The 55,083-nt window shown below is 71.0% G+C and carries 57 protein-coding genes and 1 pseudogene (2 of these 58 only partly in view); 35 read left to right on the top strand and 23 right to left on the bottom strand.

Features of this window, described 5'->3' with window-relative positions:
* Positions 1-542: the 5' portion of an ABC transporter substrate-binding protein gene (locus AB0C26_RS00535; protein WP_360239221.1), read on the bottom strand. Its footprint begins 331 nt before the window's first position; the window shows 542 of its 873 coding nt (coding positions 1-542); it begins with the start codon at positions 540-542; the stop codon falls past the left edge of the window.
* A 68-nt stretch (positions 543-610) separates the two neighbouring features.
* On the opposite strand from AB0C26_RS00535, the gene AB0C26_RS00530 reads away from it, so the two are divergent.
* The 10 genes from AB0C26_RS00530 (at position 611) to pheT (ending at position 9,444) form a co-directional block, all read left to right on the top strand.
* Positions 611-883, top strand: a complete 273-nt coding sequence (locus AB0C26_RS00530) for a phosphoribosyl-ATP diphosphatase (RefSeq protein WP_360239218.1) — start codon at positions 611-613, stop codon at positions 881-883.
* Between the two features lie 48 nt (positions 884-931).
* Complete coding sequence (hisG, locus tag AB0C26_RS00525; RefSeq protein ID WP_360239215.1) at positions 932-1,774, top strand: ATP phosphoribosyltransferase; 843 nt, start codon at positions 932-934, stop codon at positions 1,772-1,774.
* A 7-nt stretch (positions 1,775-1,781) separates the two neighbouring features.
* Positions 1,782-2,234, top strand: a complete 453-nt coding sequence (locus AB0C26_RS00520) for a PH domain-containing protein (protein WP_360239212.1) — start codon at positions 1,782-1,784, stop codon at positions 2,232-2,234.
* A 324-nt stretch (positions 2,235-2,558) separates the two neighbouring features.
* The gene (gene infC, locus AB0C26_RS00515; protein WP_360243421.1) at positions 2,559-3,185 is read left to right on the top strand and encodes a translation initiation factor IF-3; all 627 of its coding nucleotides are present in this window, start codon (positions 2,559-2,561) and stop codon (positions 3,183-3,185) included.
* Positions 3,186-3,254: 69 nt separating this feature from the next.
* On the top strand, positions 3,255-3,449 hold the full coding sequence (gene rpmI / locus AB0C26_RS00510; RefSeq protein WP_360239209.1) for a 50S ribosomal protein L35: 195 nt from the start codon (positions 3,255-3,257) through the stop codon (positions 3,447-3,449).
* Positions 3,450-3,488: 39 nt separating this feature from the next.
* A complete protein-coding gene (gene rplT / locus AB0C26_RS00505) occupies positions 3,489-3,881 on the top strand; it encodes a 50S ribosomal protein L20 (RefSeq protein ID WP_360239206.1) in 393 nt (130 codons plus the stop codon).
* A 72-nt stretch (positions 3,882-3,953) separates the two neighbouring features.
* The gene (locus AB0C26_RS00500; protein ID WP_360239203.1) at positions 3,954-4,730 is read left to right on the top strand and encodes an RNA methyltransferase; all 777 of its coding nucleotides are present in this window, start codon (positions 3,954-3,956) and stop codon (positions 4,728-4,730) included.
* Positions 4,730-5,731 (top strand): alcohol dehydrogenase catalytic domain-containing protein, encoded by a 1,002-nt coding sequence (locus AB0C26_RS00495; protein ID WP_360239200.1) that lies wholly within the window; start codon positions 4,730-4,732, stop codon positions 5,729-5,731. Before AB0C26_RS00500 ends, AB0C26_RS00495 begins: the two co-directional genes overlap by 1 nt.
* A gap of 169 nt (positions 5,732-5,900) precedes the next feature.
* Positions 5,901-6,962: a phenylalanine--tRNA ligase subunit alpha gene (pheS, locus tag AB0C26_RS00490; protein ID WP_360239197.1), complete on the top strand. Its 1,062-nt coding sequence runs from the start codon at positions 5,901-5,903 to the stop codon at positions 6,960-6,962.
* Between the two features lie 4 nt (positions 6,963-6,966).
* Positions 6,967-9,444, top strand: coding sequence for a phenylalanine--tRNA ligase subunit beta (gene pheT / locus AB0C26_RS00485; RefSeq protein ID WP_360239194.1), 2,478 nt, complete (start codon positions 6,967-6,969; stop codon positions 9,442-9,444).
* Here pheT and AB0C26_RS00480 read toward each other — a convergent pair.
* On the bottom strand, positions 9,425-10,072 hold the full coding sequence (locus AB0C26_RS00480) for a TetR family transcriptional regulator C-terminal domain-containing protein (protein WP_360239191.1): 648 nt from the start codon (positions 10,070-10,072) through the stop codon (positions 9,425-9,427). The genes pheT and AB0C26_RS00480 overlap by 20 nt on opposite strands.
* A gap of 65 nt (positions 10,073-10,137) precedes the next feature.
* On the opposite strand from AB0C26_RS00480, the gene AB0C26_RS00475 reads away from it, so the two are divergent.
* The gene (locus AB0C26_RS00475; RefSeq protein ID WP_360239188.1) at positions 10,138-11,493 is read left to right on the top strand and encodes a serine hydrolase domain-containing protein; all 1,356 of its coding nucleotides are present in this window, start codon (positions 10,138-10,140) and stop codon (positions 11,491-11,493) included.
* 1,128 nt (positions 11,494-12,621) lie between these two features.
* Here AB0C26_RS00475 and AB0C26_RS00470 read toward each other — a convergent pair.
* Entirely contained in the window at positions 12,622-12,852 is a 231-nt protein-coding gene (locus AB0C26_RS00470; protein ID WP_360239185.1) for a hypothetical protein, read from the bottom strand.
* Between the two features lie 418 nt (positions 12,853-13,270).
* Here AB0C26_RS00470 and AB0C26_RS00465 point away from each other — a divergent pair, with 418 nt between their 5' ends.
* Positions 13,271-13,492, top strand: a complete 222-nt coding sequence (locus tag AB0C26_RS00465; protein WP_360239182.1) for a nuclear transport factor 2 family protein — start codon at positions 13,271-13,273, stop codon at positions 13,490-13,492.
* On the opposite strand, the gene AB0C26_RS00460 is transcribed toward AB0C26_RS00465, so the two are convergent.
* Positions 13,475-14,128, bottom strand: a complete 654-nt coding sequence (locus tag AB0C26_RS00460; protein WP_360239179.1) for a maleylpyruvate isomerase N-terminal domain-containing protein — start codon at positions 14,126-14,128, stop codon at positions 13,475-13,477. The two genes, AB0C26_RS00465 and AB0C26_RS00460, sit on opposite strands and share 18 nt — an antisense overlap.
* Before the next feature lie 63 nt (positions 14,129-14,191).
* Here AB0C26_RS00460 and AB0C26_RS00455 point away from each other — a divergent pair, with 63 nt between their 5' ends.
* Together AB0C26_RS00455 and AB0C26_RS00450 are read left to right on the top strand one after the other, a co-directional pair.
* A complete protein-coding gene (locus tag AB0C26_RS00455; RefSeq protein ID WP_360239176.1) occupies positions 14,192-15,535 on the top strand; it encodes a M20/M25/M40 family metallo-hydrolase in 1,344 nt (447 codons plus the stop codon).
* Positions 15,536-15,597: 62 nt separating this feature from the next.
* Positions 15,598-16,659 (top strand): DUF3616 domain-containing protein, encoded by a 1,062-nt coding sequence (locus AB0C26_RS00450; RefSeq protein ID WP_360239173.1) that lies wholly within the window; start codon positions 15,598-15,600, stop codon positions 16,657-16,659.
* On the opposite strand, the gene AB0C26_RS00445 is transcribed toward AB0C26_RS00450, so the two are convergent.
* The 3 genes from AB0C26_RS00445 to AB0C26_RS00435 form a co-directional block, all read right to left on the bottom strand.
* Entirely contained in the window at positions 16,646-18,541 is a 1,896-nt protein-coding gene (locus AB0C26_RS00445) for an FtsX-like permease family protein (RefSeq protein WP_360239170.1), read from the bottom strand. The two genes, AB0C26_RS00450 and AB0C26_RS00445, sit on opposite strands and share 14 nt — an antisense overlap.
* Before the next feature lies 1 nt (position 18,542).
* A complete protein-coding gene (locus AB0C26_RS00440) occupies positions 18,543-19,274 on the bottom strand; it encodes an ABC transporter ATP-binding protein (protein WP_360243418.1) in 732 nt (243 codons plus the stop codon).
* Positions 19,275-19,348: 74 nt separating this feature from the next.
* Positions 19,349-20,347 (bottom strand): LLM class flavin-dependent oxidoreductase, encoded by a 999-nt coding sequence (locus AB0C26_RS00435; RefSeq protein ID WP_360239167.1) that lies wholly within the window; start codon positions 20,345-20,347, stop codon positions 19,349-19,351.
* A gap of 18 nt (positions 20,348-20,365) precedes the next feature.
* On the opposite strand from AB0C26_RS00435, the gene AB0C26_RS00430 reads away from it, so the two are divergent.
* From AB0C26_RS00430 to AB0C26_RS00415, 4 genes are all read left to right on the top strand, one after another.
* Entirely contained in the window at positions 20,366-20,854 is a 489-nt protein-coding gene (locus tag AB0C26_RS00430) for a DUF664 domain-containing protein (RefSeq protein ID WP_360239164.1), read from the top strand.
* Positions 20,851-21,561 carry an SDR family oxidoreductase gene (locus AB0C26_RS00425; RefSeq protein WP_360239161.1) on the top strand — a complete coding sequence of 237 codons (711 nt, stop codon included), beginning with the start codon at positions 20,851-20,853 and terminating at the stop codon, positions 21,559-21,561. Before AB0C26_RS00430 ends, AB0C26_RS00425 begins: the two co-directional genes overlap by 4 nt.
* Before the next feature lie 18 nt (positions 21,562-21,579).
* Entirely contained in the window at positions 21,580-22,329 is a 750-nt protein-coding gene (locus AB0C26_RS00420) for a hypothetical protein (RefSeq protein ID WP_360239158.1), read from the top strand.
* 174 nt (positions 22,330-22,503) lie between these two features.
* Positions 22,504-23,025, top strand: a complete 522-nt coding sequence (locus AB0C26_RS00415; protein WP_360239155.1) for a DUF6082 family protein — start codon at positions 22,504-22,506, stop codon at positions 23,023-23,025.
* Here AB0C26_RS00415 and AB0C26_RS00410 read toward each other — a convergent pair.
* Both AB0C26_RS00410 and AB0C26_RS00405 read right to left on the bottom strand, forming a co-directional pair.
* On the bottom strand, positions 23,017-23,235 hold the full coding sequence (locus AB0C26_RS00410) for a DUF397 domain-containing protein (protein ID WP_360239152.1): 219 nt from the start codon (positions 23,233-23,235) through the stop codon (positions 23,017-23,019). The two genes, AB0C26_RS00415 and AB0C26_RS00410, sit on opposite strands and share 9 nt — an antisense overlap.
* A gap of 193 nt (positions 23,236-23,428) precedes the next feature.
* On the bottom strand, positions 23,429-24,106 hold the full coding sequence (locus tag AB0C26_RS00405) for an ElyC/SanA/YdcF family protein (protein WP_360239149.1): 678 nt from the start codon (positions 24,104-24,106) through the stop codon (positions 23,429-23,431).
* A 41-nt stretch (positions 24,107-24,147) separates the two neighbouring features.
* Between AB0C26_RS00405 and AB0C26_RS00400 the strand changes: the two genes are divergently transcribed.
* A complete protein-coding gene (locus AB0C26_RS00400) occupies positions 24,148-24,882 on the top strand; it encodes a GNAT family N-acetyltransferase (protein WP_360239146.1) in 735 nt (244 codons plus the stop codon).
* Here the strand turns inward: AB0C26_RS00400 and AB0C26_RS00395 are convergent.
* Both AB0C26_RS00395 and AB0C26_RS00390 read right to left on the bottom strand, forming a co-directional pair.
* On the bottom strand, positions 24,852-27,092 hold the full coding sequence (locus tag AB0C26_RS00395) for a glycoside hydrolase family 3 N-terminal domain-containing protein (protein WP_360239143.1): 2,241 nt from the start codon (positions 27,090-27,092) through the stop codon (positions 24,852-24,854). The genes AB0C26_RS00400 and AB0C26_RS00395 overlap by 31 nt on opposite strands.
* A gap of 124 nt (positions 27,093-27,216) precedes the next feature.
* Positions 27,217-27,450 carry a hypothetical protein gene (locus tag AB0C26_RS00390; protein ID WP_360239140.1) on the bottom strand — a complete coding sequence of 78 codons (234 nt, stop codon included), beginning with the start codon at positions 27,448-27,450 and terminating at the stop codon, positions 27,217-27,219.
* A 112-nt stretch (positions 27,451-27,562) separates the two neighbouring features.
* Here AB0C26_RS00390 and argC point away from each other — a divergent pair, with 112 nt between their 5' ends.
* The 10 genes and pseudogenes from argC to AB0C26_RS00340 all read left to right on the top strand — a co-directional run.
* Positions 27,563-28,564, top strand: coding sequence for an N-acetyl-gamma-glutamyl-phosphate reductase (gene argC, locus AB0C26_RS00385; RefSeq protein ID WP_360239137.1), 1,002 nt, complete (start codon positions 27,563-27,565; stop codon positions 28,562-28,564).
* 28 nt (positions 28,565-28,592) lie between these two features.
* Positions 28,593-29,765 carry a bifunctional glutamate N-acetyltransferase/amino-acid acetyltransferase ArgJ gene (argJ, locus tag AB0C26_RS00380; RefSeq protein WP_360239134.1) on the top strand — a complete coding sequence of 391 codons (1,173 nt, stop codon included), beginning with the start codon at positions 28,593-28,595 and terminating at the stop codon, positions 29,763-29,765.
* A complete protein-coding gene (gene argB, locus AB0C26_RS00375) occupies positions 29,762-30,673 on the top strand; it encodes an acetylglutamate kinase (RefSeq protein ID WP_360239131.1) in 912 nt (303 codons plus the stop codon). The genes argJ and argB overlap by 4 nt, the downstream gene beginning before the upstream one ends.
* Positions 30,670-31,818 carry an acetylornithine transaminase gene (locus tag AB0C26_RS00370; protein ID WP_360239128.1) on the top strand — a complete coding sequence of 383 codons (1,149 nt, stop codon included), beginning with the start codon at positions 30,670-30,672 and terminating at the stop codon, positions 31,816-31,818. Before argB ends, AB0C26_RS00370 begins: the two co-directional genes overlap by 4 nt.
* The gene (gene argF / locus AB0C26_RS00365) at positions 31,815-32,759 is read left to right on the top strand and encodes an ornithine carbamoyltransferase (RefSeq protein ID WP_360239126.1); all 945 of its coding nucleotides are present in this window, start codon (positions 31,815-31,817) and stop codon (positions 32,757-32,759) included. The genes AB0C26_RS00370 and argF overlap by 4 nt, the downstream gene beginning before the upstream one ends.
* The gene (locus AB0C26_RS00360) at positions 32,756-33,259 is read left to right on the top strand and encodes an arginine repressor (RefSeq protein WP_360239123.1); all 504 of its coding nucleotides are present in this window, start codon (positions 32,756-32,758) and stop codon (positions 33,257-33,259) included. Before argF ends, AB0C26_RS00360 begins: the two co-directional genes overlap by 4 nt.
* Entirely contained in the window at positions 33,256-34,458 is a 1,203-nt protein-coding gene (locus tag AB0C26_RS00355) for an argininosuccinate synthase (RefSeq protein WP_360239120.1), read from the top strand. Before AB0C26_RS00360 ends, AB0C26_RS00355 begins: the two co-directional genes overlap by 4 nt.
* 6 nt (positions 34,459-34,464) lie before the next feature.
* Positions 34,465-35,889: an argininosuccinate lyase gene (argH, locus tag AB0C26_RS00350; protein ID WP_360239118.1), complete on the top strand. Its 1,425-nt coding sequence runs from the start codon at positions 34,465-34,467 to the stop codon at positions 35,887-35,889.
* A 148-nt stretch (positions 35,890-36,037) separates the two neighbouring features.
* A complete protein-coding gene (locus AB0C26_RS00345) occupies positions 36,038-36,316 on the top strand; it encodes a cupin domain-containing protein (RefSeq protein ID WP_360239115.1) in 279 nt (92 codons plus the stop codon).
* Positions 36,317-36,408: 92 nt separating this feature from the next.
* Positions 36,409-36,792: pseudogene (locus tag AB0C26_RS00340) on the top strand (IS481 family transposase); the annotation flags it as partial.
* A gap of 62 nt (positions 36,793-36,854) precedes the next feature.
* Here AB0C26_RS00340 and AB0C26_RS00335 read toward each other — a convergent pair.
* The 4 genes from AB0C26_RS00335 to AB0C26_RS00320 form a co-directional block, all read right to left on the bottom strand.
* A complete protein-coding gene (locus AB0C26_RS00335; RefSeq protein WP_360239112.1) occupies positions 36,855-38,222 on the bottom strand; it encodes a hypothetical protein in 1,368 nt (455 codons plus the stop codon).
* Positions 38,219-38,722, bottom strand: a complete 504-nt coding sequence (locus AB0C26_RS00330; protein WP_360239109.1) for a SigE family RNA polymerase sigma factor — start codon at positions 38,720-38,722, stop codon at positions 38,219-38,221. The genes AB0C26_RS00335 and AB0C26_RS00330 overlap by 4 nt, the downstream gene beginning before the upstream one ends.
* 79 nt (positions 38,723-38,801) lie before the next feature.
* A complete protein-coding gene (locus AB0C26_RS00325) occupies positions 38,802-40,316 on the bottom strand; it encodes a glycosyltransferase family 2 protein (RefSeq protein WP_360239106.1) in 1,515 nt (504 codons plus the stop codon).
* On the bottom strand, positions 40,313-40,936 hold the full coding sequence (locus AB0C26_RS00320; RefSeq protein WP_360239103.1) for a hypothetical protein: 624 nt from the start codon (positions 40,934-40,936) through the stop codon (positions 40,313-40,315). Before AB0C26_RS00320 ends, AB0C26_RS00325 begins: the two co-directional genes overlap by 4 nt.
* A 261-nt stretch (positions 40,937-41,197) precedes the next feature.
* On the opposite strand from AB0C26_RS00320, the gene AB0C26_RS00315 reads away from it, so the two are divergent.
* Entirely contained in the window at positions 41,198-41,803 is a 606-nt protein-coding gene (locus AB0C26_RS00315) for a response regulator transcription factor (protein WP_360239100.1), read from the top strand.
* Between the two features lie 23 nt (positions 41,804-41,826).
* Entirely contained in the window at positions 41,827-42,375 is a 549-nt protein-coding gene (locus AB0C26_RS00310) for a VanZ family protein (protein ID WP_360239097.1), read from the top strand.
* Here AB0C26_RS00310 and AB0C26_RS00305 read toward each other — a convergent pair.
* Complete coding sequence (locus tag AB0C26_RS00305; RefSeq protein WP_360239095.1) at positions 42,351-43,433, bottom strand: glycosyltransferase; 1,083 nt, start codon at positions 43,431-43,433, stop codon at positions 42,351-42,353. The two genes, AB0C26_RS00310 and AB0C26_RS00305, sit on opposite strands and share 25 nt — an antisense overlap.
* Before the next feature lie 240 nt (positions 43,434-43,673).
* Between AB0C26_RS00305 and AB0C26_RS00300 the strand changes: the two genes are divergently transcribed.
* The 4 genes from AB0C26_RS00300 to AB0C26_RS00285 are packed head-to-tail and all read left to right on the top strand — an operon-like array spanning position 43,674 to position 48,409.
* Complete coding sequence (locus tag AB0C26_RS00300) at positions 43,674-45,515, top strand: nucleoside-diphosphate sugar epimerase/dehydratase (protein ID WP_360239092.1); 1,842 nt, start codon at positions 43,674-43,676, stop codon at positions 45,513-45,515.
* Positions 45,512-46,759, top strand: coding sequence for a nucleotide sugar dehydrogenase (locus tag AB0C26_RS00295; protein WP_360239090.1), 1,248 nt, complete (start codon positions 45,512-45,514; stop codon positions 46,757-46,759). Before AB0C26_RS00300 ends, AB0C26_RS00295 begins: the two co-directional genes overlap by 4 nt.
* A complete protein-coding gene (locus AB0C26_RS00290) occupies positions 46,759-47,367 on the top strand; it encodes a sugar transferase (protein ID WP_360243415.1) in 609 nt (202 codons plus the stop codon). Before AB0C26_RS00295 ends, AB0C26_RS00290 begins: the two co-directional genes overlap by 1 nt.
* A complete protein-coding gene (locus AB0C26_RS00285) occupies positions 47,357-48,409 on the top strand; it encodes a hypothetical protein (RefSeq protein ID WP_360239086.1) in 1,053 nt (350 codons plus the stop codon). Before AB0C26_RS00290 ends, AB0C26_RS00285 begins: the two co-directional genes overlap by 11 nt.
* A gap of 2 nt (positions 48,410-48,411) precedes the next feature.
* Here AB0C26_RS00285 and tsaA read toward each other — a convergent pair whose 3' ends face one another.
* The 7 genes from tsaA to AB0C26_RS00250 all read right to left on the bottom strand — a co-directional run.
* Positions 48,412-48,801 carry a tRNA (N6-threonylcarbamoyladenosine(37)-N6)-methyltransferase TrmO gene (tsaA, locus tag AB0C26_RS00280; protein ID WP_360239083.1) on the bottom strand — a complete coding sequence of 130 codons (390 nt, stop codon included), beginning with the start codon at positions 48,799-48,801 and terminating at the stop codon, positions 48,412-48,414.
* 93 nt (positions 48,802-48,894) lie between these two features.
* The gene (locus AB0C26_RS00275) at positions 48,895-49,296 is read right to left on the bottom strand and encodes a hypothetical protein (RefSeq protein WP_360239080.1); all 402 of its coding nucleotides are present in this window, start codon (positions 49,294-49,296) and stop codon (positions 48,895-48,897) included.
* The gene (locus tag AB0C26_RS00270) at positions 49,289-50,494 is read right to left on the bottom strand and encodes an FAD-dependent monooxygenase (RefSeq protein WP_360239077.1); all 1,206 of its coding nucleotides are present in this window, start codon (positions 50,492-50,494) and stop codon (positions 49,289-49,291) included. The genes AB0C26_RS00275 and AB0C26_RS00270 overlap by 8 nt, the downstream gene beginning before the upstream one ends.
* 9 nt (positions 50,495-50,503) lie before the next feature.
* Positions 50,504-51,538 carry a GNAT family N-acetyltransferase gene (locus AB0C26_RS00265; RefSeq protein ID WP_360239074.1) on the bottom strand — a complete coding sequence of 345 codons (1,035 nt, stop codon included), beginning with the start codon at positions 51,536-51,538 and terminating at the stop codon, positions 50,504-50,506.
* Complete coding sequence (locus AB0C26_RS00260) at positions 51,535-52,644, bottom strand: hypothetical protein (RefSeq protein WP_360239071.1); 1,110 nt, start codon at positions 52,642-52,644, stop codon at positions 51,535-51,537. The genes AB0C26_RS00265 and AB0C26_RS00260 overlap by 4 nt, the downstream gene beginning before the upstream one ends.
* Positions 52,641-53,849, bottom strand: coding sequence for an O-antigen ligase family protein (locus tag AB0C26_RS00255; protein ID WP_360239068.1), 1,209 nt, complete (start codon positions 53,847-53,849; stop codon positions 52,641-52,643). Before AB0C26_RS00255 ends, AB0C26_RS00260 begins: the two co-directional genes overlap by 4 nt.
* Positions 53,846-55,083 carry the 3' portion of an NAD(P)H-quinone oxidoreductase gene (locus tag AB0C26_RS00250; protein WP_360239065.1) on the bottom strand. 19 nt of this gene lie beyond the right edge of the window, so the window shows 1,238 of its 1,257 coding nt (coding positions 20-1,257); its start codon lies beyond the right edge, outside the window — the gene reads right to left on this strand; its stop codon occupies positions 53,846-53,848. The genes AB0C26_RS00255 and AB0C26_RS00250 overlap by 4 nt, the downstream gene beginning before the upstream one ends.

Here is a 55,083-nt window from a genome sequence, read left to right as displayed (position 1 = left end):
ATCGCCTGGTAGCTGGTCGTGCCGACCTGGGCGCCGAGCTTGGCGTTCTTGAGGTCGGCGATCGAGGCGGCCGACGCGATCTTCGAGCCCTTGGTGGTGATCACCGTCTGGCGAACGAGGTAGTACGGCGACGAGAAGTCGACCGCGTTACGGCGTTCGGGTGTGATCGAGAACTCGTTGATGTCGAAGTCGAAGGCCTTCGGACCCGGGGCGATGGCGTTGTTGAACGTCACAGAGGTCCAGATCACGTTGTCCTGCGCGTACCCGAGACGCTGGGCGACCTGGTAGGCGACGGCCGATTCGAAACCTTTGCCGTTCTTGGGATCGTTGTCGGAGAACCACGGCTCGTACGCGGGGTTGTCCGTACCGATCGTCAACTTGCCAGCCGTCTTGGTGTTCAGGGCGCCAGCAGGGCAGACATTCCCCGAGGACGAGGCGGACGCGGTCGGTGACGAGTTGTCGTCGGCGGGCGCGCAGGCCGCCAGGGCGGCCACCAGCAGCGCGGCGCCGCCGAGAGAGGTGAGGGTGTTTCGGCTGACCATGACCGGCAGCCTAGGCCACGTCTCACCTGCTGGGGCCGTTCGTCGCCATCCCGTGACGAGTTGGCAAAATGCTCGGCGTGAAGACGTTCGAAGAGCTGTTCGCCGAGCTTCAGGCGAAAGCGGTGGCCAGGCCCGAGGGTTCGTCCACCGTCGCCGCCCTGGAGCGCGGAGTCCACTTCATCGGGAAGAAGGTCGTCGAGGAGGCGGCCGAGTCCTGGATGGCCGCCGAGCACGAGGGCCCCGAGCGGGCCGCCGAGGAGATCTCCCAACTGCTCTACCAAGCCCAGGTCCTGATGATCGCGACCGGTCTCAAACTCGAGGACGTCTACCGACATCTCTGACGTGCCGCCCCGATCACCGACAGATCGATCACGAGGAGCACGTCCGTCATGCTGCGTATCGCCGTCCCCAACAAGGGGACCTTGTCCCAGCCCGCGTCGCAGATGCTGCGCGACGCCGGCTACCGCCAGCGCACCGACCCCAAGGACCTCGCCTGCCGCGACGAGGCCAACCACGTCGAGTTCTTCTACCTGCGGCCCCGCGACATCGCCACGTACGTCGGCTCGGGCGACCTGGACCTGGGCATCGCCGGCCGGGACCTGCTGGTCGACTCGGGTGTCCCGGCCAGCGAGGTGCTCGACCTGAACTTCGGCGGGGCCACGTTCCGCTGGGCCGCACCGGCCGACAGCCCGATCACGGCCGAGGAGATCGGCGGCCGGCGCATCGCCACCGCGTACCCGGGTGTCGTCGAGCGGTACCTGGCCGAGCGTGAGCTCAAGGCCGACGTCGTGCGCCTCGACGGCGCGGTCGAGAACGCGGTCCGCCTCGGCGTGGCCGACCTGATCGCCGACGTGGTCGAGACCGGCGCCACGCTGCGCCAGGCCGGCCTGGTCACCTTCGGCGAGCCGCTGCTGCGCTCGTCGGCCATCCTGATCGGCCGCCCGGACGAGGAGGCCGCGGGTGCCGCCCAGTTGATCCGCCGCCTGCAGGGTGTCCTGGTCGCCCGCAGCTACGTGATGCTGGCCTACGACGTCCGGGCCGACCTGCTCGACGAGGCGACCGGGCTGACCCCGGGTTTCGAGTCGCCGACGGTCTCGCCGCTGCACCGCGAGGGCTGGGTCGCCGTGCAGGCGATGGTCCCGCGCAAGGACGTACACCGGATCATGGACGAGCTGTACGAGCTGGGCGCCCGGGCCATCCTCGTCACCGACATCGCGAATTGCAGGCTGTAAATTGAGCATGGTGGACACCAAGCCGGTCACGTACCGGCCCTTGAAGATCCGTTGGGTGGCCGTGCCGCTCGCGGTCGGAGTCGCGCTGCTGTTCACCGTGCTGAGCTTCGGCCTGCACGGGTCGGCCGGCTTCGACAACTCCGGCACATTCCAGCGCGGCGACCAGGCCGCCATGATCGGCCTCGGCATCCTGATCGGCCTCGGCATCCTGGCCTTCTGCCGGCCCAAGGTGACGGCCGACGCCGACCACATCAAGATCCGCAACGTGGTCGGCGGCTACGACCTGCCGTGGTCGGTGGTGCGCAAGGTGCGCTTCGACCGCAACTCGCCCTGGGCCCAGCTGGAGCTGCACGACGAGGAGCAGATCTCGATCCACGCGCTGCAGGCGGCCGACAAGGACTACGCGGTGGAGGGCGTGCGGACGCTGCGCGCCCTGCACGCGGCAGCGGTCGAGGCGTAACGCGAAGCACCTGGTAGACTTCACGGCAGTCGACCACGCCCTGCTCCATCGGGGGCGCGAAAGAGGAGCCCGCCGGCTCCCACCCGCAGTCCTTTCGAGGGCCGGGTCCGGTCACCTGCGTCACGGGAATATTCGCGGCGCGGGGTGCGTCCTCATGGGCGCCGATGACCGGTCGAGCGGGCCCCGGCATGCGCGTTTCACGACGTGCGAGCGGGGCCTTCTGCTTTCCCGGCGCCCGGCAACCGAGGGCGCGGGGCCGACCGACATTGGCAGCACCGCGTGGTTGGGGAACCGCGCGGTGAAAACATTAACTGAGGAGGCCCCATCAGCGTCGAACCACGCGTCAACGAACAGATCCGGGCTCGTGAGGTCCGACTGGTCGGCCCCGAGGGTGAGCAGGTGGGCATCGTCCCGCTCGAGCGCGCCCTTCAGCTGGCCGCGGACGTCGATCTGGACCTGGTCGAGGTTGCTCCGATGGCGCGGCCGCCGGTGTGCAAGCTCATGGACTTCGGCAAGTTCAAGTACGAGAGCGCACTGAAGGCACGCGAAGCGCGGCGCAACCAGCAGCAGACCGTCATCAAGGAAATGAAGCTCCGTCCGAAGATCGACCCGCACGACTACGAGACCAAAAAGGGTCACGTGGTGCGGTTCCTCAAGGCGGGCGACAAGGTCAAGGTGACGATCATGTTCCGCGGTCGCGAGCAGAGTCGCCCGGAGCTGGGTTTCCGGCTTCTGCGCAGGCTCAGCGAGGAGATCTCGGAGCTTGGTTTTGTCGAGGCCAGTCCGAAGCAGGACGGCCGAAACATGATCATGGTGCTGGCCCCGCATCGGGCCACGAAGGCCGCTGCCGTCGCGGCCAACGTCGCCGCCGCCAAGCCCGGCCGTGAGCCGCGCGAGGGCGAGGGCGAAGGCGTCGCGACGGACGTGCCCGCCGAAACCACCGCAGAGTAGACAGCTTTTCCGTGCGACGTGGGGCCAGCCGGCCCCTCGATCGCACGGAAAGACCAGAAAGAGGCTCAAGTGCCTAAGTTCAAGCCGCACACCGGCACGGGCAAGCGCGTCCGGGTGACCGGCAAGGGCAAGCTCCGCACCGAGCAGGCCGGCAAGCGCCACCTGCTCGAGGGCAAGAGCTCGCACGTCACGCGCCGTATGACGGGCACCACCGCCGTCGCCAAGGCGGACATTCCGCGAGTGAAGAAGCTGCTGGGCCGCTGACGCGCGCGCCACACACGTTCCCCTGTTAGGAGTACTGAAATGGCACGCGTCAAGCGGGCAGTAAACGCCCAGAAGAAGCGTCGCACGTTGCTGGAGACCGCCAGCGGATACCGCGGTCAGCGCTCCCGCCTTTACCGCAAGGCCAAGGAGCAGGTGCTGCACTCGATGCAGTACTCGTACCGCGACCGTCGTGACCGCAAGGGCGACTTCCGCCAGCTGTGGATCACGCGCATCAACGCGGGGGCCCGGGCCAACGGCCTGACCTACAACCGCCTCATCCAGGGCCTCAAGCTGGCCGGCGTCGAGGTGGACCGCAAGATCCTGGCCGACCTCGCGGTGAACGACGCCGCCGCCTTCACGGCGATCGTCGAGGTCGCGCGGGCCGCCGTGGCGGCCGAGGGCACCGGCGGCGCCGCCGCTCAGGCTGCCTGATTTCGAAGAACCATTCAGGGCGTCTCCCGTACGAACGGGGGGCGCCCTGCTTCGTGAGAAAGAGCAGCCCGGATGACATTCACGTCCCGTACGCCCAGGGTGGTCTCGGCCCGTAAGCTGCAGCGCCGCAAGGACCGCGACCAGGCCGGCCGATTCCTCGCCGAAGGACCGCAGGCGGTCCGGGAGGCGCTGGCCGCGGGGGTGGTGGCCGAGCTCTTCGGGACCGGCGACGGCCTTTCCCGGTACGCCGACCTCGCGGCCGAGGCGCCGGTCGTCTCGCCGATCGACGACGACGGGCTGGCCTCGCTCGCCGAGACGGTGAACCCGCAGGGGCTGGTCGCGGTCTGCGAGCGCGTCGACGTGCCGATCCACGAGGCGCTGGCCAAGCAGCCCCGGCTGGTCGCGGTGGTCGCCGAGATCCGCGACCCGGGCAACGCGGGCACGATCCTGCGCACCGCGGACGCGGCCGGGGCGGACGCGGTGATCTTCGCCGGGGACGCCGTCGACCCGTACAACGGCAAATGCGTCCGCGCCTCGGCCGGATCGTTGTTTCATGTAGATGTGGTCCGTGCCCCGCTCGATGTCGTTCCCGAGTTGAAAGCCGCCGGTCTGCGGGTGCTCGCCACCAGCGGATACGGCGCCGACGACCTGGACTCCCTGGCCGATGACGGCGAGCTCGCCGCGCCGACCGCCTGGATGTTCGGGTCGGAGGCGCACGGCCTGCCTTCGTCAGTGCTCGAGGAGGCCGATCGGCGGGTGCGCGTGCCGATCTACGGCGGCGCCGAGAGCCTGAACCTGGCCGCGGCCGCCGCCGTCTGCCTGTACGCGTCGGCCCGGGCCCAGCGCTGATGCGGGCCATCGTCTACGACGCGGTGGGCGCGCCGCCGCGCCTGGCCGACGTGCCGGCGCCGGACTGCCCGCCCGACGGCGCGGTGGTCGACGTGCGAGCCACCGGCGTCTGCCGCTCCGACTGGCACGCCTGGCGCGGGCACGACCCGGTGCCGCTGCCGCACATCCCGGGCCACGAGTTCGCCGGGGTCGTGGCCGCTGTCGGGCCCCAGGTGAAGGGCTTCGCCGTGGGGGACCGGGTGACCGCGCCGTTCGTCAACGGCTGCGGCTGGTGCCCGTACTGCGTCTCCGGGAAAGCGCAGATCTGCCCGAATCAGACCCAGCCCGGCTTCACCCACCCCGGGTCGTTCGCCGACCAGGTGCAGGTGCGGGCGGCCGACACCAACCTCGTACGGCTGCCGGACGCTGTTGACTTCGTCCCGGCGGCGGCCCTCGGCTGCCGGTTCGCGACGGCCTTCCGGGCGCTGACCGGACATGGTCCGGTGCCCGACGACGCCGTGGTGGCGGTTCACGGCTGCGGGGGAGTGGGCCTGTCCGCCGTGATGATCGCGGTCGCCCTGAAGCTGCGGGTGCTGGCCCTCGACCTCTCGCCGGCGGCGACCGCGATGGCCGCCTCGCTGGGCGCGGTCGTGGTGCCCTCGGTGGTCGGCGAGGCCGACATCGCCATCGACGCCTACGGTTCGGCGGAAACGGCCGAGGCTTCGGTACGGAGTCTGCGCCGCGGCGGCCGGCACGTGCAGGTCGGCCTGATGCTGGGCGACGACGCGCGGGCGCCGCTGCCCTGGGACCTGGTCGTGGCGCAGGAGCTGCAGATCGTCGGCTCGCACGGGATGGCCGCCGCCGACTACGCGCCGATGCTCCAGCTCGTGGCCCGTGGCCGGCTCGACCCGGGCCGCCTGGTCGCCTCCGTGATCGACCTCGCCGAGGCGGGTGAGGCGCTGACCGCGATGGACTCGCCGATCCCGGCCCACGCGGGTATCACGGTCGCTGTCCCGTCGTGACGACCGGTATGCTGGTCCACGTGCCAGGACTGATGATGCTGTTTAGCCGGCCCGCTGGTCGCGGGCGCTAGACACTCCTGGGCGTCTTCCCTGACCGGCGGGCTGCGGCTGAGCCGTGCCTCCGTACACTGCCCGATGGCTCATCAGGTGTTAGGGGAGTAGCCCGACCATGTCCTATCGCAACGATCCGTACGATCCGAAGCAGGCCGCCCTGCTCGATCCGGCCGCCCTCGAGGCCGCCGTCGACGACGCGCGCAAGGCCTTCGACGCCGCCGGCGACCTCGACGCGCTGGCCGCGCTCAAGCCCCTGCACCTGGGCGACCGCTCGCCGGTCTCGCTGGCCCGGCGGGAGATCGGCTCGCTGCCGCCGGCCGCCAAGTCCGACGCCGGCAAGCGGGTCAACCTGGCCCGCCAGTCCGTGCAGGGCGCGTACGACTCCCGCCAGGCCGAGCTCGAGCTCGACCGCGCGGCCAAGGTGCTGGTCCAGGAGCGCGTCGACGTCACCCTGCCGTGGAACCGCGCCCCGCGCGGCGCCCGTCACCCGCTGACCACGCTGATGGAGCACATGGGCGACCTGTTCGCCGGCATGGGCTACGACATCGTGGAGGGTCCCGAGCTGGAGCTCGAGTGGGCCAACTTCGACGCGCTGAACATCGGGCCCGACAACCCGGTCCGCGGCGCCATGGACACGTTCTACGTGGACCTGCCCGGCCTGGTCATGCGGACGCACACGTCGCCCGGCCAGGTCCGCTCGATGATCACCAAGCAGCCGCCGATCTACGTGGTCAGCCCCGGCCGCGCGTACCGCTCGGACGAGCTGGACGCCACCCACAGCCCGGTCTTCCACCAGATCGAGGGCCTGGTCGTCGACGAGGGCATCACCATGGCCCACCTGCGCGGCACCCTCGACCACTTCGCCAAGGCGATGTTCGGTTCCTCGGCGCGCACCCGCTGGCGGCCCCACTACTTCCCGTTCACCGAGCCCAGCGCCGAGTTCGACGTCTGGTTCTCCCAGCACCGCGACGGCCCGCGCTGGGTCGAGTGGGGCGGCTGCGGCATGGTCAACCCGCGGGTGCTGACCGCCTGCGGCATCGACCCGTCCCGGTACTCCGGTTTCGCGTTCGGCATGGGCGTGGAGCGCACCCTGATGTTCCGCAACGGGGTCAGCGACATGCGCGACATGGTCGAGGGCGACATCCGCTTCACCACGAACTTCGGAATGGAGGTCTGACGCGATGAAGACCACGCTTTCGTGGCTGCGCGAGTACGTCGAGCTGCCCGCGGACCTCACCTCGGACCAGCTGGACTCCGCGCTGACCAACCTCGGCATGGAGGTCGAGTCGATCGTCGACCAGACCGCCACGATCAAGGGTGACCTGGTCGTCGGGCGGGTGCTGACGATCGAGGAGCTGACCGGATTCAAGAAGCCGATCCGGTTCACCACAGTGGACGTCGGCCGCGACGCTCCCCAGGAGATCGTCTGCGGCGCCCGCAACTTCGCCGAGGGCGACCTCGTCGTGGTGATCCTGCCGGGCGGCGAGCTGCCGGGCGGCTTCAAGATCGGTGCGCGCAAGACGTACGGCCGCAACTCCAACGGCATGATCTGCTCGGCGGCGGAGCTCGGGCTCAGCGGCGACCACTCGGGCATCATCGTGCTTCCGGCCGACTCGGCCACGCCGGGTACGGACGCGCGCGGGGCCGTCGGTCTCGACGACGTCGTGGTGGAAGTCGAGATCACCCCGGACCGGGGCTATGAGATGAGCCTGCGCGGCCTCGCTCGCGAGCTCTCCTACGCGTTCTCGGCGGCATACACCGACCCGGCGGGCGTCACGGCGGCTTCTCCCACGGCCGATTCTCCCTATCCTGTTTCGGTTGAGGACACCGTCGGCTGCGACCGGTTCTCGGCCCGCGTCGTGCGGGGGATCGACCCCTCCGCTCCGTCGCCCGAGTGGATGCAGAAGCGCCTCGTCGCGGCCGGCATCCGGGCCATCTCGCTGCCGGTCGACATCACGAACTACTTGATGCTCGAGCTCGGGCAGCCGATGCACGTCTTCGACCTCAACCGGCTCAACGGCGGCCTCGTGGTGCGCCGGGCCCGGCCCGGGGAGAAACTGACCACCCTGGACGGCGTGGCCCGCGTGCTCGACGCCGAGGACATGGTGATCTGCGACGACACCGGCCCGATCTCGCTGGCCGCGGTCATGGGCGGCGAGACCAGCGAGTGGCAGCCGGACACGGTGGACGTGCTGCTCGAGGCCGCCCACTGGGACCCGGTGATGGTCGGGCGCACGGCCCGCCGCCACAAGCTGTTCAGCGAGGCGGCCAAGCGCTGGGAGCGCGGGGTCGACCCGCAGTTGACGCTGGTCGCCCTGTCCCGCGCCGTCTCGCTTCTGGTCGAGCACGCCGGCGGCACTGTCGACCCGCTCGTGCTCGACATCGACCACGTCGCCGCACCCGCGACCATCACCCTGGATCCCGCGCTGCCGGCGCAGCGGATCGGCCTCGCGTACTCGTCCTCGGACGTCGTCGATCTTCTTGGTCGCGTCGGCTGCCAGGTGCGTGACACCACGCCGCTCGAGGTGACGCCGCCGTCGTGGCGTCCCGACCTGCTCACGCCGATCGACCTGGTGGAGGAGGTGGCCCGCCTCGGCGGGTACAACGACATCCCCAGCATCCTGCCGCCGGCGCGCGGCGGGTCCGGTATCACGCCGGCCCAGCGCCGTCGCCGCACGGTCGGCCGGGCGCTGGCCGAGAACGGCTACGTCGAGGTGCTGTCCTACCCGTTCGTGGCGCCGGGCGCGGCCGACCAGCTCGGCTACCCGGCCGACGACCCGCGGCGCAGCGCGGTCCGGCTGACCAACCCGCTCTCCGAGCAGGAGCCGCTGCTGCGGACGTCGCTGCTGCCCACGCTGCTGACGACGCTCAAGCGCAACCTGGGCCGGGGTCACCGCGACCTGGCCCTGTTCGAGACGGGCCTGGTCTTCCAGCCGACGCTGGCGGTCACCGCGCCGCCGCCGATGGGCGTCGACCGCAAGCCCACCGATGAGGAATGGCGGGCCGCGAACGCGATCGTCCCGCACCAGCCGTGGCACCTGGCCGCGGCCGTGACCGGCGACATCGCGCCGGCCGGCTGGTGGGGCGCGGGCCGCGAGGCGACGTGGGCGGACGCGGTCGAGGCGGCCCGCATCGCCCTGTCGGCGGCCGGCATCACCGCCGACCGGGTGACGGTGGCGGCGGCCGAGCTGGCCCCCTGGCACCCGGGACGCTGCGCGGCGATCAGCGTCGACGGCCAGGTCGTCGGCCACGCGGGTGAGCTGCACCCGGCGGTCGTGTCGGCGCTGGAGCTGCCGAAGCGTACGAGCGTCATGGAACTCGACCTCGACGCGGTGCCCGCGGCGCCGGTCACCCAGGCGAAGAAGATCTCGTCCTTCCCGCCCGCGCTGATCGACGTGGCGCTGGTCGTCGACGCCGGCACCCCGGCCGCCGCCCTCGAGTCGGCCCTGGCCGAGGGCGCGGGCGAGCTGCTGGAGTCGGTCGCGCTCTTCGACCTGTACGAGTCGGACCAGCTCGGCGAGGGCAGGAAGTCCCTGGCCTACAAGCTGACCTTCCGGGCCCCCGACCGCACGCTGACCTCGGAGGAGACCCTGGCCGCGCGCGACGCGGCGGTGGCCGCCGTGTCCCAGCGGTTCGGGGCTACCCTGCGGGGCGCCTGACGCGTGGTTCCCCGGGGCGGTGGTGACACTCCCCGGGGAACACTCGCCGCAGCTCACCGGCGATCGCCTCGCGCGCGGCGACCGCACCCGGCTCGGTGTAGGCATGCAGGCGCAGACCGTCGGTGAGCGCGAGAAGGCGTACGGCGGCCTCCGCCTCGTCGGTGTCCCCGGGAACCTCGCCGCACTCCTTGCCGTTCTGAACGGCCCGCGTGACCGTGCCGCGGATGTGGGAGTTGCTCCGGCCCAGGGCCGCGGCCAGCTCGGGGTTGTCGACCGTGCGGCCGGTGAACGCCAGCTCCACCCGGCACTCCCGGCGCCTTCTGTCGTCCAGCGGCAGAAGCTCGGTCAGCGCGTCCAGCAGGATCTGCTCGATTCTCGCCCCCGCTTTGTCGGCTTTCTTCGCCTCGTCCTGGATCCGGTTTTCGAGGCGTTCCCGCGCCGTGGTGAAGGCGTGCAGCAGCATTTCGTCTTTTGTCCGAAAATAATGCTGCACCAGGCCGACCGAGATGCCGGCGGCCTTCGCGGTCCGGGCCACCGTGACGGCGTCGAAGCCCTCGGTCGCCACGATCTCCTCGACGGCCTCGGCGACCTGCCGGCGGCGGGCTTCATGATCAGCGGTTCTCGCCATTGCATAACCATATCGAGATACGGTTTACTGCGATAACCATACAGCCATATGGTTATGGAGGTCCCATGTTCGCCCATGTGCTCCTGGCCCTCACCCTGGCCGTGCCCGCCTACGTCGACCAGCAGCAGAGGGAACTCGAGATCCCTGGCGTGGCATACGCGATCGTCACCCGCGACCGCGTCGTCGAACAGCACACGTCCGGCGTCACCCCGCAGACCCCGTTCCTGATCGGCTCGGTGTCCAAGCCGTTCACCGCGCTGACCGTCATGCAGCTCGTCGAGCAGGGCCGAGTCGCCCTCGACGACCCGGTGGGGCACCACCTGCCGTGGTTCGCCTTCCCACAGATCACCGTGCGCCAACTGCTCAACCACACCAGCGGCCTGCCACAGTGGGCCTCCCGCACCGACCGCTTCGACAACACCCCCGACGGCCTGAACCGTTCCGTACGTGACCTGGCGTCAGCCCGCCTGGGCGCACACGAGTACAGCGACGCCAACTACATGGTCCTGGGCGCGATGGTGGCGGAGGTGACCGGCCGCCCGTTCCGCGAGGTGTTGCAGCGCCAGGTCTTCGGCCCGCTCGACATGCGTCACACGGTCGCCCAGTCGGCCGGCCACCGCTACTGGTTCGGCCATCCCCGCCGTTTCGAGGCCCCCTACGACCTTTCCGGTCTGCCCTACGGCTACGTGACAGCGTCCCTGCAGGACATGACGCACTTCGCCATGGCCCACCTGAACGGCGGCCGTTACGGCTCCGCTCAGCTTCTGAAAGCCGCCACCGTCACCCAGATGCAGACCGCACAGACCGAGGTCGGGTACGGCCTGGGCTGGCGCGACACCACACTGGACGGCACCCGTATCGTCTGGCACGCCGGCGCCGCCCCCGGCTTCTGGGCTCACCTGGTCCTGGTGCCGAGCGCCGGCCTGGGCGTGATCGTTCTGGCCGACGGTTACAGTCCCGCCCTCGACGAACGCCTGGCCTCGATCGCGTTCACCATCACCCGCATGGCCCTGGGTGGCGCCCCCGGCCCGTCACCCGGCTGGGATCCGCTGCTGCGGGGAACCCTCTACACACTGGCCGCCCTGGCCGGCCTGCTCACCCTGACGATCGCGATTTCCGCCGTACGCCGCAGGGCCCGCCCCGGAGCCGCCGCGTTCCTGTGGGTCGCCGCGTGCGCGCTCCTGGCCACGCTGGTCCTGCTGGTGCTACCGGCTTCCATGGGCTACACCCTGACCCAGATCCACTTGTGGACCCCCGACATCTTCTGGTCGATCGTCGCCGTGGCCACCCTGGCCAAGATCCTGGCCGTCCTCCGCGTCACGCTGGCCGCCAGGGCCGCTCGCCACGGCAGCCGCCATCACAGCGGCCCGCCGAGGCGCCGTACGCCCCTTCGCCCCCGGCGTTCAGCGGCTCCGGGCTGACACCGGTCACCGAAGCCGGGTCGGCGGTGCGCCAGGTCCCGACGACTCTCCGCGGGGAACCGCACCACGTCTTCGCCTGCGCTGCCTCAGCCTGCAACCCGCCCGGCAAACGGACGAGGCGACCGGGTCTGCGCTGCACAGCCGGCCGCGGTAGGAGAGCCTGCTCCCCATCACCGTCGCGCTTCTAGCTCTTGCTTCGAGCTGCGGCCCGTTGCTTAGATCGCGGCTTCTCCTTCGGCCCTGGTGCTGACGTCAGCCCTGGCTCTCAATGGGCCGGCAATTCCTTGGGCGCGCTTACTTTCGCCCGGTCTCGCTTCGGTCCAGCCCGACTTCGGAGGAGGCGTTCACCGGACCGGTGTGCCCGCTCGGGGTCTTCAACCCAGCCCGGCTTCCGGGCCGGCGTTCACTGAGGCGAGGGCTTCGCGGGCGGCGGCCCCGCTCCGGGATTCGTTGCCGCTGCGGCCGAGGCGCGGATCACCGCCTCGATCGGGTCCGGCGTTCGTCGCGGCTCCGGGCAATGCCGAGACCCTGCCTGCCATGGCCTCGGTTTCGCTGCGGGAGCCGACGGTGGCTGCGACGCCCACGTCGCCCGCGGTGCCGCTCGGCGGCGGTGCCGCTCGGCCGCGGCGCCGCTCGGCCGCGGTGCCGCTCGGCGGCGGTGCCGCTCGCCGGCGGTGCCCACGTTGTGCCGCGGCGCTGGCGTGTCCCGGGGCGCGGGCGCAGGCGCGGGCTGCGGCGCTGCGTGTGCTGCGGCGTTGCCTTGGTTGGGGGCGCCCACGTTCGCCGTGGCGCCGCCTCGGTTGAGGTGCCCGCGTGTGCTGCGGTGCCGCTTTGGTTGAGGTGCCTACGTGCGCTGCGGTCCCCAGGTGTGCTGCGGTGCCGGCGTGGGCTGTGGCGCTGACTTGGTTGCGGCGACCCCGTGAGCTGCGGCGGCGCTCTCGGTTCGGCGCCGGGTTTGGCGTCGCGGGGCGGGTGGGGAAATGGCGCGGCCCCGGTGGTCCGCCCGCCGCCGTGGGCGGACCACCAGGGCTTTCAGCGCGCCGCCGGGCGAGCTGGTCTGGGGATGTTCAGTTGGGGTGAGCGCGTCCTGACGGCGTGGTGGCCGCCACCGCGGCCGTCAGGACGCGCTCAGCTGGGGGCGGGGCGCCGGGCCTCGGCGAAGATCTGGTCGTAGGCGATGAGCCAGCGGATCTGTTCGCGTGGGGGGACCTGGCAGCCGCGCAGGAAAGCCAGCAGGGTGTCGCGCCGCGAGTGGCCGCGGGCGGCGATCAAGTTGTGGGCCGTGGCGCGGGAGATGGGGGTGCCGGCCAGGCTGCTGCGGCGCACTACGGCGTCGACCGAGCATCTACGCTGTGTCATCAGAGCTCGGAGCCGCCGTCCCAGCTCTTGCGGGGTGGCGGCGCCGGTAGGGTCGGGCGGAACGTTCGGCATGGTTGCAACGCTCATGAAGAATTGCCTCCAACGGCTCCGGTCCTCGCGGCAACGAGGATCTTTCCGGGGTCGATGTAGATCCTGGTGCGGGCGCCGGGGCGAAACAAGAACGCGGTTGCGCACGAAAACCCGAGCTCAGGGCGCTGAACGCTCCGTGACGCCGGCGAACCGCACGCCGCGTAGCCACGCTGGGCCGGCGGCGGTCCTCAAGCGCCCGATGGTCAGCACATCGACATCACGGTCGGTAGTCGTCGACGTAGGTGATCTCGTAAGGTTCACCCAGCTGGCGCCCTTCCGAGATGAAGGCCGTCAGCCGGAAGCGGCGCGGGCCTGCGATTCTCGACGGGTGGATCCGATCGTTGCGGAAGTGCTCGATGCGGTGGGGCGGGAGGATCGGGCGGCGCTGATCCGGCTGCTGCATCCCTACCTGCACTGGACCGAGGGCGGCGTGACCGTGCGCGGGCGTACCAAGGTTCTGGCCCGGCTGGCCGGTGTGCCCGGGCCGCCGGCGTCGTACGAGTTGCGGGACGGGCAGATCTACCGCTGGGTGTCAGCCCAGGACGGGTAGCCGGGCCGCCGGCGGGGACTGGTCCGCCGTGGGTGTCTCGCGGCCGGTGCCGAGCAGGACCGCTGTCTCGTCGGACCAGGTGGTGGGGAGCGGTTCGCCGGCCAGGGCCTCGACGGTGCGGCGGGCCAGCCGCAGCGCCGGGGCGTGCGGGGGCGACGTGGTGATGTCCAGGTGGTGCACGGCCAGCTCGACCGCCCAGGTGGCCAGGAAGTCGCCCCACGGGAGCACGTGACCCTGGAACCGCACAGCCGACGGCTTCCGGGTGAGCACGGCCGCCCGTACCCCGTCAATGGTCGGGGTCAGGTGTTTCAGCAGGTCGGAGGGGCGCTGGTACGCGGCGGCCACGCGCCGGACGAACTGGATGCCGGCGATGTCGGGCTGTGCGGGTTCGGCCGGGGTGAAATCGCGCCAGTACGAGGCGGCGTCGGTGTCGGGCCGGGCGTCGGTCGCCGTGACGCAGCCCAGCAGCATCTCCTGCAAGCCCTGGTGGACGTGCACCAGAGTCTCGCTCACGGTCCAGCCGGTGCAGCGGCTCGGCGCCAGCAGGGCCTGGTCGGAGAGTGCGGCCGCGGTGCCGATCAAAAGGTCCATCTGACCGAGGAACGCCGAGCGCGCCTCGTCCGGGTCCACGTGCATGGCGTTCTCTTACCCAGAAACTACGTATAGACATCGATCACTGCACGGGCGAGAGTGGGACGCATGGCCAACTCGACGAGGCGTACGTTTCTGTCGGCGTCCGCGGCTGCCGTGGCGGCGCCGCTCGTGGCGGGTGAGGCGAAGGCCTCGGTGGAACCGCGGCTGAGGGCGATCCTCAACGAGATCGACCCGCGGCGGATCGAGGCCGTCGTCCGGCGACTGGTCTCCTTCGGTACGCGGCACACGCTGTCCAGCCAGGACGACCCGTCGCGGGGGATCGGCGCGGCCCGGGACTGGATCTACGCGGAGCTGCGGCGGTACGCGGCCGGTACGCCGATGACCGTGGAGTTGCAGTCGTTCGTGCAGCCGGTGTCGCCGCGCGTGCCGGAGCCGACCCGGATCACCAACGTGATCGCGACGCTGCCGGGCTCGGTGAATCCCGAGCGGATCTACGTGGTGACCGGGCACTACGACTCGCGGGTCACCGACGTCATGAACGCGACCGCCGACGCGCCGGGCGCCGACGACGACGCCTCGGGCGTGGCCGTGATCATGGAGTTGGCCCGGGTGTTCGCCCGCCGGCGGCCCGAGGCGACGCTCGTCTTCGCGGCCGTGGCGGCGGAGGAGCAGGGGCTTTACGGCTCCGATCACATGGCTCAGGTCTACCGGGACCGGGGTGCTGACATCCAGGCGATGTTCAGCAACGACATCGTGGGTACGGGCGACGCGCACGACGGCAGCGCGCCCCGTCCGCGCCAGGTGCGGCTGTTCGTCGAGGGAGTGCCGACGTCCGAGACCGCGGCCGAGGCCAGGACCCGGCTGAGTGTCGGGGGTGAGAACGACGGTCCCTCGCGGCAGCTCGGGAGGTTCGTCAAAGACCTCAGGACCGATCTTGACGTACGGGTCATCTGGCGCCGTGATCGCTACCTGCGCGGCAGCGACCACATCTCGTTCCTCCTCCGCGGCTATCCGGCGGCCCGCTTCACGGAGCCCCGGGAGAACTTCGCCCACGAGCATCAGGACGTACGGGTGGAGAACGGTGTCCAATACGGCGATCTGATCGAATTCTGCGACTTCCGGTACATCGCCGGCGTGGCCAAGACGAACGCGGCCGTCCTCTGGTCGCTGGCGCAGGCCCCCGGCACGCCGCGCGGTGTGGTCATCGACACCACGCAGCTCACCAACGAGACGACCCTGCGCTGGGAGATCGGCCCCGAACCGGACCTGGCGGGCTACGAGATCGTCTGGCGGGAGACCACGGCCCCGGACTGGCAGCACCGGCGCGACGTGGGCAAGGTCGGCACGATCACCATCGACCTGTCGAAGGACAACGTCTTCTTCGGCGTACGGGCGTACGACCGCGACGGAAACCGCAGCCCGGTGGCGGCGCCGAAACCGTCGTCGTGATCGGCCGACCGAAGTAGGACAGAACGAATCCGCAGGTGCGCGGCAGTGCGACGATGACTTTCATGACGTTGGAACACACCGTGCGCCTCCGGTTCGGGGACGCCTCCCGTACGGCCGCGACGCACACCAACCTGTCCGCCGTCCGGCTGGACGGGCCCGTGCTGTGGATCGCCGGCGACGAGACCGCGACCCTGGAACGGCTGACCGTCGACGACCCCGCGCAGCCCACCGAGTTCGGCGACGAGCGCAGTTTCCGCCTGGCCGACTTCGTCGACCTGCCCGGCGTCGACGCCGACGAGGAGGCCGACGTCGAGGGCCTGGCCCGCACCGGGCAGTTCCTGTGGGCGGTCGGCTCGCACAGCCTGCGCCGCAAGCAGATCAAGGAGCGGCACGAGGGTTCCCGGGCGCTCAAACGCCTGGCCCGGGTCGAGGGCCAGGACAACCGCCAGATCCTCGTACGGCTGCCGGTCGTCGACGTCGACGGTCTGCCCACGCCCGTCCGCGAGGTGACGGTCGACGGCGTCCGCCACCGGGCGGCCGCCCTCGGCAAGCGGGACGCCCTGCGGACGCTGCTGCGCTCCGACGAACACCTCGGCCCGTTCCTGGGCATCCCCGGCAAGGACAACGGCCTGGACATCGAGGGCATCGCCGTCCGCGGCGGCCGCGTCTACCTCGGCCTGCGCGGCCCGGTGCTGCGCGGCTGGGCGTTCGTGCTGGAACTGCGCCCGTACGTCACCGCGGAGGACCCGGACCGCCTGCGCCTGACCCCGTTCCCGGACGGCAAGCTGTACCGCAAACACGTGCTGGACCTGGACGGCCTGGGCGTACGCGACCTGTGCCCACACGGCGACGACCTGCTCATCCTGGCCGGCCCGACGATGGACCTGGACGGCCCGGTCCGCATCTACCGCTGGCACGGCGCCGCGGTGGCCGAGGAGCCGGTCATCGTCCGCTCCGACCTGATCACCCGCGAGCTCGAACTGACCTACGGCGAGGGCGACGACCACGCCGAGGGCCTGAGCCTGGTCGGCGACGACCGCGTCCTGGTCGTCTACGACAGCCCGGCCCCGGTCCGCCTGACCACCGACGGCGCGGTCGTCGCCGACGTCCTCAAGCTGCCCTGAGCTGGGTGACCGGCTGGGGGCGGGTGGCCGACAGCGACGTGATGAGCGTGGTGGCGCTGGTCACGGTGAGGGCGATCGCGGCCACGGCGCCGATCTGGGTCCAGGGCAGGTCGAGGGTGGCGGTGCCGGTGACGGCCTTCGTCGTGGTGAGGACGGCGATGAAGGTCGCGGCGGCGGCCACGCCGCCGAGCAGCAGGGCCGAGACCGTGATGGCGTACGACTCGAGCAGCGACGAGCGGACGACCTGGCCCCGTGTCATGCCGGTGACGCGGGCCTCGGCGAACTCGCGGCGGCGGGTGGCGGCGCCGATGACTATCGAGTTGACGACGCCGATCAGGGCGTAGAGGCCGCCCAGGCCCAGCACGATCAGCATGATCTTCTCGTTTGTCGAGTTGGCGGCGTCGGCGTCGGCGCGCAGCCGCTCGTCGAGGGTCGACACGGTGCCGAAGCGGGCGAGGCCGGCCCGGGTCGCCGCCACGTCCGCGTCCTTCGTCAGTGTGACGAACGATCGGGTGGGTGCGTCCCGCAGTTCGGCCGCGGTGAGCAGGCCGGGCGGTACGAGCAGGTTGGCCCCGCCGGTCATCGTGGCCGGCACGCCGGCGACGATCGGCAGGTCGCCGAGGTCGCGATCGGGCACCTTCAGCCGGATCGTGCTCCCGGCGCCCGGAACGTCGCCGCCGGGACCGGCCGCGACCTGCCGGCCCTGAAGGCCCGTCAGCGCGGCGCTGTCGTCGTGCGTTGCCGGGTACGCCCCGGGGTCGATCACCAGAAGGCTGACCGTCTCGGTCTCGCGGTCCTCGCCGGAGCCCGTGGTGACCTCGCCCGGCAGCCGCGTCTCCACCGACACCGAAGCGACGCCCGGAATGTCGGAGACAGCGGCCGCGCCGGACGGCTCGGACAGCCGGGGTGGGCCGGTGGACTCCACGACCAGGTCGGCGTGGGTCTGGGCGGCCAGTTGACGGACGCCCGAGGCCGTGAAGGAGGCGCCGGCGCCCACGTTGCCGACGATCAGGGCGACCAGCACGATCAGCGGCGCCGCCACGGAAGCGGTGCGGCGGCGGGCGTCGCCCAGGTTGGCGCGGGCCAGGCCGCCCGGGGCCCGCAGCGGGACCAGGCGGGCGATCAGCGGCACCAGCAGCGGGGCGAACGCCACCACCGCCACGGCGGCCGGGATCGGGACGTTCATCGCCATCGCCATGCCGCCGGCCGGGCCGCCGAAGGGGGCCACGATCATCAGGGCCAGCGCGCCGCCCAGGAAGACCAGGCCGATCAGGGCTCGGCTCCACGTCATCACCCGGGCCGCCGGGCCGGTTTCGCGCAGCGCCTCCAGGGGGCGCACCCGGGCCGCGCGCCGGGCCGCGACCAGGACTCCGGCGACCGCGAGCAGGATGCCCGTACCGAAGGAAACCCCCAGAATCCATCCTCGCCACTCGCCGGCGAAGCCCGGCGGCACGAAGCCGAACTCGCGCATGAGCCAACCCTGGAAGCTCATCACCGCCAAGCCGGCCGGAACGCCCAGCACGGCGCCGAACGCGCCCAGCAGCACCGCCTCGCCCAGCAGCAGGCGCCGCAGCTGGCCGCGGCTTCCGCCGACCAGGCGCAGCAGGGCCAGGTCGCGGCGGCGCTGGTCGACGGTGAAGGCGAACGTCGAGCTGATGATGAAGCCGGCCAGGAAGACCGCCCCGCCCAGCACCACGCCCAGCATCGACACCGCGGCCGTCGTGCCGTCGGCGAACTCCATCCGCTCGACCGCGCTCAGGCCGGCCGGCGGGTCGAGCAGGGCCGCCGTGATGAGCAGCAGCAGCGAGGACTGCACGAGCGCCACGCCCAGCGTGACCGACAGCAGCGCGCCGATGAACAGGGTCCAGCGCCGTCCCGCCATCTCAGCGCTCCCACTTCGCGAGCCGGTCGGCCACCTCGTGGGTGCTCGCGCCGGTCAGCCGGTCGACCACGCGGCCGTCGCCGAGGAAGACGACCGAGTCGGCCCGCGCGGCCGCGCCCGGATCGTGGGTGACCATGACGATGCTCTGGCCCGCGTCGGCCATCGCGCGCAGCAGGTCGAGCACCGTCCGGGCCGCCGTGGAGTCGAGGGCGCCGGTCGGCTCGTCCGCGAACAGCACGTCGGGCCGGGTCACCATGGCCCGGGCGATCGCCACCCGCTGCTGCTGCCCGCCGGACAGCTCCCGCGGCTTGTGCCGGATCCGGTCGGCCAGCCCGACCGCGTCGAGCGTGGCCCGGACCTCCGCCCGCGACGGCTTCCGCCCGGCGAGGCGCAGCGGCAGGGCCACGTTCTGCTCGGCGGTGAGCGAGCCGATCAGGTTGAAGCTCTGGAAGACAAAGCCGATTCGGGTACGCCGCAGCGAGGTCAACTGCGAGTCCCCGGCCGCCGTGATGTCGGTGTCGCCGACCAGCACCCGCCCGCTGTCGACCCGTTCGAGGCCGGCCGCGCAGTGCAGCAGCGTGGACTTGCCGGAGCCGGACGGGCCCATCACGGCCGTCCAGCCACCCCGGGGAAAGTCGAGGGTCACGTCATCGACGGCCCGCACGGCCGTCGGTCCTCGTCCGTACACCCGGCTGATGCCCTGAAGGGCGACGGCGGCCCCCGTCATCGTCATCGTCGTCATGCCGTCGACGCTATTTTTCGCCGGCGCGGAAAGCGCTCCCGCCGGCCCCCGTCTTCGAGGTGGTGCTAGCTCCCCGGTTTCCAGCCGAGGGCGGGGCCGAGCTTGGTGGCGATGTCGGTGAGGATCTGGACGTAGTCGTCGTGCTCGAAGCTGAACGGCAGGGCGAACGCGACCTCGTCGATCTCCCGGTACGCGGCGTGGGCGTGCAGCTGGTCGGCGATCTCGGCCGAGGAGCCGACGTAGTCGCGGGAGAACAGCATGCGCGCCGGGCCCTGTGGTTCCAGGGTGCGAGGGGTGCGCTTGTCGACGTACGCCGAATACTTCGCCTTCTGCTCCTCGGACGCCGAATCCGTAGGGATGACCACGAGGCCCTGGGAGACGCGCCCGGCGGGGTGGGCGGCGCGGAAGGCGCGGATGTGGCTGAGCTGGATGTCGGCGAAGTCGGTGCCGTCCTCGGCCTTGACCACGTTGCTGGTCAGGAAGTTCATGCCGTGCTCGCCGGCCCACTGGGCCGAGCGGAGGCTGCCGCCGCCGTACCACATCCGCTGGCGCAGGCCGGCCGCGTGCGGCTCGACGCGGGGCGAGAAGACCTCGAAGCCCTGCGTGCCCTCGAAGTCGGTGGCCTGCTCGCCGGCGACGAAGTCGAGCAGGCGTTCCACCCGGCCGTAGCCGAAGTCCTCGTCGTGGTCGGGGTAGAGAGCGGGCTTGACCTTGTCGTAGTTCATCGGCGGGCCGACGCTGACGCCCGGGTTGAGCCGGCCGCCGGAGAGGATGTCGACGGTCGCCAGGTCCTCGGCCAGGCGCAGCGGGTTCTCCCAGCCGAGCGGGATGACCGCGGTGCCGAGCTCGATCCGGCTCGTGCGCTGGCTGGCCGCCGCCAGCACCGCGACGGGCGACGAGATGCCGTACTGCAAATGGCGATGCCGGACCCACGCGCTGTCGAAGCCCAGGTCCTCACCCAGCTTGATGATCTTCAGGGTCGTCTCGTGCCCGGGTCGCGGGTCGGCCCCGTCGAAGAGCCCGATCGTCAGAAAACCCAGCTTGCGCAGTGATCCATCCGCCATGGACCTACCCTGTCACGAATGACGGCCCTCGAGGACGTGACATTCCCTTCACCTTCTTCTCCTACCGACTCACAGGGTGTTGAGCCCTTTCTGGCCTGGCTCGATTTTCTGCGCGGCGCGGTGCTGCGCAAGGCCCTCGGCCTGACCGCCGAGCAGGCCCGGTGGCGGCCCGGCGGGAAGCTGCTGCCGCTGGCCGGCCTGGTCAATCACCTGACCAACGTCGAGCGCCGGTGGATCGACGGTGTCCTGCTCGGCGGTTCGACATTCAAGGACGTTTCCGAGTACGAGGCCCCGGCGCTCCCCATCGAACTCGTCATCACCGCCTATCGGGAGAGGGCGGTCGCGACCGCCGGCGTGGTCCGGTCCCTGGGCGACCTGGAGGCGCGATCGCGGGACGGGAAGTACGACCTACGCTTCGTGCTACTGCATCTGATCAACGAGACGGCTCGGCACGCGGGGCACGCGGACGCCGTGCGGGAGCTGCTGGACGGAACGGTGGGAGAATGACGGCTCTGATCACGGGCGCCTCGCGGGGGCTCGGCGCGTTCATCGCCCGGCGGCTGGCGGAGGCCGAGCCGGTGGTGGTCAATTACGCGTCGGATTCCGCGGCCGCCACACGGGTCGTCGACGAGATCATCGCGGCCGGCGGGTCGGCTCGGGCCTACCAAGCCGACATCACCGATTCGTCGTCCGTGCGGGAGATGGTGGACGCGGTGGGACCGGTACGGGTGGTGGTGGCCAACGCGACCGGGCCGCAGCCGCTCATCCCGGCCGAGGAGACGACCTGGGAGGACCACCTGCGGCAGCTGGAGTTCTTCGTGAAGAGCCCGGCCCTGCTCATGCGGGCCGCGCTGCCCGGCATGAAGCAGCTCGGCGGCGGCCGGATCATCATGATCGGCTCGGACTCGTTCGAACGGGCCCTGCCGCTGGCCTCGGCCTACAACGCGGCCAAGGGCGCGCAGATCGGCCTGGCCCGCACGTGGGCGAGGGAACTGGGCCGGTACGGGGTGACGGTCAACGTGGTCGCGCCCGGCTGGATCCCGGTCGAACGCCACGGCGACGCCGACACCGCCGGCTACGTGGCCGACGTGCCGCTGGGCCGCATCGGCACCCCCGAGGACATCGCCGACGTGGTGGCGTTCGTGGCCTCGGACGCGGCCCGTTTCGTCACCGGCGAGCGGATCACCGTCAACGGCGGCCACACCATCGACTGACGAGGCTAGTCTGCGGACATGTTGATCACGGTGGTGGCCGACTACGGCCTCGGGGACCTGGCCTTCGCCGAGGTGCGGCAGCGCTTCGCCAAGCTGCTGCCGCACGCCGAGCTCGACACGGTGCCGGTGCCCCCGTTCGACACGGTGAGCGCCGGCTTCTGCGTGGCCCAGCTCGCCTTCGGCGACGGCCCGGCCGACCGGATCGTCTACGCCAACGTGGCGCCCCGCGAGGACCGGAACGAGGCCCGCCACGACAACGAGGGCGAACCGCTGGCCGCCGCCCAGCTCGACTCGGGGGTGCTGGTCGTCGGCGTCGCCTCGGGAGCGTCGCTGTCGTTCCTGGCCGCCGAGGGGGTGCCGGTCCGCGCGGTGGAGGTGCCCGACGCCGGCTCCCAGTTCCGTTCCCGCGACGTCTTCCCGGCCGCCGTGGCCGCCCTGTCCCGAGGCGAGGACCTGCTCGGCCCCGAGCTGGAACTGCCACCCCCACCGGCGAAGGCGGTCATCTACACCGACGGCTACGGCAACCTGAAAACCTCGTACACCGAGCCCCCGGCGGCGGTAGGCGCCGCCGTACAGGTGAAGATCGGCGACGTGACCACCGAGGCGGTCATCAGCGACGGCGTCTTCGCCGTCCCGGCCGGCACGATGTCGTTCGCCCCCGGCAGCTCAGGCTGGCGCCACCCGTTCTACGAGCTCCTGCATCGCGGCGGCAGCGCCGCCGACATCTTCCACCACCCGAAATCGGGAACGCCGATCGAGTTCTACTGAGCGCTGCGCGAATGCATGTGCAGAGGCGATCTGGCATATTGTGGCGAGCAGGCCGACAGCTGAATGTCATTCGGGAAAGTTGCTTTCTGCTCTGTCGCAATTGGCTACGTGGCAGTGCCGTTGGTCTATGCCAAACGTGAGTGAGTAAGAAAGGGTCTTGTTTCCTCGGACATAATGTCGATAGGGGAACTTGCCGATGTGGGGCAGGCCTACGGAGGAGCCGCGGCCGTCATCTCCTGCATCGCCTTGTTCGTCGTCGCGGCGTCGGTGACCATGCAATTCGCCCAACTCAAGGCGATGCGCCACGACGCGTTCGTGCAGTACAACGAGGGGCTGGTGCTCCTGGCGATGGAGAATCCCAAGTACCGGCAATGCTGGGGCTCCCGGATGTCCCCGGACGGCGTGGAGGAGGATCTCTTCTACTACTGCGGCAAAGTGATCAAATCTTGGTCCTGGGCATACGAGATCAAGAAGATCGATGAGGCTCAGGCGCGCGAGTATCTGGCGAAGTTCTTCGAGAGCGAGGTTCCGCGACTGTACTGGCAGCATCACGGAGACTGGCACCGCAGGGGCGCATCGCGGGAGGGGTTCCCGGCGTTCGTGAACGACGAATACTTCCGGGCGCTCGCGTCGGGGCCGCCCACGCGGAAGTTCGAGTCCTTCGCCGCGACGGCTCCGCCGGCGGCGTCAGCGTGAAAGGCGCAGTTCGCCGGTTTTCAGGCCGTCCATGAAGTTGCGCCACTCGGCCGCGTCGAAAGTCAGGACAGTTCCGGGCCTTTGCGAGTTCCTCAGCGCAACCCGTTCGCCTGAGTCGATGACTGACAATTCGACGCAGTGTGCCTCGCCGACGCAGCGGCTGCTCCGTAGCCAGGTGCGGTCGGTGTGGGTGATGCTGTCGCGGGTCAACCTGAACTCCTCGGCGGTGTTTTGTCGATCACATTACCGCCAAGATCCTCGGCGCTTGGTGCTTTTCGGCTGATGGCCCGGACGCGTCATCCGTACGATGTGGACGATCGCGGAAGCGAGACTACACATCGTCGCGCCTGAGGGCCGGGCCGGGTGTACGACCTCCATGGGCAACGATTCTCGCGGGAATAGGTCACGAGGCGGCGAGGGCCTCTTCGACTGTTGTTTCGTGGCGGCCCAGGAAGACGGGGTCCCGGTGGGTCACGACGTCGGCCACGGCCTTGACGATGGCGCCTCGTTCGCGGATCACCGAGTTGCGCCAGGGCTCCTTGTAGATCTTCACGGAGTCGTCGCCTACGCCGTTCGTGGCTATGCCCTGGGTGCGGCAGAGGGCTACCGCGCGATCCAAGTGGTACGTCTGAGTGACGATCGTCGCCGCTGTCACGCCGAAGACGCGCTTGGCCCGGGTGCACGAGTCGTACGTGTCGAAGCCCGCGTAATCCAGGGCGATCCGGGACGCCGGCACGCCGTGGGCGATCAGGTACACCTGCATCGAGCCGGGCTCGTCGTACTCCCAGCGGCTGTGGTCGCCCGAGACCAGGATCGCCTTCACCTTTCCCGTCTCGTAGAGGCGGCGGGCGATGTCGAGCCGGGCCGCCAGGAACGGTGACGGGGAGCCGTCGGCGTAGACCTCCGCGCCCAGCACGATCGCCACCGGGGCCGCCGGGACGTCCGACTCGCTGAAGACGTGGCCGCGGGCCTCACCCCGTACCCACAATTCGCCGGTCAGCAGGACCGCGACGCCCAGCATGACCACGACGACGCTCGCCAGAATGCCGCGGCGTAGCCAACGGCGAGTGAGGATCCGCACGTGCCTGACTTTGTCAGGCCGGGTCAAGGCAGCATGGCGGGGTGCTCACGCTTGACGATCTCGCCGCCGCCACCGGATACGACCCGATGATGATCTGGGCCGCCGATCGGCCCGAGGCGCGCGTCTTCGCCCGGCCCGGTGCCGTCGCGGTCGCCTGCCCGGATCTTTCCCGGCATGATCGGATGCCCGTGCACGGCGATCCGGACGCCGTCGCCGCTCTGCTGCGCGACGTTCTTCCGCTGGTCGGGCCCTCGTTTCGGCCGCTCGGGTCCGAGGCTCTGATGACTGCCGTGGCCGAGCGCCTGCCGGCGATCGAGGTCGCCGGGCGGTTCGGCTGGATGGACACCGCCACGGCGCCGCCGGCGGCCGGAGATCAACGGCCCTGTTGGCTGGGTTCCGGCGAGCTGCCCGAGGTCACGGCCCTGCTTGATTCCGCTTTCCCCGAGACGTACGCCCGTCCGGGCGGTTCCGGGGTCGCGCGCTGGGCGGGTGTCCGGGACGAGGACGGCACCCTGATCGCGGTGGCCGCCGACGCCTGGTCGTGCGGCCGGATCGGTTTCCTGGCCGGCGTGACGACCGCCGAGCGGGCGCGGGGCCGCGGACTGGCGTCCGGGCTCTGCGCCTTTGTGACACGGGAACTGCTCGCCGGCCGTGACCGGGTGGCGCTGTTCGTCGACTACTGGAACAGCGCCGCCCTGGCCACGTACAAGAAACTGGGTTTCGGTCTCCGGCCGATCGCGGCCGCTCACACGATCGTGAACGCGGCCTTGGAATAGGTGCGGGAGTTCGGGCCGACCAGCAGCTCGAACTCGCCCGGCTCGACCACGCGACGGCCGTCCGCGGTGACCAGCGAGCACGCGCTGGCCGGCAGTTCGAGCTCCACCGTGCGGCTCTCGCCGGGCGGGACGGAGACCTGGCGGTACGCCTTCAGCTCGCGCCCGGCCCACGTGACGCTCGTGACGAGGTCGCTGATGTAGACCTGCACGGTCTCGACGGCCGGGCGCTCGCCGGTGTTGGTGAGCGTGACCGTCGCCCGGACGACCCCGTCGGCGGCCACCTCGGGTGTGGTCACGGTCAGATCGGCGTACTCGATCGTGGTGTAGCTCAGACCCTCGCCGAAGGCGAACAGCGGGTCCTGGGTCAGGTCGGCGTAGCGGTCGCCGTGCTGGCCCCGGATGGTGTTGTAGTAGACCGGCTGCTGGCCGACGTGCCGGGCCACCGACAGCGGCAGCCGGCCGCTCGGCTCGATCAGGCCCAGCACCAGCTCGGCGACGGCCCGTCCGCCGCGCATGCCCGGGTTGAAGGCCTGGATGATCGCGGCCGCGTCGAGGGCCGACTCGGGCAGCACCGACGGTTTCGACTGGACCAGCACGACGATCATCGGGGTCTTGGTGGCCGCGATCGCGTCGAGCAGGGCGATCTGGCCGCCCTGCAGCTCGAGCGTGGCCGTCGACTTGTGTTCGCCGGTCAGGTTCACCGTGTCACCGACCACCACCACCGCGAAGTCGGCCCGGATCGCCTTGTCGCGGGCCACGTCGATGAGGTGGCGGTCGACCGGCGCGGCCTGCGAGATCGGCGGGCGCGGCTGCCCGTCGGGGTAGGTCTCACCCTCGGGGTCGGGCACGAGCCGTTCGATCTCGGCGCCCTTGGCGTAGTCGATGTCCCAGTTGGCCGGCGCGACCGCGCGGAAACCGTCGAGCACCGTCTCGATCATCTCGCGGGGCTGGCCGTCGGGCAGCCAGTCGATCTGGCCGGAGTCGCCGGCCCAGTCGCCGAGCTGCGCCGACGGGGAGTCGGCGTTGGGGCCGATCACGGCGATCCGGCGGAACTTGGCCGCCGGGTCGAGCGGCAGCGTGCCGTCGTTGCGCAGCAGGGTCAGCGAGCGGCGGGCCACCTCGAGGTTCAGCTCGGTGTGCTCGGCCGAGCCGATCACCGCCTTCTGCCGTACGGGGTCGGGGGCGCGCGGGTCCTCGAACAGGCCCAGTTCGAACTTCAGGCGCAGGATCCGGCGTACGGCCTCATCGATCTCCTCCTCGGCCAGAAGCCCTCGCTCGACGGCCTCCTGAGCGCCCTCGAAGAAGCCCGGGGTGACCATGACCAGGTCGTTGCCGGCCTTGACGGCGACCGCGGCCGCCTCGGCGTAGTCGGCGCAGACCCGCTGCTCCCAGACCATGCGGCCGACGTTGTCCCAGTCGGTCACGAGAGTGCCGGTGAAGCCCCACTCCTGCTTGAGTACGTCGTTGAGCAGCCACTTGTTGGCGGTGATGGGCACGCCGTCCATCGACTGGTAGCCGAGCATGAAGACCCGGCAGCCCTCACGGGCGACCCGCTCGAACGGCGGCAGGAACCAGGAGCGCAGCTTGCGCGGGCTCAGGTCGGCCTCGCTGGCGTCCCGGCCGCCCTGGGTCTCGGAGTAGCCGGCGAAGTGCTTGGCGGTGGCCAGGATCGCTGTCGGATCGGTCAGGCCGCCACCCTGATAGCCGCGGATCATCGCCGAGCCGAGCTCGCCGATCAGGAACGGGTCCTCGCCGAAAGTTTCGTCGACCCGGCCCCAGCGGAGATCACGGGTGATGCACAGGACGGGGGAGAAGGTCCAGTGGATGCCGGTGGCCGAGACCTCGACGGCGGTCACCCGGGCCACCCGCTCCAGCAGCTCCGGATCCCAGCTCGCGGCCATCGCGAGCTGGGTCGGGAAGATCGTCGCGCCCGGCCAGAACGAGTGGCCGTGGATGCAGTCCTCGGCGGTGAGCAGCGGGATCTGCAGCCGCGTCTTGGCGACCAGGTCGATCGCCTCGAGCATCTTCGCCGGCGAGGTGTGCAGGATCGAGCCGGCCAGTTTCTCGCTGACGATCTCCTTCACGTCGCCGCGGGCGTCCAGCTGGAGCATCTGCCCGACCTTCTCGGGCAGGGTCATCCGGCTGAGCAGGTCTTCCACCCGCTGATCGACGGATAGGGAGGGATTCCGGTACGGGGGGACGTCGGGCACGCGCGCCTCCGGTCGTCACGACCGCGGTGGCACGGTCAACGAAACATGAACGATCGGAGTCTGACAGCTCGGAACCGGTTCCGGCAGCCCGGAACGGTTCCGAAACTTGTCCTGTCTGTTTCCCTCAGTGGTCGGGGTCGCTCTCGTCGATGCTGGGAACCTCGAGACCAGCAGCCTCGATCGCGTCGAGGCGAGCCTCTACGGCTTCCTTCTCCCGCTGCACGAGAACGGCGTATTCCGCGAGGGCGCCGGGGTCCTCGGCGTCCTCGAGCTTGTCGAAGAAGCGCTGCGTGTTGCGGACGGCCTCGGCGTACGCCGCCGCGGCCGCACGGATCGTGATGATCGTCTGGTCTGCCATGGCGCCAGTCTTACCACCGGGCCGGTGGTTTCACTCACTCGCCGGGTAAATGGTGTTGCTCGTCGCTCGCGCCCCTTGATACGGTTCTCTGCATATTCATGCGGAGGTTGGTATGGGGATTCGGGTCGCGGTAGCGGGCGCCAGTGGTTATGCCGGGGGTGAGTTGCTGAGGCTTCTCGCCGGGCACCCGGAGTTCGACCTCGTGGCGGCCACCGCACACACCCAGGCGGGCACGCGCGTGTCCGCCGTGCACCCGCAGCTCACCGGGCTCGACCTGACGCTCGGCGCGACCGACGCGGCCGGCCTGAGCGGTGCCGACCTGGTGTTTCTCGCCCTGCCGCACGGGCAGTCGGCGGCGCTGGCGGCGCAGCTTCCCGAGACCGTGAAGGTCGTGGACCTCGGCGCCGACTTCCGGCTCCAAGACGCGGCGCCGTGGGAGAAATACTACGGCGGCGCGCACGCCGGCACGTGGACTTACGGACTGCCCGAGTTGCCCGGTCACCGGGAGCTGATCGCCTCTTCCGACCGGGTGGCGAACACGGGATGTTATGCGGCCACCATCACGCTCGCGCTGGCGCCGCTGATCGCCGCCGGGCTCGCCGACCCGGCCGACGTGGTCGTGGTGGCCAGCTCCGGCACGTCGGGCGCCGGGCGCGCGGCCAAGGCGCACCTATTGGGCAGCGAGGTCATGGGCGACCTCTCGCCGTACAAGGCCGGCGCTCACCAGCACGTGCCCGAGATCAAGCAGGCCACCGGGGCGACCTCGCTCTCGATGACGCCGGTGCTCGCGCCGATGCCGCGCGGCATCCTGGCCACCGTCACCGCCCGCCCGCTGACCGGCGGCGATCCCCGCGAGGTGCTTCAGGCCGCGTACGCGGACGAGCCCTTCGTGCACGTCCTGCCCGAGGGGCAGTGGCCGCACACGGCCGCCACCTCCGGCTCCAACTCGTGTCATCTTCAGGCCACAGTCGACATCGACTCGGGCCGGATCGTGGTCGTCAGCGCCCTCGACAACCTCGGCAAGGGCGCCGCCGGCCAGGCCGTCCAATGCGCCAACCTCATGTTCGGCCTGCCCGAGACCTCGGGCCTGTCCGTGTTCGGAGTCGCGCCGTGAGCGCTTGCGCGAACCTTCAGGAGTTTCAGTGACCGTCACATCTCCTCGCGGCTTCCGGGCCAGCGGAGTCGCCGCCGGCTTGAAGGCCAACGGCAACCCGGACGTGGCCCTGGTCGTCAACGACGGCCCCGACTTCACCGCCGCCGGCGTCTTCACCGGCAACCGGGTCAAGGCGGCGCCCGTGCTCTGGAGCCAGCAGGTGCTCAAGGGCGGCATCGTGCGGGCCGTCGTGCTCAACTCGGGCGGCGCCAACGCCTGCACCGGGCCGCAAGGCTTCCAGGACACGCACGCCACCGCCGAGCACACCGCGACGGTGCTCCGTGGCGGGCCGAAACCGCAGCTGATCGGGGCCGGTGACGTGGCGGTCTGCTCGACCGGCCTGATCGGCGAGCTGCTGCCGATGGACAAGCTGCTGCCCGGCGTCAACGCGGCGGCCAAGGCGCTGAGGGCCGACGGCGGCCCGGCCGCGGCCGAGGCGATCATGACCACCGACACGGTGGCGAAGAACTCCGTGGTCGAGCGCGACGGCTGGTCGGTCGGCGGCATCGCCAAGGGCGCCGGCATGCTGGCTCCGGCGCTGGCCACCATGCTCGTGGTGATCACCACCGACGCCTCGGCCAACAACGAGGTGCTCGACGCCGCGCTGCGCGAGGCGACCCGGGTGACCTTCGACCGGATCGACGCCGACGGCTGCATGTCCACCAACGACACCGTGCTGCTGCTGGCCAGCGGCGCCTCCGACCGGCAGCCCACACAGGAAGAGCTGACGGCGGCGGTCACCGAGGTCTGCCACGACCTGGCCCAGCAGCTGATCGCCGACGCCGAGGGCGCCACCAAGCACATCGCGATCGAGGTCAAGGGCGCGGCCACCGAGGCCGACGCGGTCGAGGTGGGCCGCACGGTCTGCCGCAACAACCTGGTCAAGACGGCGCTGTTCGGCAACGACCCCAACTGGGGCCGCATCCTGGCCGCGGTCGGCACGACGCGGGCGCGTTTCGAGCCCGACCGGGTCGACGTGGCGATCAACGACGTGTGGATCTGCAAGGGCGGTGCCGCCGCCGAGGATCGCTCCCGGGTCGACCTGACCGGCCGCGACGTGAAGATCACGGTGAACCTGCGCGAGGGCGAGATGGAAGCGACGATCTGGACCACCGACCTCTCGCACGCCTACGTGCACGAGAACTCGGCGTACTCGTCGTGACCACGCCCATCGAGAAAGCCGGCGTCCTGATCGAGGCGCTGCCCTGGCTGGAGCGCTTCCACGGCGCGACCGTCGTGATCAAGTACGGCGGCAACGCGATGATCAACCCGCAGCTGCAAGCGGCGTTCGCGGCTGACATGGTGTTCTTGCGATATGTCGGGATCAAGCCGGTCGTTGTGCATGGTGGCGGCCCGCAGATCAGTCGCATGCTCGACAAAATGGGCATCACGAGCGAATTCCGCGGCGGATTGCGGGTCACGACTCCGGAAGCGATGGACGTCGTTCGTATGGTCCTGGTCGGACAAGTCGGGCGTGAGCTGGTGGGCATGATCAACCAGCACGGGCCCTTCGCGGTGGGGCTCTCCGGTGAGGACGCGCGGCTTTTCACGGCGGTGCGCCGGGGTGCCATGGTCGATGGGGCGCTCGTTGACATCGGCCAGGTGGGCGACGTCGAGCAGGTGGACACCTCGGCGGTGGACGACCTGATCGCGGCCGGCCGGATCCCGGTCATCGCGTCGGTGGCGCCGGACGCGGACGGTGTGGTGCACAACGTCAACGCCGACACGGCGGCGGCCGCGCTGGCCGAGGCGCTCGGCGCGCGCAAGCTGGTCGTGCTGACCGACGTGCCCGGGCTCTACACCAACTGGCCCGACACGTCGTCGCTCACCTCGCGGATCGACGCCGACGCCCTGGAAAAGCTGCTGCCCACCCTGGAGGCCGGCATGGTCCCCAAGATGGAGGCCTGCCTGCGGGCGGTGCGCGGCGGTGTCCCGGCCGCCCACGTCGTCGACGGCCGCGTCGAGCATTCGACGCTGCTGGAAGTCTTCACCTCGGAAGGAATCGGAACAATGGTGGTCCCCTCCCCAGCCGGCCACCCCGCCACCACCCTCAAAAGGACTGAAGCATGACCTCCTTGATCGACCGGTGGTCGCAGGCCGGCATGAACAACTACGGGACTCCGCAGGTGGCCCTGGTCCGAGGTGAGGGCGCGGTCCTCACCGACGAGAACGGCAAGCAGTACGTCGACTTCCTGGGCGGGATCGCGGTGAACGCCCTCGGCCACGCCCATCCGGCCGTCGTCGAGGCCGTCACCCAGCAGGTGCAGCAGCTGGGGCACATCTCCAACTTCTACGTCGCCGAGCCGACCGTCGCCCTGGCCGAGCTTCTGCTCGCCCTGGCCGGCCGCTCGGGCCGGGTGCTCTTCACCAACTCCGGCGCCGAGGCCAACGAGGCCGCCTTCAAGCTGTCCCGCCTGACCGGCCGGGTCCACGTGGTCGCGACAAATGGGGCATTCCATGGCCGGACGATGGGGGCGCTGGCCTTGACCGGCCAGCCCGCCAAGGCGGATCCCTTCCGGCCGCTGCCGGGCGACGTGACGCATGTGCCCTTCGGAGATCTCGCCGAAATGGACAAATCCGTAACGTCGGAAACTGCCATGGTCATCGTGGAGCCGATCCAGGGTGAGAACGGCGTGGTGGTTCCGCCGGCCGGCTACCTCGCCGGCGTGCGGGAGATCTGCGACAAAGCGGGCGCGCTGCTCGTGCTGGACGAGGTGCAGACCGGCATCGGCCGCACCGGCCACTGGTTCCACCACCAGAGCGAAGGCGTCGAACCCGACATCATCACCCTGGCCAAGGGCCTCGGCGGCGGCCTGCCGCTCGGCGCCTGCATCGCCTTCGGGCCGGCCGCCGGCCTGTTCACCCCCGGGTCGCACGGCACCACGTTCGGCGGCAACCCGATCTCGTGCGCCGCGGGGCTGGCCGTCATCCGTACGATCGCCGGCGAAGGTCTCCTGGACCACGTGAAGCGGGTCGGCGAACAGCTGCGGCGCGGCATCGAAGGCCACCCCGCCGTCAACCATGTCCGTGGCGCGGGCCTGCTGCTCGGCATCGTCCTGAACGAGCCGATCGCGGCCAAGCTCGCCGCCGACCTCAAGGAAGCTGGTTTCCTGGTGAACGCCCCCGCGCCGGACGTCATCCGGCTCGCCCCTCCGCTGATCATCAGCACCGAGCAGGCCGACGCCCTCATCGCCGCCCTGGACGGTCTCCGGTGACCTCGTCCCCTCAAATCAGGCACTTTCTTCGCGACGACGACCTCAATCCCGAGGAGCAGAGCGACGTCCTGCACCTCGCGGCCCAGATGAAGGCCGACCGCTTCGCCCACCGGCCGCTGGCCGGGCCGCAGTCGGTGGCCGTCTTCTTCGACAAGGTCAGCCTGCGCACGCGACTGTCCTTCGAGGCCGGCATCGCCGAGCTCGGCGGCCAGCCGATCATCGTGGACACCCAGGCCACCCACTTCGGCCGGGGCGAGTCGCTGGCCGACGCCGGCCGGGTGGTCGAGCGCTACGTGGCGGCCATGGTCTTCCGCACCACCGGCGACGAACGGCTCACCGAGCTGGCCTCCGGCGTCAAGGTGCCGGTGATCAACGCGCTCACCGACGGGTTCCACCCGTGCCAGCTGCTGGCCGACCTGCTCACGATCCGCGAGAGGTTCGGCGCGACCGAGGGCCGGAAACTGGCGTACGTCGGTGACGCCGCCAACAACATGGCCCACTCCTACCTTCTCGCGGGTGCCACCGCCGGCATGCACGTCCGGGTCGCCGGGCCGTCCGGCTTCGACCCGTCCCCGGCCGTGGTCGCGCGCGCCGGCGAGATCGCGGCGTGGACCGGCGGCTCCATCGAAGTGGTCCGCGACCCGTACGAGGCGGTCGACGGCGTCGACGTGATCGCCACCGACACGTGGACGTCGATGGGCCAGGAGGACGACGGGCGCGACCGGCTCACCCCGTTCTGGCCGTACCAGGTCAACAAGGACCTGCTCGCGGCGGCCGGGCCCGAGGCGATCGTGCTGCACTGCCTGCCCGCGCACCGCGGCGAGGAGATCACCGACGACGTCATGGACGGCGCCCAGAGCGCGGTCTTCGACCAGGCCGAGAACCGGCTGCACGCCCAGAAGGCTCTTCTGGCCTGGCTGCTGGCGGTGAACGCGCGATGACCGGGCCGGTGACCAGGGCCGGACGGCACGCCCGGATCGTCGAGCTGATCAGGGACAAGTCCATCCGCTCGCAGACCGAGCTCGCCGAGCTGCTGGCCGGCGAGGGCGTCCAGGTCACCCAGGCCACCCTCTCGCGCGACCTCGAGGAGCTGGGCGCGGTCAAGGTCAGCGGCGCCTACCTCATCCCCGAGGACGGCAAGCGGCCGCTGCGCGAGACCACCGAGCAGGGGCCGGCCCGCCTGCTGCGGCTGCTCAAAGAGCTGCTCACCAGCGTCGACTACAGCGGGAACATCGCCGTGCTGCGCACGCCGCCCGGCGCGGCGCAGTTCCTGGCCAGCGCCCTGGACCGGTCGGGGCTGACCGACGTCGTCGGCACCATCGCCGGCGACGACACGATCTTCGTCGTGGCCCGCGACGCCCACGGCGGTGAGGCGCTGGCCGAGAAACTGGCCGTGTGGGCGGGCTTCACGATCGACACTCTTGAAAGGAGCACCCCGTGAGCGAACGGGTGGTTCTCGCCTATTCCGGGGGGCTCGACACCTCCGTCGCCATCCCGTACCTGGCCGACCAGGTCGGCGGTGAGGTCATCGCGGTCGCCCTCGACGTCGGCCAGGGCGGCGAGGACATGGAGGTCATCCGGCAGCGCGCCCTCGACTGCGGCGCCGCCGAGAGCATCGTGGTCGACGCCCGCGAGGAGTTCGCGGCCGACTTCTGCCTGCCCGCCCTGCGCGCCAACGCCCTCTACATGGACCGCTACCCGCTGGTGTCGGCGCTGAGCCGCCCGCTGATCGTGCGTCACCTGGTCGAGGCGGCCAAGCGGTACGGCGGCACCGTCGTGTCGCACGGCTGCACCGGCAAGGGCAACGACCAGGTCCGCTTCGAGGTCGGCATCGGCGCCCTCGCGCCCGGACTCAAGGTGATCGCGCCGGCCCGCGACTTCGCGTGGACCCGGGACAAGGCGATCGCGCTGGCCGAGGAGAAGGGCCTGCCGATCGACGTGTCGCACAAGTCGCCGTACTCGATCGACCAGAACCTGTGGGGCCGCGCCGTCGAGACCGGCTTCCTCGAGGACATCTGGAACGCCCCGATCGAGGACATCTACTCGTACACCCAGGACCCGTCGGTGGCCCGGGATCCCGACGAAATCGTCATCACGTTCGACCAGGGCAACCCGGTCGCCATCGACGGCGAGACCGTCACCCCGTTCCAGGCCATCACCGAGCTGAACCGGCGCGCCGGCGACCAGGGCGTCGGGCGGCTCGACATGGTCGAGGACCGCCTGGTCGGCATCAAGAGCCGCGAGGTGTACGAGGCGCCGGGCGCCCTCGCCCTGATCGCCGCGCACCAGGAGCTCGAGAACGTGACGGTCGAGCGCGACCTGGCCCGCTTCAAGCGCACGGTCGACCAGCGCTGGGGCGAGCTCGTCTACGACGGCCTCTGGTTCTCGCCGTTGAAGAAGGCGCTCGACGCCTTCATCGACGACAGTCAGAAGCACGTCACCGGCGAGGTCCGGCTCGTCCTGCACGGCGGCCGGGCCACTGTCACCGGCCGCCGGTCCGAGGCCAGCCTGTACGACTTCGGCCTGGCCACCTACGACACCGGCGACACCTTCGACCAGTCCCTGGCCAAGGGTTTCGTTCAGCTTTGGGGCCTGCCGTCACGCATGGCGTCGGCCCGCGACCAGCGTCTGGGAGACTGACTCACCGTGACGACCGAGAAGACATCCTTGTGGGGTGGCCGGTTCGCCGGCGGTCCCGCCGACGCCCTGGCCCGTCTGTCGGTGAGCGTGCAGTTCGACTGGCGCCTCGCCCCGTACGACATCGCCGGCTCCCGCGCCCACGCCCGGGTCCTGGCCGCGGCCGGGCTGCTCGACCCGGACGAGCTGGGCCAGATGCTGGCCGCCCTCGACGACCTCGAGGCGGCCTGCGCGTCCGGCGAGTTCCGGCCGACGATCGACGACGAGGACGTGCACACCGCGCTCGAACGCGGCCTGCTGGAACGGCTCGGCACGCTCGGCGGCAAGCTGCGCGCCGGCCGCTCCCGTAACGACCAGGTCGCCACCGACCTGCGCCTCTACATGCGCGACCACGCCCGCGGGGTCGCGCAGGCCCTGGTCGAGCTGGCCGACGCGCTCACCGAGCAGGCCGCGAACAACGTGAACACGCCGGCCCCCGGCCTGACCCACGTGCAGCACGCGCAACCGGTCTCCTTCGGGCACTGGCTGCTCGCCCACGTGCAGCCGCTGCTGCGTGACCTCGACCGGATGCGGGACTGGGACGCCCGTACGGCCATCTCGCCGTTGGGCAGCGGGGCCCTGGCCGGCTCGTCGCTGCCGCTCGACCCGGCCGCGGTGGCCAAGGAGCTCGGCTTCACCGCCCCGGCGCCGAACTCGATGGACGCGGTGGCCGACCGGGACTTCGTCGCCGAGTTCCTGTTCATCACGTCGCTGATCGGCGTGCACCTCTCCCGGCTGGGCGAGGAGGTCGTGCTCTGGACGTCGACCGAGTTCGGCTGGGTGGAACTGGACGACGCCTTCGCCACCGGCTCGTCGATCATGCCGCAGAAGAAGAACGCGGACATCGCCGAGCTGGCCCGCGGCAAGAGCGGCCGCCTGATCGGCGGCCTGGTCACGGTGCTGACCATGCTCAAGGGCCTGCCGCTCACGTACGACCGCGACATGCAGGAGGACAAGGAGCCGGTCTTCGACGCCATCGAGACCCTCGAGCTCCTGCTGCCCGCCCTGGCCGGCATGATCTCGACCATGACGGTACGGGTGGACCGCCTGGCCGCGGCCGCCCCGGTCGGCTTCTCGCTGGCCACCGAGGTCGCCGACTGGCTGGTCCGCAAGGGCGTCCCGTTCCGCGACGCCCACGAGATCACCGGCAAGCTGGTCGCGCTCTGCTCGGTCCGCGAGTGCGAACTCGAGGACCTGACCGACGACGACCTCAAAACGGTCAGCGAACACCTGGACCCGTCCGTCCGCCAGGTCCTCACCGTCGAGTCGGCCCTGGCCTCCCGCACCACCCCCGGCTCGACCGGCCCCGGCCCGGTCGCCGACCAGCTCGTCCAGGTCCAGCACCACCTGGACACGTGGCGCACCTGGGCGGTCGAAAAGGTCGTACCCCGCTAACCGCGGATCACGCCGGGCCGGCCACGCGACACCCGTGGCCGGCCCGGCTCCGTTAGGCTTCGGCGCCGTGGAGATCCGGAGCTTGCTTGGGGGCGGTGGGCGTGAGGTTCCCGCGTATGGGAGTGCCGGGCTCACCGCGGAGGCGCTGGTGCGGGCGGAACATACGGCGGTGACGGTGTTGCGGGTGGCGGCGGGTGGCCGCATCGGGCGTCATCCGGCCACGGGGGACCAGCTTCTCCTGGTCGTTGAGGGGCGCGGGCGGGTTCGCTCCGGCGACGGGGACTGGCAGCCGGTCGCGGCCGGTGATGTGGTGCGCTGGCGTGACGGCGAGGACCACACCACCGAGGCGGATGAGGCCCTCGTCGCGTACGTCGTGGAGTACGAGGACCAGGTGTGCTGTCCGGGGAGGTTGCTCGAGGTTGTCTGACGATCCGGGTCTGATGTTGTGAACGAGTGAAGGCCTCCAGCTGTGGAGTGGAGCTGTCTAGGAACCAGTTCCAGCAGGCGGGAGGCCTTCGTGTCCCGGCGAAACGCTGGGCCGGGCGCTATCGCGAACTCGGTGCCGCCGGTATGCGGGACCGTTCGTCAGGGCCACCGGCGCGCACCCCGCAGCCGCAGGTCCGCAAGATTGTGCGTCGGTGATGCAAGCACCGCCTCGGCCCGGTCCAGATCGGCGGCCGTCTCGGTATGCCGGTCTCGACCGTGCACGCGGTCCTGACCCGTTGCCGGCTCAGTCGGCTGAGCCACCTCGACCGGGTGACCGGCGAGCCGGTCCGACGCTACGAACACGACCGGCCCGGCGCGATGCTGCACGTGGATGCCACCGAATACGGCAACATCCCCGATGGCGGCGGCTGGGGCTACGTCGGTCGAGCGCAGGGCAAACGCCATCAGCAAGCCACCGCCAAACGCACCGGCCGCCCACCACCCATCACCAGGTTGACCAACGTCGCTGGCCAGCACAACTAGGGCACGATTCTCGTCTTCGGGGTGTCGCCGGGGAGGCCGCCGCTGTCGGTTTCGAAGGGGGGAACCGGGGTGGCGCCGAGGACCGAACCGTCGGCGGCGAACGCCGTCACCGTCGCGTCGCCGTCGGCCGGGAGGGAGGCGAAGGCCGCGCCCGTCGTGTCGGGGACGCCGCCCGGGGACAGCCGGGCCGTGCCGGGTGGGCCGACGGCCACCACCTGGTCCGTGCGGTCGTCCTTGCCCTCGGCCCGCATGCGCCAGGCGATCGGGCGCTCGTCGGCGCCGGCGGCCGGCAGGAGCAGGCGCAGATCCTGACGGTAGGTGTTCGCGCCGCCGTGGAACGCGTACGCCAGGACCCCGCCGCCGTTCGGCTGCACCGTGAGCAGCGCCGCCGGCTGGCCATTCACCGTGCCCGTCCACCGGACCCGCACCGTGGTGCCCCGGGCGGGCAGGCGGGCGTCGATCAGCGCGCTTTCGATCCAGCCTCGCATCGTGGGCCGGTCGAAGGCCCGGCCGCCGAGCGCGTCCGTCAGCGTCCGCTCGCTGATCTCCTGCGTGCTCTGGCCGGCCCGGCCCGTCCATCCGCCGTACGCCGGTCCGCTGTGGATGACCCGCCCGTGCGAGTCGTACACCGTGACCGTGGTGCCGGGGTCGAACGGCGCCGCGGGCAGGGTGAGCTCGGCCAGCCCGCTGCCGGGCGTGCCCGTCCGCGGCGCGGCGTGCTCGACCCGGCCCGCCGGGCTGTAGGTGAAGCCGCTGCTCACCGCCACCGTCGAGCCCGAGGGGGCCACGACCACCAGCGCGCCCGGGGCGTCGGTGCGGCCCTGCTTGAAGATCGCCACCGGGTCGTCGCCGTCGGTGCGGGCGTCCTCGCTCATCTCGGCCGGCGCCGCGCCCGGCTCCCCCCGGTACCACATCAGGGTCTGGCTGGTCAGGAACCCGAACCGCAGCGGCACCAGCGCCAGCGCCAGCCGATGGCCGGGCACGTCACCGGCGTACAGGAACCGGATTTTGCTCCGGTCCTGGATCTTCCACAGCTCGCCGGGGTCCTCGACGTCCTTGATCTCGCCGCGCAGGCCGTCCAGCCACGCGGTGTCGTCGGCCAGCGAACCTCGGGGCGGGCTCTTGGCCAGCGCCGTCTCCCATCCCGCGATCGCGAGGCCCGGCGCCCAGCCGGGCAGCGGCACCACGCCGGTCTGCACGCCCACCGCGGCCACCAGGGCGGCCGCCACCACGGCGATCCGGATCCGCCGGTTGCGCTTGTGGGTCTTCTCGCGCTTGGCGAAACCCTTCCACGGATCTTGCGGTACGCCCAGGGCGCCGGCCTCAGCCGCCAGCGCGTCGCGCAGCGTCGCCTCGGTGGTCATGCGCGCTTCCCTTCGAGAGTCGGGGCGGGCCGGAACTCGGCGCGCAGCCGGTCGAGGCCGCGTGAGGCCTGGCTCTTGACGCTTCCGACCGAACAACCGAGCGTCGCCGCCGTCTCGGCCTCGCTGAGGTCGGCGAAGTAGCGCAGCACCAGCACCGCCCGCATCCGGGGCGGCAGGCCGCGCAGCGCTGTGATCACCTCGTGCCGCTGGTCGAGCGGCCCGTACGGATCCCCGGCCGGCGCGTCGCTGAGCAGCAGCGGCACCTCGCTGACCCGCCGTCGCCGCCGCCACGACACGGCCGTGTTGACCATGGCTTTGCGGACGTACGCGACGGGCGCCTCCATCCGCGACACCCGCGGCCAGCGGCGGTGGGTCTTCTCGAGGGCGGCCTGCACCAGATCCTCGGCGTAGCCGCGATCGCCGGTGAGCAGGTAGGCCGTGCGCAGCAGCGGCGCCCACTCCCGTTCGACGAACGCCCGGAAGTCCTCAGCAGAAGGCATGCGAGGTTAACGCCACCACACCGGCAAAAGGTTGAGCCCGGCCGATCGCGGGATCGGCCGGGCTCGCACACACCGAACCTTAGACGGCGAAGCCGCGGTGGCGGCGGAACAGTTTGCGCATCATGAAGACGGTCTGGGCGATGGTGGCGATGTAGAGGATCGGCCAGCCCAGCGACAGGATCGCCGACTGCACGGACACGCTCTGCTGGCTCCACGCGTAGGTGGCGCCGCCGAGGACGGCGAGCAGGACCACCAGGGGCATGACGTACGCCGAGCCCTTGCCCTTCTCGGCGTTGGCCTGGGCGGCCCAGTTGTCCTTGTCCGTCTTGGCCAGGAACTGCGTCCAGGCCGACACGAAGTGCCCCATCCGGATCCACATGTACAACTCGGCCGGCAGGGCCAGCGCCGCGTACAGGATGTCGGAAGCGCTCTTGTCCTTCATCGACAGCGCCAGGCGCAGGTTGAGCAGCGCCGCCACGGCCGGCGGGATCAGCCAGATCGGGTTGAACACGAAGGCGTGGATGGACAGCGCCGCCACCAGCAGCAGCAGGAAGCCGAGGCGGGAGGCGATGTTGAACGCCATCGCGATGTTCTCGTACCAGCGCAGCCGCAGGTTCGGGTGCAGCGGCTGGCCCTGGTTGTCGCCGCGCGTGCCGGGCCAGAACAGGTCGATGGCGCCGAAGTTCCATTTGACCTGCTGGCCGTGCAGGGCGCGCAGGTTGGTCATCGGGCCCACGAAGGCGCGGGCGGTCGAGCTGATCTTCGTGCTGTACCCGGCGTCCTTGATCTGCAGGGAGAGCTTGCTGTCCTCGACCTCGCTGTCGCGGACCCACGGGGCCTGCTGGTGGTGGCGGACCATCACCGTCTCCAGCGCCCGGATGCTGAACAGGCTGCACTGGCCGCCGAGCACGGCCATGTTGCGGCCGCGCAGCAGGTTGTCCATGTTGAAGGCGGCGAACTGTGCGCGCTGGCCGGCGATCAGGAAGCGCGCCATGAGGCCCTTGTAGCGGTTCTTGTCGATGCTGTAGATGGCGCTGAGTCCCCCGATGCGGGGGTCGTCGGTCATCTCCAGTTCGAGCCGTTCGACGGCGTCGCGGGCGAGCGTGGTGTCGCCGTCGACGCCGAGGATGTAGTCGTAGCCGCGGGACAGGAAGTAGCCGTAGTTGAGCGCGCCGACCTTCTTGTCGGGGTTGGAGCCCATGTCGTGGACGTGCACGACGGTGACGAATTCTTCACCCTTGACGGTACGGGTGTGCCGGCCCTCGAACGACCGCGCGATCTCCGGGGTGTCGTCGTCGGTGTTGTTGATGATGACGTGGATGACGTCCGGCAGCCGGGTCTGCCCGAGCAGGCTCTTGAGGACGTCGGCGATCGTGTCCTGCTCGTTGTAGCAGGGGATGATGCAGCTGATCGTGGCGTTGCGGGGTGTCGCCGTGGAGGCCATGGCGATCTCGCCCGACACCACCTCGACGTTCTCCAGGTCGGACAGCTTCGGCACGGCCGGTGGCAGGGCGAGCGGCCCCGCCTTGGCGCTGCGCGGCATCAGGATCTGGCGGTCGGTGGCCCGGCGCAGGCCGGGACTGGACTCGGTCATCGGGCGGCACCGTTCGTGAGCAGCGGCAGGGTCAGGGTGTCGAGAGCGGTGGAGCGGTAGTAGCTGTTCGATTTCGGCGCGGTCTCCACGAGGAGGTCGAGCCGGATCGTCAGCGTGAGCTTCGTTGCTCCCGCCGTCGCCGCCGGAAGGGTCACCACGGTGTTGTAGGGGTAGGGCGGCGTGACGTCGAACTTGCCGCTGTCGGTGGTGACCACGGCCCGTTTGGCGCTGTCGTCCTGGATCACCTGGAAGGTGGTGACGGTGACGCGGTGCGTGCTGTCGGCGTCCTCGATGTGGGCGGCGACGTTGATGGTCTTGGACGAGGCCGCCGTGTACTGCTTGGCGTTGTCCGAGGTCCAGTAGGTCAGCTGCACCGAGAAGTTGCCTTGGTCGACGCGGTGGGTGACCGTTCCCGTGTCGAGCGGGCCACTGGCGCGGGTGGGGGTGGGTGCCGGTGCCGCCGACGCCGACGCCGACGCGGCCGGTGACGCGGACGGCGAGGACTTGAGCAACGGCTTGCTGCTGCTGGTGAGGTCGGTGATGCTGCTGCAACCGGTGAGCAGAACGGCTGCGATGCCGGCTGCCGCAATGCGAACGATGTGCCTAGCTGTACGAGTCAACGGCCCGTCCTGCTGTTCGAGATGACCAGGGGTAAGCGTTCTGGTCGGCCGGCGGGACCCGGACTTGAGAGGACGTGACAGTGGACACTCAGCAGATCCGGTGCATTGGCATCGGTTGATCGGCTGAGCGCGGTATCCGTCGCGTGACAAGCGCGTTACCGTGAGGAGGCGTCGGATCGACGGGCACCTGTGGCTCTCCACCGCCACGTCACCAGATCAGCCAGGCCCGTCCCGCAGTGCCCATCGGGGGAAGGTGATGTGGTGATCCGGGTAGCGGTGGCCAGGGAAGAGGGATATTTCGGCGTTCCCGTGCGCGCTCTGCTCGAGACGAATCCCGACATGGCGTTCGTCGGCACGCTGCCGTTCGGCAACGAGCTGCCCCGGCTGGCCGCGCGGACGTGGCCGAGCGTCATAGTGATCGACACCGACCGCATGGTCAGTCAGGTTCTGCCGGTTGCGACCGAGTTGCATTCGTCGGCGCCGGCCTGCGCGCTGCTGCTGCTCTGCGATCCGGCCAAGCGCGGCATGCTGCCGCCCCGCCACCGGACCGGCTGCCTGAACTTCCTGCTCAAGACGGCCAGTGCCCACCTTCTCGCCGATTCCGTACGCCGTCTCGCGCTCGGCGAGCGGGTGGTGTCCCCGATGTTGCAGGCGGCCTCGCTCACCACCGAGCGTGGCCTGACCACCCGGGAGCTGGAGGTGCTGGGCCTGGCCGCCGAGGGCGACTCGGTCAAGGAGATCGCGGGCCGGCTCTACCTGTCCGGCGGCACGGTCCGTAACTACCTGTCCGCCATCATCGCCAAGACGGGCGCGCGCAACCGTCTCGACGCCATTCGAATCGCCCGTAAGGACGGCTGGCTGCGGTAGGGCGCCCACGTATCCTCAGAACGGTGCAGCGATTGGTAATCCCCGCGATCCCCGTCATGCTCGTCCTGGGGATCGCCCTGATGGCCTTCGCCGCGAGCCGGGTGCGCGACCGGGCGCAACTGGTGAACGCGTGGCTCGCCGGCTGGTACGCGGTGGCCGTCCTCGGCGCGACCATGCTGCCGCTGCACGTGGGCTGGGGTCCCGGTTCCCCCGACTGGTACCGGATCATTCTGGTGCCCATCCTGGAGATGCGCCCGGCCGACTTCATCCTGAACGGCGCCATGATGCTGCCGCTGGCCTGGTTCCTGCAGACGGTGTTCCGGGTCACCCGGGAGCCGCGCGTGGTCCTCATCGGCTTCCTGATCAGCCTCACCATCGAGCTCACCCAGCTGTTGCTGCTGGTCACGGTGCACGGCACCCGCTGGGCCGACGTCAACGACCTGCTCTCCAACACGCTGGGTGCCTGGCTGGGCTTCATCTTCCTGGAGAGCTTGCTGCGGGTTCCTTTCGTACGGGATCTGGCCCGGCGCTGTGCGATCGGCCGGCCTCAGCTGGCGGCGACCCGCTCGTAGAGCTCGTTCACGTCGGCGGCCATCCGGTTCGCGCGGTAGCGGTCGGGCAGGGTCCGCGGGGGCAGCCGGGCCCCGTACCTCTCGAGGTGGCACAGAACCTCGGCTCGCAGGGCCCGGGGCAGCGACTCCGGATCGTGCGGGGTGAGCCGCCGGGTGTGCTCCACCGGCGTGCGGGCCGCCGTCATCTCCTCCAGAGGCGGGCAGGCCGCGTACAGCGCCGGCAGTCCGGCCGCTATCGCCTCCAGCACGGCCAGCCCGAAGGTCCCACGGCCGGGTGACGCGAAGACGTCCATGGCGCACAGCATCTCGCGGGGGTGCTCGACCGGCCCGGCGAACAGCACCCGGTCGCTGACCCCCTCGATGCCGGCCAGTAGTTGCAGCGCGACCCGGGCCGGTCCGTCGCCGACCAGCAGCAGCGTCGCCGCCGGAACTTCGGCCACGGCCCGGATCAGGGTGTCGAGGCGCCGCTCGGGTTCGAGCCGGCCGACGGCCCCGACGACCGGGGTGCCGGGCGGGATGCGCAGCCGGGCCCGGGCCGCCGAGCGCAGCGCTGGATCGAAGGCGTACTCGCCGGCGTCGAGCGCCTTGGGGATGACGGTGACCCGGTCGAGGGGCACGCCCCAACGCCGCAGCCGGTCGACCACGGCCGGGGCGGCCGCGACGGTCACGCCGCTGTGCCGTTCCCCGGCCAGGTAGAGCGCCCGCACCCCGGCCGCGGTCCGGCGGCCCTCGTCGGCGTGGTACTCGGTGGCGACCACCCGCGGTGTCCGGGCCAGCCGGGCGGCGACCCGTCCCTGCACGCACGCGCGGAAGAGATGGGTGTGTACGACGTCGAAGCGCCCCTCGCGGATCAGGCGGCCCATCCGGCGGATCGCGCCGAGGTCGCGGTCGCGGGTGGTCGGCCACTCGTGCAGGGTGGCGCCGGTCGCCCGCAGGACCGGGGGAGCGGGACCGAGGGTGAGCACGTGCCCGTCGTACGGCAATCGCCCCAGCAGCAGGCGCAACTGATGCTCGGCGCCGCTGCCGGGCCGCGCTCCGATGACGTGCAAGACCCGCATGATGGCCTCTCTCGACAAATGGACGGTCGCAGACGTTCCGGCGCGATGAAAGTCGCAAATGTCATGCCGAACAAGAGCGATATTCATCTTATTGGGCGACGTAGTGCCTGGTCAGGTCCCATGTCATGTGGAACATGAGAGATATTCAGATCGCTCGTGACAATTGCCACTGTGGAGGTGAGATAACGACTGCGAGCCTTTTAAAGCGCATTCCCAGCGCTGTTTTCGGGGGAGGACTCCATGGTCGTAAGCAGTGCGGCGCGCGAGGTCACCGAGGACCCGAGCCACCGCGCCCGGGCCGGTGTCCTGCCCGGCCGGGCCGCCCGGGCCGGGGCCGACGCCGCCGCGCTGGCGCTGGCGCTGCTGATCGCCACCCTGCTGCGCCACGACGGCGACCTGGCCGAGGCCGATCTGACCGGCCTGGCCGTGCTGGCCGCCGTGGCCGCGGTCGTGCTGGCCGTCACCGGTTCCTGGTGGGGCCTGTACACGGGCCGCTGGCAGTACGGCTGCTTCGAGGAGATCGCGGCGCTGGCCAAGACCCTCGCGGTCACCACGCCTGTCCTGTTCCTGCTGGACACTCTGCTCGGCCGGCTCGTGCCGCGGTCGGCCATCATCGGCGCCGGGCTGGTCGCGCTCGTGCTGGCGGCCGGCGTGCGGTACGCCGTCCGGCTCCTTCAGGACCAGCGGCTGCGTCCCTCGGCCGAACACGGCCTGCGGGTGGTGGTGATGGGCGCCGGCGAGGGCGGCGCCCAGGCCGTCCGGTCGATGCTGCGCAGCCCGTCCAGCCCGTACGTGCCGGTCGCCCTGCTCGACGACGACCCGGCCAAACGCACCCTGCACATCATGGGGGTCCCGGTGGCCGGCACCCGGCGCGCGCTGGCCGAGGTGGTCCGGCGCTACGGCGCCCACTCCGTCCTCATCGCCATCCCCAGCGCCGGTGCCGACCTCATCCGCGAGCTCACCGAGGCCGCCGGCCCGATGAACGTCGACGTCAAAGTCGTGCCGCCGGTGGTGGAACTGTTCGGCCGCACGGTCAGCGTCGACGACATCCGCCCGGTCACCCACGCCGACCTGCTCGGCCGCCGCGAGATCGGCATCGACCTGGCCGCCGTGGCCGGATATCTGGAAGGCCGCCGGGTGCTGGTCACCGGGGCCGGCGGATCGATCGGATCCGAGCTGTGCCGCCAGGTCGCCCGCTTCCGCCCGGACCGGCTGGTGATGCTCGACCGCGACGAGTCCGGCCTGCACGCCGTGCAGCTCTCGCTGGACGGCCGCGGCCTGCTCGACGACCGCAACCTCGTGGTGGCCGACATCCGCGACCGGCAACGCCTCGACGAGGTCTTCGCCGAGCACCGGCCGCACGTCGTGTTCCACGCCGCCGCCCTCAAACACCTGCCCCTGCTCGAGATGCACCCCTCCGAGGCGCTCAAGACGAACATCCTCGGCACGTACCAGGTCCTGCAGACCGCGCTGCGGCACGGCGTCGAGCGGCTGGTGAACATCTCCACCGACAAGGCGGCCGACCCGGTGAGCGTGCTCGGCTACTCCAAGCGCATCACCGAACGGCTCACCGCGGCCGCCTCCTTCTCCTCGGTGCGGTTCGGCAACGTGCTCGGCAGCCGCGGCTCGGTGCTGACCGCGTTCGCGGCCCAGGTCGAGGCGGGCGGCCCGATCACGGTCACCGACCCGGACGTCACCCGCTACTTCATGACGGTCCAGGAGGCCGTACGGCTGGTGATCCAGGCCGGCGCGCTGAAAAGCTCCGGCGAGGTGCTGGTGCTGGACATGGGCGAGCCGGTCCGCATCGCCGACGTGGCCAAGCGCCTGGCCGAGGCGGCCGAGCGGCACATCGCGATCGTCTACACCGGACTGCGGCCGGGCGAGAAGCTCGAGGAGAGCCTGTTCGGCGCGGGCGAACACGACAGCCGTCCGTACCACCCGCTCATCTCGCAGGTGCCGGTGCCGCCGCTCGACGGCTCGGTGCTGTCCCTGCTCGACGCGTCGGCGCCCCGCAACGACCTGATCGCCGTCCTGCGCTGGCTCTCGGCGAGCCCCGCCTTCGTCAAGGAGCGCGTCTCATGAAGGTGGTCGTCGCCGGGCAGGGATACGTCGGCCTTCCCCTGGCCGTCCAGGCCGCACGGGCCGGGCACACGGTCGTCGGCTACGACGTCGACGAGGAGCGCGTGAAGAGGCTGGCCGCCGGCGAGTCGTACGTCGACGACGTCTCCTCGGACGACTTGCGGGCGCTGCCCGGCTTCCGCGCGTCCTCGGATCCGCGGTCCTGCGCGGGTTTCGACGTCGCCGTCATCGCGGTGCCGACCCCGCTGCGCGAGGGCACGCCCGACCTGACGTACATCAAGCAATCGGCTCGGACCCTGGCCCGCTATCTGCGGCCCGGCGCGACTGTCGCGCTCGAGTCGACCACCTACCCGGGAACCACCTCCGATCTGGTCGCGCCGATCCTCGAGGAGGGCTCGGGTCTGATCGCGGGAACCGACTTCTTCCTCGGATACAGTCCCGAGCGGATCGATCCGGGAAACCGGGAATGGCGCCTGGCCGTCACCCCGAAGGTCGTCTCCGGCATCAATCCCGAGTCCCTGCAGCGGATCCGGGCCTTCTACGACACCATCGTCGAGCACACCGTGCCGGTCTCCGACTGCAAGGCGGCCGAGCTGGCCAAGCTGCTGGAGAACACCTTCCGGCACGTGAACATCGCGCTCGTCAACGAACTCGCCGTCTTCGCGCACGAGCTCGGCATCGACGTGTGGGAGGCGATCGACGCCGCGTCCAGCAAGCCGTTCGGCTTCATGCGCTTCACCCCCGGACCCGGCGTCGGCGGGCACTGCCTGCCGATCGACCCGTCGTATCTCTCGTGGCGGGTGCAGCGCACGCTCGGGCAGAGCTTCCGCTTCGTCGAGCTGGCCAACGACATCAACAACCACATGCCGGACTACGTCGTACGGCGTCTGGTCGCCGCCCTCAACGAGCGCCGCAAACCGGTGAACGGCTCCCGCGTGCTCCTGCTCGGCCTGGCCTACAAACGCGACAGCGGCGACGCCCGCGAGTCACCGGCCCGCCGCGTCGCCGCACTGCTGCTGCAGATGGGCGCCGACGTGGCCGCGGCCGACCCGCACGTCGTCGAGGACACGCACATCGACCCCCGCGTGGCCCGGGTCGCCCTCACTGCGGAGCAGGCCGCCCGGGCCGACGCCGTCGTCGTGCTGGCCGACCACTCCGAGTTCGACCTGAGCCTGGTGGCCGCGCACGCCGCGTACGTGCTCGACACCCGGCACTGCCTGACCGGACCGACCGTGGAGGCACTGTGATGTGGGACTTCCTCAACCGCGTGGTGGCCGCCCTGCTGATTCTGCTGCTGCTCCCGCTGATCGTCGCCGTGGCCGTGTGGATCCGCGTGGCCGACGGCAAGGGCGTGCTGTTCGTCCAGGACCGCGCCGGCCGCGGCGGCGTGCCGTTCCGCATGCTGAAGTTCCGCTCGATGGTCCACGATTCGGTGGCCCTGTCGTCGTCGCTGGGCATGGCCGACCCGTACGGCCTGCTCGAGAACGATCCCCGCATCACCCGGTGCGGCCGCTTCCTGCGCCGCACCAGCCTGGACGAGCTGCCTCAGCTGTTCAACGTCGTCCGCGGCGACATGCTGCTCGTCGGCCCCCGCCCCGACGTGCTGCCCCAGGTGGCCCACTACTCCCCGCTGGACGCCCGCCGCCTGGAGGTGAAGCCGGGCATCACCGGCTGGGCCCAGGTGAACGGCCGCGACGACATCGACTGGCCGCAGCGCTTCATCCTGGACCGCTGGTACGTCGACCACCGCACCCCGATGCTCGACCTGCGCATCCTGTGGCGCACGGCCACCTCCCTGAACCGCGGCGAGCCCCCCGTCCACGTCGACCACCTGAACATCGACCGTGCCGCCTGACATCGGCTCCGAGTTCCACTGGGAGCCCGGTGTGCTGGGCGGCGACGGCCCGCCCGCCTGGTTTCCCGCCCACCGCGCCCTGTTCGCCACCGCGTGCGGCGCCCTGCACGCGGTGCTGCGGCTCCTGCAACCCCGGGGCCGCTTGTTCGTCCCGTCGTACTTCTGCACCGGCGTAGCCGAGTCCCTGGCCCACGTCGTCCCCATCGGCTGGTACCGCCACCTGCCGGACGCCCTCGACCTGACCGCGTTGCCGGCGGTGCCCGGCGACGTGGTCCTGGCCCAGAACCTCTTCGCCCGCGAGGAAGCCGCCCCGTGGCAGGCCTGGATCGAGGCCCACCCCGCGGTGCCCGTCATCGAGGACCACTCCCACGACCCGTTCGGCGAGTGGCCCCGTCACAGTACGGCCGCCTACGCCGTGGCGTCCCTGCGCAAAACCCTGCCCCTGCCCGACGGCGGCCTGCTCTGGTCCCCATCGGGCCGCCGCCTGCCGGCCTCGTCCGGCCCGCCCGGCCCGGGCGGCGACCTGAAGCTGGCCGCCATGCTCCTGAAATCCGCCTGGCTGGACGGCGAGGACGTTCCTCGTGAGGTCTTCCGCGCCCTGCAACAGCAGGGCGAGCAGACCCTGCTGGGCAGCAGCGCCCGGCCGTGCGCCACAACGGCCGCCGTCCTGCCCCTGATGGACATAGCCGGCGTTCGACGACGAAGCACCGAGCGGGCCCGGGCCCTGGCCGCCCTGCTCCCCACCGAGACGCCGGACTGGCGGCTCCTGCCCCCGGGCCGGACACCGTTCCGTCTCCAGTTGGTGTGCCGCTCCGAGCCGATCCGGGACGCCTTGCAGCAGCACCTGGCCCGGCATCACATCTTCGCCCCGGTGCATTGGCGGCAGACCGCCTTCCACAGCCACGACGAGCAGACCACCACCCTGACCACCCGAATGCTCACCCTCCCGGTGGACCACCGCTGCACCGACGCCGACCTCCATCGGCTGGCTCGCGTCCTGTCGAGCGCCGGAAACGGCGCGCCCGATCCACCAATTCGGTGACTTCAGAGGACGGGCTTGATGTCGACGAGCGGCGTGCCGTCGACGGCTTCCAGGCCGGCCACCTTCACGCGGAGGCCGTCGACCGTGAGCACCCGCACCCGGTGCAGCCCGACCGGGTTGGGGCGGTCGGCCGACCGGGTGCTGAAGACCCCGGTCAGCGGATTACGAGGGTCGTCGCGCGGGTGGACGACGAGTGTGGACCGGTCGGCGAGGTGCAGCCAGGTGAGGACGACCACCTCGTCGCCGGCCGCGAGGTCGCGCAGGCCCTCGGCCACCCTCGGCTCGAAGGCCAGCCAGGCGTCGGCGCCGCCCTCGGTGCCCTGTTTGGGGGCGCTCGCGGGATCGGTCAAGGCCGACTCGACAACCCCGATCGGGTGAATCTCGTACGTCACGACGCCTCCTTTTGATCGCCTCGTACACCGGGGGTGATGGATCCGCCGACAAGGCGTGGTGGTACATCACGCTGCTGACCATCGGCTACATGGTCAGCCGTGGGCTGGCCAAGGCCGGCAGCCGCAGCAGCGACGCCGACCCTCGCACGCACTGACGCTGTAGGGCGTGACCGGGCCGCGGGCCCGGTCACGCCCCGGCGGATCAGTCAACGGTAGGGCGGGAAGCGGCCCTCCAGCGCCTCCGGGGTGGGGCTGCCCGGTTTCTCGTACGCCCGAGGGTCGCCCGGTGACGCGCCAGGTGTGGAAGTCCTGACCGCCCGGCGAGAAGGCCGCCTTGTAGCGGAACGGCGCGCCGGCCTCGGCGTACCGGAAGGCGATCGACGATCCGGCGTCGAGCCGCGCGTACTCGGGCCGGTGGTAGACGTCGTGCCGGACCATCGCCTGCGTGTCGGCCCACGCCCGGTCGCCCGGCTCGAGTATGGCGGCTTCAGCCATAGGTGCCCCTTGCCGAAAGGCGGCGCCGGGCGCGGTGCCGGCGGCGCGCCGACAGGGCGCCGCGCAGCATGGCCCGGGTGACCGCGGTCTGTGTCGTCAGGTGCAGAACGTACCGCCACAGTGGATAGTCGCCGCGGCGGTTGGAGAGCGCGTACGAGAACTGCTTCGCCGGCAGGTCGGCATAATTCGGCATCCGCTCGAACCAGCCGCTGCTGGCCAGCGCGGCCCTTTGCAGCGGGGCCAGCGCCGAGCGGCGGCGGTGCTCGTAGCGTTCCAGGGCGGCCGGCAGGGACTCGTCGGCAGCGAGCGCGTCGGACAGGGCCATCGCGTCCTGCATGGCCAGTTTCGTGCCCGAGCCGATGGCGAAGTGCGTGGTGTGTGCGGCGTCGCCGAGCAGGGCCACCACGCCGTGGTCCCAGCGCCGGTTGGTGACGCGGCGGAAGTTCATCCAGCCCGTACCGCCGGAAGCCGCCCGATGGTCGATGAGCGGCCGGCCGTCCAGGTGCTTGGCGAAGATCTTCTCCAGGCGCGCGCATCCGGCCGCCGCGTCGAGGCGGTCGAGGTGGAGCGCCGACCACGTCTCGGGCGTGCATTCGACGATGAAGGTGCTCGCGTCTCGGGAGAACGGGTAGGCGTGGTACCAGATCCAGCCGGCGTGGGTCCGTTCGAAGCCGAACGTGAAGGTGCGGAAGACCTGCGGCGTGCCGAGCCAGATGTACTTGTTGCGGCCCGTTTCCACCTCGGCGCCGAAGTGCTCGGCGGCCTGGTCGCGCAGGCGGCTGCCGGCGCCGTCGCACGCCACCACCAGGTCGGCCGCCGGCAGCACAGGCCGCCCGGCCGACTCGGTCTGATACCGCACGTCGACGCCGAGTTCGGCCGCGCGCTCGGACAGGATGTCGAGCAGGCGGTGCCGGCCGAGGCTGTACCCGTAGCCGGGCAGGTGGGTGACGTCCTTGCCGGTGCACCGCACCTCGTACTCGTCCCACTTGTAGGCGGCGTCCCAGACCCGGCGGGCGCTGACCGGGTCGTAGCGGAACAGGTCGTCGAGCAGGTCGTCCCAGAACACGACACCCCAGCCGTAGGTGACCCCGGCCGGGTTGCGCTCGAGCACGGTGATCCGGTGGCCCGGGTCGGCCAGCTTGGCCAGCACGGCGAAGTACAGTCCGGCGGGGCCGCCGCCGACGCAGGTGATGCGCATGGTGGCCTCCTAGCGGTAGGGCGGGAACGTCCCGGCGAGGTCGGCCGGGTCGGCGCCGGGCTTCATCCGGACCAGTTCCAGGTACGCCGGTGGGTCCGCTATCACGCGCCACGTGTGGAAGGCGTGCCGTCGCGGGGAGAAGCCGGCCTTGTACGAGAAGAGCGAGTCGCTGCGCCCGCCCCGCCCGCCGCCCAGGTGGAACGCCGTGTCGCCGCGTTCCTTGCACCAGCGGCGCACCTCGTCGTAGAGCAGTTCGTCGGCGTACCGGTGCTTGGCCCGCCGGGTGGACGACACGTATCCGGTGGCGATCCCGTCGTACTCGAAGAAGGTGTTCCCGCCGACCACCTCGTCACCCTCCAGGGCGACGGCCAGGTGCATCCGGTCGCCGATCGCGTCGTGCAGGGCGGCCAGATGCCCGTACGTGAAGAAGTAGTACGGCTGCGCGCCGACCCGGCGCATGTTGTCGTGGTAGACGGCGACCCATTCGGCCAGCCGGTCCCAGTCGTCGAAGACCACCCGCGTGCCGGCCCGGCGGGCCCGGTTGATGTGGTTGCGGTGGTCGGCCCGGGTCTGCCGCCACATCTGTTCGGCGCTGACCGTCAGATCCATCGACACCGTCTCGCCGTGCCGCACCAGCGTCCCGAAGTCGGCCAGCACCGGCAGCGGCGGCGACGGCACGAGCGGATGCATCCGTACGAAGGCGCTCACCAGACCCGCCTCGCGCATCGTGGCCACCATCGAGGCGCAGGCCCGTTCCCAGAACGGGCGGTCGTCGGGCCGGGCGCTGCCGACCAGACCGGGATAGCCGTACGGGGACATGGCGTCGTGCCGTCCCGTACCCGGAATCTCCCGCACGATCAGTGGTAACAACGCGTGCCGGCCCGCGTCTTCGTACCAGAGCGCCACCGGCCGTCCGCCGCACAGGGTGGCGTCGAGGCTCACGTAATCGGGCAGGTGATAGATGTCGTGCGCGGTCCGCTGAAGGGCCTCCTTCCACTCCCGGGCTCCCGGGTCGAGCAGCGCGGCGTGCGCGGTGAGTGTCATCTCGTCATCCCTTCGGCGTGAAGGATTCGGGCGTTGAGCGCCATGTTGGCCGCGAACTGGTCGTTCACCACCTGGTGGTCCTCCAGCCGCCGCTGCACCGACGGACTCGAGCGGCCCAGCTTCACGAAACCGTCGGCCAGCCAGCCGTTGTCGGAGCCGGTGCCGTCCACATAGGCCCGATAGTCGCGGCCGCCGGGCCAGATCACCGGCAGCACGGCCGAGAAGGCGGCCAGGTCGGCGGCGGTCCAGGAGCGGGATTCCACGACGTACGCCATGACGCCGTTGCCGTGTCCCACATCCTGGCCGGGCCGCTTCGCCGAGCCCCACACGTCGCTCCAGAAGTAGGCGGTCGGCTCGACCGGGCTGCGCCGCATCTGGTCGCGCAGGCGACGGTCGATCTCGGTGCGGACGGCCTGGTAGCGCGCGTCCGGGGTCAGCACGTCGAGATGCCGGGCGATGAGCGCCCAGTGCGCGGCCATGTGGGTGCGCTCGCGGTACACGAAGTCGTCGGCCCCGCGCTCGTACCACTTGGTGAACACGTTGGTGCCGGCGAAGGCGAGCAGCCGGTCGAACCGGGCCTGGTATCCGCGATCGGCCATCACCATCGCCGATTCCCGCATGGCGGCGAGCAGGCCGGTGGCGTAGCGCCAGAAATAGCTTTCGTACAGCGGGATCTCGTCGCCGTCCTCGCCGTTCATCGACGACGGCCAGCCGAGGTAGCCGTCCTTGAACCGGCTGCCGGCAAGGGACTTCGACGGGACCGCGGCGGCCATCACGTTCTCGGCGAACTCCAGGGCGCGGTCGAGGTAGCGGCGTTCGCGGGTGGCCCGGAACATCGCGACGAGAGCGTCCAGCGTGTACGAGAGGTTGTAGTGGTCCCAGCTGTCTCCGGACCGGCTCTGCGGCAGGCTGCTGCCGTACTGGAAATCCCAGCCCTGGCCGAAGACGCCGGCCCAGTGGGAGACGGGTTTGATGCCGGCCTCGGTGGCCGGGCTCTCGCGGATCGGTTCCGGCATCGGCGGTACGTGTTCCGGGCCGGCCGAACCGCAGGCGGCGGTCACCGACCCGGCGGCCAGCAGGATCACGGCCCGGCGACTCAGCTTCATGACGGCACCGCCTGCCTTCGCCGCGCCGGCAGCGGTGTGACCGTGGCCGCGGCGGCCAGAGCGGCGAACAGCCAGAAGAGCCGGGCGTCGTAGTAGTCACCGGAGAAGAGGCTGCACAGGGCGACCAGCGCGGCCGCCGCCACGGCGAGCCCGGTCAGCCGGGGCCGCGGGCCGCCACCGCGTACCGTCCCGGCCCACAGCAGCACCGCCAGGGCGAGCAGGCCGAGTCCGAGGAGCCCGCCCTCGGCCGCGACGCCCAGCACATAGTTGTGCGGGTATTCGACCCGCTGGTTGACCCCGACCGTCCCGTAGAAGCCGTCCAGCCCGGTGCCCGCGACCGGATGCTCCACGGCGAGCCGCCAGGCCGCACCCCAGATGTCGGTCCGGTCGGAGAGGTAGCGGTCCCGCACGGTCTGCTCGACGAACCGCTCCTGAAAGAGGCTCGTGAACGCCGGCGGCGCGAGCACCCCGATGACCCCGGTCACGGCCGCCAGCAGCCCGACGACCGCGACGACGGCTCCGGCCCGGAGCCGGCCCCGGATCTTGAACAGCGCCGCCGCGCCCACGACCATCCCGGCCAGCAGTCCGGCCCGCGACCCGGAGAGCACGGCGGTCAGCAGGAACAGCGGAACGGCCACCAGCGGCAGCTTGCGCCCGCTGAGCATCGTCAGGGCGATCGCGCTGATGACCCCCAGCAGCTGGATGCGGACGAAGACGTTGGGCCCGCCCCCGAACGCCGAGTAGCGCCCCTGCTCGCCCGGCCCGGCCGCGAGGGCGGCCAGGGCGAACAGGATCGCGGCGACGTAGAAGAGCACGAAAGCCGTACGGAGGACCGCGTCCGGATCGCCCGTGGCGTACAGATAGAAGGCCAGGACGAGGACCGCCATCAGCACCAGATCGAGTGTCTGCGGCCCGACCCGCGCCGGTTCGGGCGCCCACAGCCCCGAAGCGATCTGGAAGACGAAGAACAGCGTGGCCGCGACGAGCCAGCCCTCCCGCCGAGCGCCCGTCCGCTCCCGGCGCGGCCGCCGCGCCACGTCCACGCCGAGCGCGACCAGCCCCACCGCCAGCCCGATGACCCGCAGGTCGACCCAGGCGAGATCGGTGAAACCGGCCCGGTCCAGCGTGTACCGCCCGCCGATGGCCACCAGGATCAGAACCAGGCCCGGGGCCAGGAGTACGCGAGGATGCCAGACCCACGTCACGACGGCGCCACCCGGCTCGCGCCCAGGGCGAACAGCAGGCAGGCCCCGTACCCGATCAGCGATCCGTACGCGGCCCCCGCGATGCCGAACGGCGGAATCAGCAGGAGGTAGCCCACGAAGCTCACCCCGAACCCGACGATCTCGGCCGCCGAGACCAGCCCGCCCCGCCCCTTGGCGATGAGCACCCCCAGGCTGACCCGCGACACCGCGTAGAGCGCCGCCGCCACGACCAGCGGCACCACGATGGCCCGGGCCGGCGCGTAGGCCTCCCCGAACACCGGCACGATGAGCAGAAGCAGCCCGACCGCCGCGATCGGCGCCACCACCACGCAGTACAGGCTCGCCGCCAGCACCAGGGGCCGGCTGCGCAACGTCCCCTCCCGGTACGCCACCCGCCACCGCCCCAGCCGCGAGTCGGCGTAGGCCCGCACCGGCCACGCCAGCAACTCGGTCATCGTGGAGACACTGGCGTAGAGCCCGAGCGCCGACGTCGAGGCGATCGCGGGCAGGGCGAGCCGGTCCACGCGCAGCATCGCCATGTTCGACAGGGCCGCCGGGAAGAGCGCGATCCCTTCCCGCCGCACCAGCCGGTTGTGGTCGCGCTGCGGCCCGGCCACGCCGCGAAGCCAGAGCACGAGATAGGCCCCGGTGGGCACGATCCCGGCCACGAGATAGGCCAGAATCCACACTTCGGGCCGCGCCGCCCCGGCAACGGAGAGCGCAACGAGCAGCGAAAGCAGCAGAACGGCCTCGACAACCCGCAGAACGAGGAAGTCGGTGACCCGCCCGGCCGCGATCGCGATCGACCGGATGGCCAGCCCCCAGGTCTCGACAAGCGCGTAGGCCGCGATCAGCCCGACAACGGCCGTACCCGGATCGGGCGCCATGACGGCGAAGCCGACGGCCGCGGCGAGCCCGATCCCGCAGGGAAAGGCGAGCAGCCGCGCGTACGCCCGCACCCCCGCCGCCGGCGTCGTGTCGTGATAGGCGGCGACGAAGCTCCGCTCGGTCCCCAGCAACAGAACCTGCGTCGACAGATAGACCACTTGCAGCAGCAGCGCGACTTCGCCGCGGTCGCCGGGAGTGAGCGCCCGCACCATGAGCACGTTGGCGACCAGGGCCACCCCACCCACGAGAAGCTGAGAGGCGACGAGCTTGACGTACGGTTCCCGCAGCTGCCCCCAGACCCACCCCAGCCGCCCGCGAGCACCGGCCTCCACGGCCCCTCCGGCCC

This window comes from Actinoplanes sp. NPDC048796 (assembly GCF_040650035.1).
GTDB lineage: Bacteria > Actinomycetota > Actinomycetes > Mycobacteriales > Micromonosporaceae > Actinoplanes.
This window is presented reverse-complemented; position numbering and strand designations above follow the sequence as displayed.

What these genes read in the sequence shown, in the direction of transcription:
- argC (WP_360239137.1), top strand. Translation starts at nt 27,563, where the DNA reads ATGGGGATTCGGGTCGCGGTAGCGGGCGCCAGTGGTTATGCCGGGGGT.
- AB0C26_RS00520 (WP_360239212.1), top strand. Translation starts at nt 1,782, where the DNA reads ATGGTGGACACCAAGCCGGTCACGTACCGGCCCTTGAAGATCCGTTGG.
- AB0C26_RS00305 (WP_360239095.1), bottom strand. Translation starts at nt 43,433, where the DNA reads ATGCGGGTCTTGCACGTCATCGGAGCGCGGCCCGGCAGCGGCGCCGAG.
- AB0C26_RS00495 (WP_360239200.1), top strand. Translation starts at nt 4,730, where the DNA reads ATGCGGGCCATCGTCTACGACGCGGTGGGCGCGCCGCCGCGCCTGGCC.
- AB0C26_RS00445 (WP_360239170.1), bottom strand. Translation starts at nt 18,541, where the DNA reads ATGGCGGGACGGCGCTGGACCCTGTTCATCGGCGCGCTGCTGTCGGTC.
- AB0C26_RS00430 (WP_360239164.1), top strand. Translation starts at nt 20,366, where the DNA reads ATGACGGCCCTCGAGGACGTGACATTCCCTTCACCTTCTTCTCCTACC.
- hisG (WP_360239215.1), top strand. Translation starts at nt 932, where the DNA reads ATGCTGCGTATCGCCGTCCCCAACAAGGGGACCTTGTCCCAGCCCGCG.
- AB0C26_RS00295 (WP_360239090.1), top strand. Translation starts at nt 45,512, where the DNA reads ATGAAGGTGGTCGTCGCCGGGCAGGGATACGTCGGCCTTCCCCTGGCC.
- AB0C26_RS00500 (WP_360239203.1), top strand. Translation starts at nt 3,954, where the DNA reads ATGACATTCACGTCCCGTACGCCCAGGGTGGTCTCGGCCCGTAAGCTG.
- AB0C26_RS00450 (WP_360239173.1), top strand. Translation starts at nt 15,598, where the DNA reads ATGACGTTGGAACACACCGTGCGCCTCCGGTTCGGGGACGCCTCCCGT.
- AB0C26_RS00425 (WP_360239161.1), top strand. Translation starts at nt 20,851, where the DNA reads ATGACGGCTCTGATCACGGGCGCCTCGCGGGGGCTCGGCGCGTTCATC.
- AB0C26_RS00330 (WP_360239109.1), bottom strand. Translation starts at nt 38,722, where the DNA reads ATGCCTTCTGCTGAGGACTTCCGGGCGTTCGTCGAACGGGAGTGGGCG.
- AB0C26_RS00420 (WP_360239158.1), top strand. Translation starts at nt 21,580, where the DNA reads ATGTTGATCACGGTGGTGGCCGACTACGGCCTCGGGGACCTGGCCTTC.
- AB0C26_RS00260 (WP_360239071.1), bottom strand. Translation starts at nt 52,644, where the DNA reads ATGAAGCTGAGTCGCCGGGCCGTGATCCTGCTGGCCGCCGGGTCGGTG.
- AB0C26_RS00530 (WP_360239218.1), top strand. Translation starts at nt 611, where the DNA reads ATGCTCGGCGTGAAGACGTTCGAAGAGCTGTTCGCCGAGCTTCAGGCG.
- AB0C26_RS00390 (WP_360239140.1), bottom strand. Translation starts at nt 27,450, where the DNA reads ATGGCAGACCAGACGATCATCACGATCCGTGCGGCCGCGGCGGCGTAC.
- AB0C26_RS00475 (WP_360239188.1), top strand. Translation starts at nt 10,138, where the DNA reads ATGTTCGCCCATGTGCTCCTGGCCCTCACCCTGGCCGTGCCCGCCTAC.
- AB0C26_RS00270 (WP_360239077.1), bottom strand. Translation starts at nt 50,494, where the DNA reads ATGCGCATCACCTGCGTCGGCGGCGGCCCCGCCGGACTGTACTTCGCC.
- AB0C26_RS00440 (WP_360243418.1), bottom strand. Translation starts at nt 19,274, where the DNA reads ATGACGATGACGGGGGCCGCCGTCGCCCTTCAGGGCATCAGCCGGGTG.
- AB0C26_RS00325 (WP_360239106.1), bottom strand. Translation starts at nt 40,316, where the DNA reads ATGACCGAGTCCAGTCCCGGCCTGCGCCGGGCCACCGACCGCCAGATC.
- AB0C26_RS00460 (WP_360239179.1), bottom strand. Translation starts at nt 14,128, where the DNA reads ATGCACGTGGACCCGGACGAGGCGCGCTCGGCGTTCCTCGGTCAGATG.
- AB0C26_RS00275 (WP_360239080.1), bottom strand. Translation starts at nt 49,296, where the DNA reads ATGGCTGAAGCCGCCATACTCGAGCCGGGCGACCGGGCGTGGGCCGAC.
- AB0C26_RS00300 (WP_360239092.1), top strand. Translation starts at nt 43,674, where the DNA reads ATGGTCGTAAGCAGTGCGGCGCGCGAGGTCACCGAGGACCCGAGCCAC.
- AB0C26_RS00415 (WP_360239155.1), top strand. Translation starts at nt 22,504, where the DNA reads ATGTCGATAGGGGAACTTGCCGATGTGGGGCAGGCCTACGGAGGAGCC.
- AB0C26_RS00335 (WP_360239112.1), bottom strand. Translation starts at nt 38,222, where the DNA reads ATGACCACCGAGGCGACGCTGCGCGACGCGCTGGCGGCTGAGGCCGGC.
- rplT (WP_360239206.1), top strand. Translation starts at nt 3,489, where the DNA reads ATGGCACGCGTCAAGCGGGCAGTAAACGCCCAGAAGAAGCGTCGCACG.
- AB0C26_RS00370 (WP_360239128.1), top strand. Translation starts at nt 30,670, where the DNA reads ATGACCTCCTTGATCGACCGGTGGTCGCAGGCCGGCATGAACAACTAC.
- pheT (WP_360239194.1), top strand. Translation starts at nt 6,967, where the DNA reads ATGAAGACCACGCTTTCGTGGCTGCGCGAGTACGTCGAGCTGCCCGCG.
- AB0C26_RS00265 (WP_360239074.1), bottom strand. Translation starts at nt 51,538, where the DNA reads ATGACACTCACCGCGCACGCCGCGCTGCTCGACCCGGGAGCCCGGGAG.
- pheS (WP_360239197.1), top strand. Translation starts at nt 5,901, where the DNA reads ATGTCCTATCGCAACGATCCGTACGATCCGAAGCAGGCCGCCCTGCTC.
- AB0C26_RS00435 (WP_360239167.1), bottom strand. Translation starts at nt 20,347, where the DNA reads ATGGCGGATGGATCACTGCGCAAGCTGGGTTTTCTGACGATCGGGCTC.
- AB0C26_RS00455 (WP_360239176.1), top strand. Translation starts at nt 14,192, where the DNA reads ATGGCCAACTCGACGAGGCGTACGTTTCTGTCGGCGTCCGCGGCTGCC.
- AB0C26_RS00290 (WP_360243415.1), top strand. Translation starts at nt 46,759, where the DNA reads ATGTGGGACTTCCTCAACCGCGTGGTGGCCGCCCTGCTGATTCTGCTG.
- AB0C26_RS00360 (WP_360239123.1), top strand. Translation starts at nt 32,756, where the DNA reads ATGACCGGGCCGGTGACCAGGGCCGGACGGCACGCCCGGATCGTCGAG.
- AB0C26_RS00480 (WP_360239191.1), bottom strand. Translation starts at nt 10,072, where the DNA reads ATGGCGAGAACCGCTGATCATGAAGCCCGCCGCCGGCAGGTCGCCGAG.
- AB0C26_RS00470 (WP_360239185.1), bottom strand. Translation starts at nt 12,852, where the DNA reads ATGACACAGCGTAGATGCTCGGTCGACGCCGTAGTGCGCCGCAGCAGC.